The sequence below is a fragment of the Aquimarina sp. MMG015 genome (assembly GCF_018100855.1).
Lineage (GTDB): Bacteria > Bacteroidota > Bacteroidia > Flavobacteriales > Flavobacteriaceae > Aquimarina > Aquimarina latercula.
Genome location: NZ_JAGJEB010000014.1, coordinates 1 through 57,671 on the forward strand (window position 1 = coordinate 1; position 57,671 = coordinate 57,671).

A 57,671-nucleotide genomic window follows, 5' to 3' on the forward strand; every position below is an offset into this window, starting at 1 on the left:
GTTAATACAACGCCTTTACTAAGCGATAAATCACTGGTTGGATTAACCGTTAACGTTGCACTATTCTGTTCATTAATACATACATTATCAGGGTGCGTTACAATTACATTATATATATTCCCACTAAGGCTTGTTGTAGGATTTGTAATAGTTAAGGTAGCACCATTAAATCCTGTATAAACTCCACCATCTGTAGTACCATCAATATTAGTTCCATTTCTTTGCCATTGATAAATTATAGCTCCAGAAACGTTTGTCGCAGGAGGAATTGTATAATTTGGTGTCCCTGTAACAAAAGTAGTTGTAGATTCGGCAGTTGCAGTTACACTAAATGTAGCCGTTTCTCCAGCATTTACCGTTTCATTTCCAGGAGTAGTTGTCACCGTCAATTGTGTCGCAACAACCTCATTACCAGTCACTCCATTATAACCACCGGTACCACCGGTTACTAGACCATTTCCATCAAAACCTGTACCATCTAAAACACCATCTTCTGGAGTTGTATCAACTCCACCTGATTCTATGACATCATCACAACCATCATTATCACTATCCAAGTCCTGTCCATTAGGATCGCCATCTCCATCAACATCCATATTACAAGAAGGCGTTAATTCTAAATTAAATTGAAAACTACCTACAAAACCTAAATTAGTATACCTAATTTCTAAATCATCTCCTTTAGTAACATTAAAACTAAAAGAATCGTTTGGAGAATCTGAAGCTCCACAACAAAAAGAAGCAAAAACTTCTCTGGTTCCATTAATAAAAAGCTCGAATACATCATCAACACTAAATCCAGTGCTTCCAAAGGTTAGCACTCCATCTATATCAGCTTCACGTTTGAATATCGTTTGGTAATAAGGCTGAAAACCTACATCATTTATATTTGTTCCTACATAACTTGGAGGAACTAAACCTGTACTCGTATTTGTATCAAAAACTCCTGGCGAAGTCTCAGCATAAGATCCTGATTCATTAAAGCTTAAAGAATTTCCACCTAAAAAAGCCTCTCCAACAAAAGTAGGTGTACCCACAGAACCATTAAGTGTACTGTTCTGATTACTATTTCCAAAAGTAGAACCTACAATTGCAAAATGCCCACTATAATACTCTGTATCCCAATACCCCATACCAAAATTACCATCCTCTACTCCATCCGGACTTCCTATAAGAACAGTACTGACATAACATTCATTCTCATCTAGTATTCCATCATTATCATCATCCAAATCTGTCCAATCCGGTTCTCCATCCATATCCGTATCTACTGCGGATCCATTAATGGTAATTATAAGATTAGCTCCATCAGTATTCGATAAAGCATCCCTTAAAGTGTACGGAATCGTATCAGTTAGTGTTTGTCCTACCAATAAGTTTGCTACTGCTGGATTTGTTTTATCTACCGTATAAACATATGTACCATCGGGATTAACAGTAATAAAACCATAAGTCGTAGCAACTGTCGTTGGCCCTACTACTGGAGTTCCATTAATTGTTATTACAGTTACCCCATTATCTCCTTGCCAAAAAATATCCGAAATACCTGCTATTTGTGCACCTGGATCTGCAGCGGTTGCATCTGGGCCGTAATTATATGATAACACTAATTGATCTATAGGGCCATCAAATGCTACATTGATATTACCTGTAGCATCAGCCTCTATTGCAGTACCTGTACCATAATATGTATCACCTCCTGCATCCACTATTCCACCAGTTATCGTATTCGTAAAATTTACAGGTGTACCATTTAAAAAACCGTGAATGGTAATTTGATCTTGCCAAGTTGTACCCTGAGAATAATCTATATCCACCACTAAAAATCCAAGGTTAAAAACTTCTTGATCAAAATCAATAGTTATAGAGGTATCTGTATTTGGGTTTGTGGCAGGATCTATATTAAACAATAAATATCCTGTATGACCTCCATTAGTAGCTGTATTCTGAGAAGTAAGATTACTAATAGTTCCTATATTATCTGGATCCGCCTCTGTGAAATTTAGTGTAATACCATCAATTGTTCTTGATAAACCATTTACTTCTTGTCCATTTGTAAATTGACTTTCCCAAACTAACATAGATAATGGTCTATCTAATAAGTCTTGACCATTTACACCATCCCCCTCAATAAGGTTACTAGTTGCCGTATTAGAAACGCAAACAGTCACACTATTAGTATCATCGACTGCTGTTGGAGGATCATCAACACCATTAATGGTAATCGTTAAAATACCATAATCAAAATTTCCTTCTAGATCTTCTACGGTATATGCAACAATATCATCTAAACTAGTCCCATTCACTAATCCAGCGACTGCCGGATTGGCTGTATTTACTGTATAAGAATACGATCCGTTGGACTGAATTATAAAAGTTCCATAAAGGGTATTATAACTCGTGCCAACTTCTGATGGAAATACATTTACCTCTGATACTGATAACACCTCTCCTGGTGTATTATCTACATCATTCGTTAACACATTTCCTGTAACAGCTGTCATAGAATTAGCTGCAATGCTGTTATTATCATCAAAAGCTTCTGGTAATCTTGTTACATTAATTATAGTCTGAGATGAAGAGGAACCTCCTGTTGAATCATTTAATGTAATGTCTATCGTTCTCGTTCCTTCGGTATACGGATCTGTTAAATCTCCGTAAAATATAACTTGAATAAAATCTTCAAAAACGTTATTAGGAATAGGATCATTGGTAGTTTCTGTAATGGTAAAGGTAGTCCCCGTTCGGGATACCTGTAAAACAATACCTCCTCCTCTATCATAAGTGAAGGTATTAGGAGGATTTGCAAAAAAATACAAATCAAAACCTGCTCCATTATTTATTGCCAGTAATTCAGCTGGATCTACAGTTCCACTAACGGTTATCGTAGCACTAGATAAAGTACCTGTATCCGAAGTAATTGCAACATTTCCTCTAGAAATAGCAAAAACATTACCTGTTGTTGGCTCTAAATTATATTCATAATTGTTACCAGCAGTAAACTCATCTAAATCCAATGTAGGAGGATCCGATGGTGATCTCGAAGAAAATGACCTACTTGAAAATACTGGTAATGATTCTGTCTTAAACTCTACTTTTGGTCTTCTTAGCAATAAATCATTACCCTTCAATCTATTTTCTTGGTCCTGCGGATAAAAATTCTGATATGCTTCAACTTTTGTGATTGATAATTCCTTCTGAGAAAAAAGACCCGTAGGATTGATAAAACAAACAAAATATAAAACAGATAAAAAGAATTTGAGTTTTTTGGATTTTTTATATCCCAATTTAACCTTTGTATTATCCTTATCTAAAAAGATTAATCGATTAATAATAGTTTTATTATTGATTTTTTGCATCAGTACACCTTAGATTTTAATATTTTCTTAAAACAATTTCAGTTAATAGTAAATACAAACAGTTGATTATTCTTTACTATTAATAAGCTTAGGATTTATATATGAAGTACCTACTTACATATATAGTCCTAGAGGAGTACTTAACCATTTAATTGCTTTTCCTTTTTTTAAACTTAGAAAAAACCACTTTAGAAAATTTTTGTTTATCGATAAAACAGTGGTTATCATTAGTCGAAAAGCATTTTTGTACAGATCAAGTACTTTAAAGTTTATTATATAAATATGGGTACAGAGTAGGTTTACTTGAGAATTCCTAATACGAGGTAGAAAAGCATTAGGAAGTAATTGAAAAAAATAAAATACTTTATTTAGTAATTTGTTTTGAAAAAAGAATTCCCAACATATATTCAGTAGATTCTTAGTATTTCTTTTTTTTAGAAATCTAACCAGTTTCAAAAATCTTTTTATAAAAAAAGAGTAAAAGTCACTTAACCAGAAAATCATAGTTACATATACATGTAATGATAGTTTATTCCTTAAAGTAATTATTTTCATACACACCTATTATTATGAGTTTATTACTTTTAATTAATCAACTGATAAAGCCATATTAACATTAAATAACATAGATCAAATTTTAATTAAAAACGTACAAAAAAAGACAACGATTATTTTAAAAAAAAAACAATAAAAACATTTTAAAAACACTTAAAAAAAGACAAGTGTTAAAATGTTAAAAATTGCCATAAATCAACGTGTTAAAAATTAACATAAAACTCAATAACATTGATATCAAACAACAAAAAAACATCAATATAATTTTTAACATTTTAAATTTACTTATATTAATCTGATTATCAACAAATAATAACCTCAAAATATCTACTTAAAAACCGTAATAATAAAACAAGATTAAGTTCTAAAACAAAATAACAAAACACATTAAAGAGATATTTCCCTTTAAAAAATACATAAATTATTCACACAAATTCCCCGTTAAATAAAAAAATAATCAAAAATTTAATTTTAAAAAATATGGGGAATATTACATCTTAAAAACAATTTGTAACAAAAGTCTAATTAATGAGTAACCAATACCAGTTTACAATGAAGCTCAAACTTTAATAAATATTTATACTGTATTAGTTTTAACCATTACTTTCAATAAAAAAAACCCTCCGATCAAGGAAGGTTTTACTATTGTTTATATGTCATAATGTTGTCTAAGTCATTATTCTCCGGTAATACATGTGCATTGACCTGTAAAGATGTTTCCTTGAACAGTTCCTGGACAATAATCACTACAACTACTCATAACATAATCACCACCGTGAACTGTTTTTTGTGCATTTTTACTTAATACAGTTACACCGATAACACTTTTTAGATTTTTCATAATTAAATAATTTTAGGTTTATATTAAAGGATATGGGGTATATTGATTACTCTCCTGTAATACAAGTGCACTGTCCGGTAAAAATATTACCCTGCACTGTTCCTGGGCAATAGTCGCTACAGCTAGCCATAACATAATCCCCTCCATGAACAGTTTTTTGTGCTTTTTTACTTAAAACACTCACACCCTGTAAACTTGATAACTTTTTCATAATTAAAATAAATTTGATTTTTCTGTAAACATTTTACGACACTTACAGATTATGTCGAAAATCCATATTATGATATTCTTCTAAAAAACATCATACATCTTATGATTTCAGAAAAAGGAACTATAAAAAGAAAGTTTGTGTGAAGTATTAAAGCACATTATTAATACGTTGCTAATCTACTGAAAATCAAATATAAATACATTGTCGCCATTACGGCTTTACCTCAATTAACAACAGAATTAACGCTAATCAAGAAAAATAGATTACAGATCATAAAAAAAAGTTAATTTTATTCAAAATTAAGGGAAAAATCCCCTGTATAAAAATTAGATTATTCCATTTTTTTTATGTTTAACTTGGTGGTATTACAATATTTTACTCTCTATCAATATATTACCAAATAAAAAAAGGATAGCAAATAGCTATCCTTCTTATCATATTAGTTTAAAAAAGTGTTTTATATCCTATACAAAACCTCTTTTACGTGCTTCTTCTAATAATTTTTGATCATCTGCCTTTGCAATAGAAAACATTTCTTTTATCTGATTCTTACGCTTCTCAATTGCACTCAATGACAAACTTACGTAATTAGGTAAATTCTTTGTTTTTACACCTCTAGACAAATGATATAAAATCTTTAGGTTTTTCTCATCTAACGAGAAGTTATTAGTCATCATTTTTCTAAAATGATTATTCACCGTAGCGCTATAATAAGGAGTACCACTTACTATATTATTAAAAGCCAATAATAACTCACTAGAAGTAAGATCACTTTTTATTAAAAATCCTGATGGATTTATATTCTTTAATATATTATGAATCCTATGATCTTCTCTATGCATGGTAAGAATAATAATCTTAGCCTTAGGTAATAATTCTTTTGCATGTTTTGCTAAATCCTCTCCGGATGTAATTTTCCCATCAGAAGAAGGTGGTAATTTAATGTCCACAAAAAGCATATCATAAGGAGTCGTCTTAGAAGATTTTAGAATATTATCATATGCATCATCACAATTGGATGCGATATCTATTTTAATCTGATATTCTTTTTGATTTTCTCCTAATAAGGTGTTCTTGTATCCCTCAATAATCATTGGATGATCATCAATCATAAGAACTTTTAACTTTTTCTTCATCTTTAAAATTTTGTGTGTCAGTTGTTATCCTATCGGTTCTATATAGTAGTAACTATAGTTATCACCTATTATTATATGGAAAACCGGATCAGACAACTTTTTACATTAATTAAATTGGTATACCAACAGATACTTTTGTACCTGAATCCTGATTACTTATAAAATCTACTACACCATCCATTTGAGTAACTCTAGATGTAATATTTTTTAAACCAATTCCCCTTTTGACCTTACTGCTTTTGAATCCTATTCCATCATCTAAAATAGTAAGATTTATTTTATCATCCACATAATCGAAGTTTATTTTTACGCTTTTTGCACGAGCGTGCTTAAATATATTCTGCAAAGACTCTTGTATAATACGGAACAGATTTACTTTTTTCTGATCATCTACCGTCTCCCAATCTATGTTTTCATCATTAGCAAATGCAAAATCCATTTTATGTACCGTACATAAATCACTCACCAAACTCTCTACTACATCCACATAAGCAATATCAGGTGATAAGGTTTCTGTACCAAGATCATGGGAGATCAATCTAATTTCTCGTTCTATGGATTTTAACTCGTCTATATATTTATTTCTGGCATCTGTAAATCCATCATTAGCTCGCTGATTGATCCCATCCAGACTTAATCGTACACCAAACAATCTACCCAACACACCATCATGCAACTCCTCGGACATACGATGTTGTTCTAATTTACGTCCTTCTTCTAATTTTAATTGCTGACTAAGTAGTAAACGATAAATCTCTTGATTGGATTGTTGCTGATTTTGCTCGAATAATAACTCTTTATTACTCTGCTGCTGTTTAAAAATTACATATCCCAATAAGGATAATATAGACAAACCTAGAATAGCAAAAATTAAATATTGATTTTCTCGACTTATAGCCGCGATCTCTTCTTTATTTTTCTCACTTTCGAACTGAATTCTTGCAAATTTGTTATTGTAAGAACGTTCTTCCTTCACCAAACTATCACTTAGCTTTATATGATTTCGAGCATATTTTATACCTTCTTCACTATCAGAAACCTCTGTTAGCAATTGATACGATTGAAGGAGTTCTACATTATTATTTACTAAAGGAGCCGCTTCTTTAACCTTTAATGCATATATCCTAGCAAGGCTATCGATTCCTTTATGCTGATAAAACTCTGCTAAATGTAAATTATTTGTAGAAAGCCCGACAATATCATCTACACTATCTCGAATTTTTAAAGATTTATTAAACAACTCCAAGATGCTATCATTATCTTTATTTAGTAAAAATTTAGCATACGTCAAATTATCTAAGTATCTAGCATATCTCTTTGGTCTTTTATCAAGAAAACTTTTGTAGGATAACGCTTTTTTATAATATTCTATTGCTTTTTTATAGTCCTTTTGAGATTTATAAACGGTACCTATATTATTATAACAAATTACGGCATAAAGTGTTTCCTTAGGAGTATTCTTAGCACTTTCAATTGCTTTCTCAGAATAAAACACAGCATCATCATAACGGTCCATATGCTTAGCAACAATACCCAAATTATTATAAGATAATGGTAAATAAGCAAGGTTGCCGGATAGTTCAAATTTCCTAATTGCTTGAGTTGTTAAATCTTCACTTTCACCATAATCCTTTACTTTTCTTGTTAATTTTGCCAAGTCAAGTAAAATTAAACCATGATCAAATGCTTGTTCCGCTACATTGGAAGAATTACTGTTTTCTAGACTTGTATATATCTTGTCAGCTTTATTGAAATTTATATATGCACTATCTAAAATTGTATTCCTGTAAAAAACTCCATAATTAACATAAGCCCTAGCAATACCAATAGAATCATTTATTGAAACCGCAAGATCTAACATTTCATCTGTAACATTTTTTGATTTATTATAAATTTCTAATCTTCTATAGATTGAGGAAATTTCACCATATTTTTTTCTTTTATAAAAACTATCTTCAAGACCTATCGCTAGATTGTAAGCGTTGTTGGCATTAAGTTTTCTATCTTTATTTGATATTTCATTATCATTTGCTTTGGCAATATACTCTTCTATTAAATTTGTTTTTAATTTTACCTCATCATTATCATCAATAACCATATTATCACATCCCATTAAAAAAATGAAAAATAAAAAGAACATACTTACGACAACGCTATTCGAAGAAAACTTAGTCATTCTAACGTAATTTTATTAGCTCAATAATCAAACTTACTATACTTTAAATAAATATACAAAAATAAAAAAGAGCCTATTAATAGACTCTTCATTTATTTTTATGTGTTTACCCTTTTAATTTCCATGGTCGATTTCTTCATCATCCTCCTCACCTGCTAAAGTTTCGAATTCTACCTCATCAATTCCTACTTCTTCATTAATACTGTCTGACTCACAAGCGATGAACATTGAACTTACGAATAATACTGCGAATATAGTTTTTATAGCTTTCATAACGGTTTATCTTTTATAATTATATTTTATTCTGGTTTGTAATTATTTGTTATTAAAATTTTTCCTTTTCAAGACTTTTTTTGCCCTGCTCGAATGGACTTTCGTTCACTCTAATTTTTGTTGTTAAGGATTTCGCTGGCCAGCTAATACTTAGATTTCTCTTTGTATATCCTTTTAGTAAATGTGTAATAGGTTGATAACCTTAATTGTACACTACAAATGTAGGGAGATTGCCCCCTCGCGCCTAATATATTAAGGTGTGTTTAGTAGATGGATACCTCTAGGAAGTAGATGGGTAGATTACACGAGTGGATGAACCGATTTTAAAAAACACTTAAAAGTGTAGGAAATAGATTACCTATTCAGTTCCGGTAAATAAACCATAAAAAAAGCTTAAAAAAAACAAAAATCAGATAAAACGAAGTATCGTGTCTTTTTACAAATTAAACCGTCTTGACCACTGAAAGATAAAGAGTTATATATTTTCCCCGAATTTCCACAAAAAAATTCCCTTGAACACATGTAAGTATTTAGCTTCAAAATAAATCGAAAAAATCCCCACTTCCCAAAAACCGTACAGCAAGAAATAAATACTAGATAGTAGCGGGAATTTTTTTATCCAAAAAAATAAACCTCTACATATATAATAACTTTTCAGAAACATGAAACTAAAAAGACAAAGTGACACAAAATCTATTCTGAAAACAAGGGAATTCTACAACCACAAAATTTACTTTTTTACTATAAACAAGTAAAATTATCAATCAAAACAAAAATAATCCAGACAGAAAATTCCTCCTTTATTATTACTAAATTCTATTAAAAACAAAAAAACCTCCCCGAATTGGGAGGTTTTCTAGACCTGCGTTTTATTATACAAATGATATTGTGTGATATATTATCAAATAAAACAATTTGGCTGTCATCATACACATTTACTAGATACTTATAAATAACATCCTAATCATTATCAGTCTCTTAGTGCTTTTTCCTACACATATAAGAAACTATTTTTTGCTAGTGTATCCTTTATCTCTTCTACGTTTGTCTTATAGGATTTAGAAAAAGGAATCATATCACTGGTGTTCTTAATAGCACATTTTGCTTTACCAAAATGTATCCTAGATACATATTTAGTATTGATTATATAACTATTATGGATGCGAACAAAATGATCTGGTAATAGATTCTGAAAGTGCTTAAGCGTCTTAAAAGCTTCTACCTTATTACCACTGCTCATCATAAAATCCGTAGTATTATTATCCGCTTTTAGATATAATACTTCGTCAATATTAACAAAGCGATAATCTCCATAAGACTTAAAGCACAGCGTATTATCCAACACTTCATCAAAGTCCTTCTCGAACCTTAATAAGGTTTTAATAAGATCACTTTTGCTTAGAGGTTTTAGAATATAATCCAGCACACTATTACGTATACCTTCTATAGCATACTCGGTAGTTTTAGTCATAATGATAAACTCAGGCAAGTTTGTCATATACTTAGTTAGTTCTGACAATAAATTATACTGTGTTTTGGACGATTGAACTCCCGGAACTTCCGGTTCAAGAAAAACCAATCTAGGTTTTCTTTCTAAAATTAAGTCCAACGCTTCTTGCTCATTTTTAGCAATTCCGGTACAGATATAATCATTGTGATCTTCTAATGCGATCTGAATTGTGCGTGCAGAATTCTGATCATTATCAATAATGATGTAAGGGTATTTCATGAGGTAAACAATTAAAGGTTAGCGTTGGTTATTAAATACTGTCAGTATTCAAAAAAAAATTGTACACATTTACTGACTACAAGTTATGTTTTTTAATAATATCAAGGTTACGGTAAAACCACAATATTAATACGGAGCCGTACTATTAACGGGGTTTAAGGGGATTTCTTTGATCGAAATATATTGCATGTTATCGGTTTATGGGGTTTAGATTCTCTAAACGAAAAAAGAAAAGAATTAGTATATATGACCTAAAAAAAGTGAAATTAACCTAGAAAACACAGGATAAACCAATGTTTTGCACAATTACTAGTAATCAAACATTTACAGTTTACATCTAATTTTTATAAATCATTCTATCCATGAATTCTATTATTTTATTTAGAAACAGATCTACTAATTAAAATATTTTAAATAGTTTTAGAAAAACAAATTCTAATGAAAAACGTAGTTGTGCTCACGGGCGCAGGAATTAGTGCAGAAAGTGGTATTAATACCTTTAGAGATGCTAATGGATTATGGGAAGGTCATGATATTATGGAAGTCGCCTCCCCAATCGGATGGAATAACAACCCCAAATTAGTATTAGAGTTCTATAACAAAAGACGAAGTCAGTTACCAACCGTAAGTCCTAACCAAGGGCATCTAACACTAGTAGAACTAGAGAAAACACATAAAGTTACGATTGTAACACAAAATGTAGATGATCTCCATGAACGTGCAGGAAGTAGTAATGTGGTACACCTACACGGAGAACTCTTAAAAGTCCGAAGTCAATTTGATGAGAATCTAGTTTTAGATTGGAAAACAGATCTTAATCTTGGTGACTTATGTGAACATAATTCTCAGTTACGACCACACATTGTATGGTTCGGAGAAGAGGTACCTATGCTGGATAAGGCTATAAAAATTACAGAACAAGCAGATATTCTTATTATTATAGGAACTTCTATGCAAGTATACCCGGCCGCTAGTTTGGTACAATTTGCTCCTACGGATACACCTATATATTTTATAGATCCTAAACCTGCTATTTCTCCAAAAGAAAATCTAACCATATTAGCAGAAAAAGCTACAATTGGGGTTCCGCAGGTAGTACAGGAATTAGTTGGGTAATTGACATACGGATATTAAAAGAATTAAAAATTAATGATCAACCTAGAAGAGGAAATTAGAGGAACCAACCACTCTAGAGAAAAACGAAATCATTTTGCCAACCTAATTTTGCAAAATCCTGAGCTACTACCTCAACTTATCGAAATCTGCAATCAAGTGGATGATGAGATCTCGTGTAGAGCTTCGTGGGGATTAGAGTTTTTATGTAAAAAAAAGTTAGAAGCTATTTTACCTTATATAGATGCCTTTGTAGAACTCATACCTAAAGTTCATCAAGATCCTGCAGTACGCCCCATGGCAAAAATATGTGAATACCTAATACTCTCCTACTATAAAGAAAAACTACCTGTAGTTCGGGAAATGGTCTCAACATTACATTTAGAAAAAATAACAGAAACCTGTTTTGATTGGCTCATTTCTGATCAAAAAGTAGCTCCTAAGGCTTATTCTATGACCAGTTTATATCTTCTGGGAACGGAGTTCGATTGGATACACCCAGAACTAAAGATTACATTAGAAAACAACTACCATAGTGGCAGTGCTGCTTATAAAGCTCGATCCCGAATGATTTTAAAAAAGATATAGAGAATTAATATAAATCATAATTTCTATCTATATAATTATGAAATTCATATAAATCTTCAATTTTAATCTTTGATATGTAGACAATCAAAAAATCGTTCTTTGTACTTCGTTATTCCTTATTAAATAAATTATCTTTGCACCTTTCAAAAAATCAACGTTATGTCATTATCTCCTCTGCAAGCTATTTCGCCAATTGATGGTCGTTATGCTTCTAAAACACAATCATTAAGCACATATTTTAGCGAAGAAGCCTTAATAAAGTATCGTGTATTGGTAGAAATAGAATACTTTATTGCTTTATGTGAGATTCCATTACCGCAATTAAAAGATATTGATGCAGCAATTTTTGAAAAACTAAGAAAAATCTACACAGAATTTTCTACTGAAGATGCTCAAGCAATAAAGGACATAGAAAAAGTTACCAACCACGATGTAAAAGCGGTTGAATATTTTATAAAAGAAAAGTTTGACATTCTAGGTTTACAGGAATATAAAGAGTTTATACATTTTGGTTTAACATCTCAGGATATTAATAACACTGCCATACCATTAAGCATTAAAGAATCAATCGGCGATGTGTATATCCCTCAATATTTAGAATTATTAGCTAAACTAAAATCATTAGTAGAAGAATGGTCTGATGTCTCTATGTTAGCGCGTACACATGGGCAACCTGCCTCTCCTACTCGTTTAGGAAAAGAGTTTCAGGTATACGTAACTAGATTAGAAGCTCAATTTGATTTATTAAATGATATTCCTAGTGCTGCTAAATTTGGTGGTGCTACAGGTAACTACAATGCTCACAAAGTTGCATATCCTTCGATTGATTGGAAAGATTTTGGAACTCGTTTTGTACAAGAAAAACTAGGATTACATCACTCTTTCCCTACAACACAGATCGAGCATTATGATCATATGGCAGCTTTATTTGATGGATTAAAACGTATTAATACCATTATACTAGATTTGGATCGTGATGTATGGACGTACGTGTCTATGGATTATTTTAAACAAAAAATCAAGAAAGGCGAAGTTGGATCTTCTGCTATGCCGCATAAAGTAAACCCTATTGATTTTGAAAATAGCGAAGGAAACATTGGTATTGCTAATGCATTATTCGAGCATTTATCTGCCAAACTACCAGTTAGTAGATTACAACGAGATCTAACAGACAGTACTGTACTAAGAAATGTAGGTGTTCCTTTTGGGCATACATTAATTGCTTTTCAGGCTACTCTAAAAGGGTTAAACAAGTTATTGCTTAACAAAGAAAAGTTTGCTCAAGATCTTGAGAATAATTGGGCTGTAGTTGCAGAGGCTATTCAGACAATCCTAAGAAGAGAAGGATATCCAAATCCGTACGAAGCATTAAAAGGACTTACAAGAACGAATGCTGCAATAAATCAAAATTCTATTTCAGAATTTATAGAGACGCTTGAGGTTTCTGATACTATAAAAACAGAACTAAAAGCCATCACTCCATCTAATTATACAGGAATATAGCTCATTAGAATTATCAAATAAAGTCAAACAAAAAAGCTTCGACCCTATAAGTCGAAGCTTTTTTTGTTATATATAGACAACTATTAATCGATTTTTACATCTCCTAAAATATCTTTTATAGCACCGATATCCACATCTCCTTTATCAATTGCATTCATCAGTTTTGCTACGTTTCCTGGTTTCATATCATCACCTAACACTCTCACTAAAGCCAAACCTCGATCTCCATTAGATGCAAACACAATCATCTCATCAATATTATCTTCTTCTCCCTGAAACTTTAACACTGCTTTGGTTCCATTAGAACCAAACCGCATTAAGGTTTCATATTTATTAGCTTCTAGTATTGTATTGATTTTTGCTTTTTCTTCTTCGTATCTTGTTTTTGTTCCTTCTTTAAGAGGTAGTGCTAAAAAATTAACTTTTTTGATACTTTCTAGCGCTTCTCTCTCGTCATCAGAAAGATTTACTTTTTTAGTTCTAGCATCTAGTAGACTTGTTGCTAGGTCTACTGCAACAAAATCTGCATCACCTTGATGATCCACAAAATACCTTTGGAGTGATGTTTCACTGTTACAACTTATAAATAGCATCCCGAAGACTACTAACGTTAGTTTTATTATATTTTTCATTTTAATTGGTTTTTATTCGTACTAGCCGAACAGGTTGATTTGATTGATGATAAGCTTCCTTAGGTATTTCTACCTAAAGAAGCTTGGGTGTAACTTAAACTAAAATATAAGCTTAATTTTTCTTATTCACTTTCTTAAGTTCTTCTCCTCCAGGAACATTTAAATGATCTGCAATTTTAGAAACTTGCCTTAGGTCAATATCTCCAGTAATAGTCATTACTACTGTATTAGGGCCTCCATCATTTTCCATTCCTTCTAAAAACATAAACAATTCTGTAACGTAATTATCATTTTTACCAGGCTTAGAGTAAAACTTTACGTTTTTTCCATCGCTTTTAAAACGCATTAATTCATCTAATGAAGTACTCTTAAGATACTTTTGCACATCTGCTTTCATCTTCTGACCTATTTCATTTTTTTCGGTAACAAAGATTTTAATGTTTTCAATATTTTCTACTAGGTTTACATAATCTTTGATTTCAGGATCATTACTTTCTAGATCCATCTTACTTAATAACTTAAACATTTTACTAGTTACTACAATAGATGACACATCGTTCATGTCTTCGTATTTATCAAAATTGCTTTGTGCAATAGAAATATATGGTACAAATGCTACTAATAGTATGATTACAAACTTTTTCATAATTAATTCATTTTAAGATATTCCTTTGTTATAGGAATAATATTCGTTTTTATTTTATTAATTTATTTTTGGCTGTTTCGAACTCGTTTAAATACACTAATTCTTTTTTAGCTGTATCGAACTCGTTCAGGTAGACCAAATCCTTTTTGCCCTCATTCATTAAACTAGCTACCAAATCAAGGGCTTCTTTGGTTTTTTGCAATGCTAATTCAGGATCATCATAGGTACCATATACACCTTCTGGATCAACTCCTGCAGGAATATCTTTTATAAACAGCCCCACAATCAAGGCTATTGATGCAGCTACACCTATCCAGGTATACCAGGGTACTCTACTTGTATTAGTATTTAAACTAATTTCAGAACTAGCAGTTACTTGACTTTCTTCAGAAAAAAACTGAAACAAATCTTTATATTTCTCCAAATGTGACGGCACGCTTTCTCCGGTAAAATAAACCTTTAATTCTTTTTCTTCAGAAAGTGTCGTTTCTCCTTCAAAATACTTATCCAGTAGTTTTTCTAGTTTAGCCAACTCCATAATTGTGTTTTTTTAATAATTCTTCTCTTATTATTTTTCTTCCTCTTGATAATGCTACTCTAACCGCTGTTTCATTCATCTCTAACATTTCGGCAATTTCTGCATTATTGTATTGTTCTATATCTCTTAGCTGGATTATCATACGTTGTTGTTCTGGTAATCCATCCATAATTTTACCTACCCAATCTAGACTATCCTTAGCCTCTACTTGTCGTTGTAATGAGGGACGTTCATCTTTATAATTACTATGTACAATTTTTAAGTTTCCACTTTCTTTTGCCTTCAACTTATCATAGCAATAGTTCTTAGTCATTGTCATCGCAAATGCTTCTACATTTTTATACTCAGCCATTTTTGTTTTATTCCTCCATAGCTTTAGTAATATTTCTTGCGTAGCATCTTCTGCTTCTTCATTACTCACCAACAATCTTTTAGCCAACCTGTACAGCTTGTCTTTAAAACCATTGGTAAGCGATATAAATGCTCTTTCCTTCATATTGTGTTGGTTGGTTGTTACAAAACTAACTTGTTAGCTTTATATAAGGGAGACGACTATACATATAATTTGTTACACATTTTTTTAAAATTATAATAAAGTCCCTATTTTTAGGGTTATATAAAACAAAAAAAGTTTATGAAATTGCTAAAATATTTTACTGCGCTTCTTTTCTTAGGAAGTATAGTTACCGGTTGTTTTGATGATAATGATGATGTAATACAACCTTCTTCTGATCTCGACATTAAAGATTTTATAAGAAGAGGAATGAATGTATGGTATCTATATAAGGAAGATGTCCCAGATTTAGCAGATGATCGCTTTTCTTCTAATGGAGAATACACCGATTTCTTAAACTCTTTTAATTCTCCAGAATCATTTTTTGATCACTTAGTTGCAGATCAAGATGAATTTAGTTGGATTGTTAGTGATTATATTGCATTAGAACAATTGTTAGATGGCATTACATTAAACAATGGAATGGAATTCGGATTAGTTCGATACCCAAATGAACCAACACAAGTTTTTGGATACGTTCGTTATGTATTACCCGAAACAGATGCTGAAGCTAAAGGAATAAAAAGAGGAGATATCTTTAATACTATCGATGGAACTCAAATCACAGATTCAAATACAACCACCTTACTATCTCCTGAGTCATACACTATTGGTTTAGCAACTTTTGATGGAACTAACATTACACCAACAGGAGAATCTGTTTCTCTAACAAAAACGCAGTATACAGAAAACCCAGTTTTTTTAGCTAAAACTTTAAATGTGGGAGGAAACCCTGTTGGATATCTAATGTATAATGGGTTTAGATCTAATTTTGAAGCAGAACTTAATAATGCTTTTGGTCAATTTAAATCTGATGGTGTTACTGATTTTATATTAGATCTACGATATAATGGTGGAGGTGATACAGAAACCACTAAGGACTTAGCTAGTATGATTACAGGACAATTTAATGGCGAAGTTTTTACTACAGAAGAGTGGAATTCTGATAGACAACCACAATTTGGGGACACCAATCGTTTTGACAATCAGATAAGAAATGGAGATGGAATCAATAGTCTTAACCTTAGTAGAGTATACATCCTAACCACGAATAGATCGGCTTCTGCGAGTGAACTAATAATAAATGGTTTAGACCCTTATATTACAGTAACTCAAATAGGAGATGTAACTAGAGGTAAGTTCCAAGCATCAACTACCATTTATGATTCTGATAATTATTTTAGATCCGGAACAAATCTGAATCTTGGTCATACTTATGCGATGCAACCTTTGATTTTAAAAACTATCAACTCCGTTGGTTTTACGGATTATTTTAATGGATTTACTCCCGAAATAAGTAATCCAGAGGACTATAGTAACCTGGGAGTACTTGGAGATCCTGATGAACCACTTCTTAATGCTGCTATTAACGCTATCTTGGGTAATCGAAGCAACATACAGAACAAAAATATTGAGTTTAGCGAATTGGGAGACAGTAATATGCATCAACCTGACTACGAAAGAATGTATAAAACCTTTGATAAGTAAAGATTAAAACAAACCAAATACTAACAAAAAAGTTCCCAGGCGTTTATGTCTGGGAACTTTTTTATATTTAAAAATGCAAGTTTTAAAACTTCAGGTTAAATCCAATTCGAGCATTTCTACCTCTCGTACTAAAACCAAATATCTCTTGATACTCTTCATTAGTAACATTATTCATAGCTGCATAAATACTAAGATTATCCATTAATTGATGACTTATATAGAAATCTAAAATTCCGTAACCATCTAACTCTACCGGATCTGAAGCAAAAGTCACTGGATTAAAAAAAGTATCATTTCTTTTACTATTCATTTGATAACTTACCGATGTAAATGTTTTAGAGCTTAATTGATATCCAATAGTCGCTTGTATAGTATTCTCAGGAATACGAATATTATTTTCTAACTTATCAATATTAGTATACGTAAAATTAGCATTAATAGATAATTTATCTTCTAAGAACTGTGCGTTTGCCTCGACCTCTACACCATTTACTTCAATATCTTCGGTAGAATTCAAATTCACAAAAGTGGTAGGATCAAAAGTGATAAAATTTTCAGATGTTCTATCAAAATACACAACACTTATCGTTGCCTTTTTCTGATGAGAAAATTCAATTCCGGCCTCTATAGTAGTGCTTTCCTCTGGTTCTAAATCAGGATTTCCACTAAAAAAAGCTGTATCATACAACTGAAATAACGATGGTGTAATATAAGCTGTACTATAAGAAGCTAACCCTTTTACATAATTTCCTCCAAAAGTATATGTATAAGAAGGGTTGATACTATACACCATATGATTTCCATAGGCACTATGGATATTTAAACGTGCTCCGGCATTAATATTAAGACCAAATTTAGAAGCATATACCAAATTTACATATGGATCAATAATATCAAAATCAGCTTCATTATCATTGATTGTCTGTTCAAAATCATCACTTCCAAATGGAATACTAAAAAGATTAAAATCACTATAAGAACCATTAGCACCTATTACAGTATATAATGTATTATTAAAGTTATATTTATTATAAGCATCAAAAGTATATATCTTACCTTCATATTTAGAAGGAAAACTAGAGTTAAACTCTCTTTCTACCAATGCATAACTATCTACAAAAGTAAAACTTCCATTTGGGTATTTAGCTTCCCAAAAGCTACCACCTCTTAATTGCCTACTATTAAACTGATTATTAGCATCAAATCCTGCTCCTCCATCAAAATCTGTTTTATACTGATCTAAGTTTCCAAAAAAGTGAAACTTAAAATTCTTACTCCATTGATAACCAACTTTTGCATACACATTAAATTTATTATAAGCGTCACTATCAAAAGTATTTCCGCTAGTAGATTCAAGAGGATCTTCTGCAGCTGATAAACCATCAGTAGATTGATGAGAAAGACTACCTAAATAACTTACTTTACCAATCGTTCCATTGATTGAAGCAAAGTTTACAAATTCGTTTATATCATAATCTTGATCATCTTGTGATTGGTTTGTACCGATACTAGAAGAAAATTGTGCAGCAATAGCATCTTTACTTTCCGACTTTGTAGTAATATTAATTACTGCAGCCGCCGCCCCGGATCCATATAAGGTACTAGAAGCTCCTTTTAAAATTTCTATAGACTCAATTTGACTTGTTGATAATAATCTTAAATCAAAGTCTCCCGCAGATGTAGTAGGATCACTTACCGTAACACCATCAATTCTAATCACAACTTGACGATTTCGTCCACCACGAACATACACTCCTAATGGTTCTCCTGCTGCGTTATTACTTCCATTAACAAAAACTCCTGCTACTCTGTTTAATACCGTAGCAACTGATTGACCTTGGCTGCGCTCAAGTTCCTCTGAGCTAATTTTAGTAATTACCTTACCGCTTTGTTCTCTCTTTAATTTAAATTTCGAATCAGAAATTACCACTTCATCTAATTCGTTTACCTTTTCTTCTTGGTTTACTTCTTGCGCTGAAATAACCTGAGCTCCTAACATAATTAGCGTAGCCCCAAAAAACACTTTTTTGTTCATTTCCTAAATGACTTAATTTTACAATTACCGGAAAAAAGTATGCAGTTTACCCATACCTAAACTTCTATCCCGAAAGTTTGACATATCGAATTTAGGCAGGTCTCCTGGCTTACGTCTTATTGTTTACCTTCCCATTCCGAAAATGTCGAAACAGTGGTTATAAAGAAATAACAATAAGCGCCTACTACGTTACTGAAATAACAATCAGTCTCGATTTGGCAAAGTTTACAGTTGCGGGAACAGCTCAGGATTCATTCATTATAGATTTATAATTTATTCACCTGATTCCCTTTTAATTCTTAACACTTGAAAGTGTCTTAAAACCAAAATTCTGCGCGAATGTATCATATTTCTTCGAAAATGTGTTCTCTTTAATAAATAAATTAGTAATACTAGTATATTTACACTCTTAAAAACCACAAATGTTGTATTACGTAACAGGAGGAGAACGCTCAGGCAAAAGTAGTTATGCCCAAAATCTCGCATTAGAACTCTCGGATAATCCCACATATTTAGCGACTTCTAGAATTTGGGATGGAAACCATAGAGCACGTATTGATAGACATATTGCTGATCGGGATGAAAGATGGGATTCTATTGAAGAAGAAAAAGAATTATCAAAAGTTATCAAAAATAATACAACAGTGGTTATTGATTGCGTAACTCTATGGCTTACTAATTTCTTTGTTGATACTAAAAATGACATTGAACTTTCTTTATCACAAGCAAAAGGAGAGTTTGATAAACTTTTAAAAATTAACGCTACCATTATCATAATATCCAATGAAATTGGAATGGGAGTCCACGCCTCGACAGAGATTGGTAGAAAATTTACAGAGTTACAAGGTTGGATGAATCAACATATAGCAGAACACGCTGATCAAGCAATACTAATGGTATCAGGAATACCTGTAAAAATAAAATAAATGAATTTCGAAATTTCTCCATTAGATAAGTCTTTAGAAAACGCAATACAACATAAAATTAATCTAAAAACTAAACCCGTTGGGTCCTTAGGCAAGCTTGAAAAAATAGCATTGCAAATAGGATTAATACAGCATAAAACAAATCCACAATTAAAACATCCAACAATTCTTGTTTTTGTTGGAGATCACGGAATCGCAGAAAAAGGTGAGGTAAATCCTTACCCGCAAATAGTTACGAAGCAAATGGTGTATAATTTTCTTAATGGTGGTGCAGCGATCAATTCATTTTGCATCCAAAATAAGATACATCTAGAAATTATTGATGCAGGAGTAAATCATGATTTTGATAATGTTCCGGGGCTAATTGATGCCAAAATAGCGTATGGAACTAAAAACTATGAAATAGAACCAGCAATGACAATAGATCAATGTAATAATGCTATTGCTAAAGCGTCTCGTATCGTTTTGAACACATTTCAAAACGGGTGTAATGTAATAGGTTTTGGTGAGATGGGAATTGGTAATTCTTCTGCAGCTGCATTATTGATGTCTCATTTTACAAAGATCCCAATTATGGAGTGTGTCGGTGCAGGAACTGGAGTTCAAGGAGACGCTATTAAAACAAAAAAAAGGATTTTAAAAACTGTTTTTGAAAAGCACAATCCCAATTCTCCTATAGAAGCACTCACTACTTTTGGAGGTTTCGAAATTGCCATGATTACTGGAGCAATACTTAAAGCTGCAGAATTGAAAATGACCATTCTTATAGATGGTTTTATCGTAACTGCTGCCCTATTGGCCGCTAATGCAATTAATAAAAACGTATTGGACTATTGTATTTTTGCACATTCATCCGAGGAACAAGGGCATCAAAAAATATTAAACTTTCTAGAAAAAACACCTTTATTAAATCTAGGAATGCGATTAGGCGAAGGTACTGGTGCAGCGGTTGCATACCCCATTTTAGAATCTGCGGTATCATTCCTAAATAATATGGCTAGTTTTGAAGAAGCAGAAGTTACTACAAACGAATAAAACCTACTTCTAAATGAAAAAAGGAGTCTTATCCATATTGATCGCTACAATTGGTTTTTTCTTTACATATAAATATCATACGTTAATGTATGAAATACAAAATAGTCTTATCACTGGAAAGGAAATAAATTTCCTTTTTATTAATGATCTAGCATCATTTAGAAAATTATTTAAAATAGTTATCATAAGCATCTCATTATTAAGTTTTTATTTAGGAATTGTGAGTGTTTTAAAGAAAAGTAAAATTGGAATAGTAGGTATAATACTAGCTAGTATATTATTCATCTCCGTCTTTATAAATTTCTGAAAGTATTTTATTTAAAACTATTTTACAAACATCAATATTCATCAAAATCTAAGAGTTAATATTTATGAAAAAAGAGATCCATATATTTTTTACTGCTCTTATGTTTTTCACAAGAATCCCTTGTCCTAAATGGGTCAATCACGATCCAGGGTATTTACGTAAGAGTTCTAAGTACTTTCCTTTAGTGGGTATTTTAATTGGAGGAATTGGAGCTTCAATATTCTATGGATTCTCTTTCTTGTTCTCACTAGAAATCTCTTTACTTCTTTCTATGTTTAGTACTATTTATGCAACAGGAGCATTTCATGAAGATGGATTTGCAGATGTTTGCGATGGTTTTGGTGGTGGTTGGACTAAAGAAAAAATTCTTTTGATCATGAAAGATTCTCGATTAGGAACCTATGGAACTATTGGAATTTTGTTATTACTGGCGATTAAATTTTCTGCTTTAAGAGAAATAGCTCCCGTATATATTCCGTTAATTATAATCTCTGGTCATAGTCTTAGTAGGTTTATAGCGACCACACTTATTTTTACCCATCCATATGTTCGTGATACCGAAGATAGCAAAGCTAAACCCGCAGCAAAGAGCATGAGTATTTCCATGCTTATGATTAGTGCTTTTTTTGGGATTGTTCCGTTAGTGTTTTTTCTAAATCCCTTAGTCTTTCTTACATTGATCCCTATGTATCTTTCTAAAATGTTTCTAGCAGCTAAATTTAAAAAATGGATAGGTGGCCAAACTGGTGATTGTGCTGGTGCGGTTCAACAACTTAGTGAAGTAGTATTTTACCTTAGTATATTAGCGTTGTGGAAATATATCTAGTAAGACATACGACTCCTGATATTCAAAAGGGAATATGTTATGGACAAAGTGACCTAGACATCACAGATACTTTTAAATCTGAGGTTATTAAAATTCATAATCAAATACCAACCAAAGAAATATCTAAGATTTATAGCAGCCCACTAAAACGGTGTAAAATATTAGCAGAAACATTCTGTATCGAAACTATTTTTGATAACAGATTACAGGAATTAGATTTTGGTGATTGGGAATTAAAAAACTGGAATGATATTCCGCAAGAAGAACTAAATCCATGGATGGAAGATTTTGTAAATGTTAAGGTCCCCAATGGAGAATCTTATGTTATGTTACAGCATCGTATGATCCAGTTTTACAAATCTCTAGATCATTCTTTAAATAATAAAGTAATAATTGTAGCTCACGCAGGAGCCATAAGAGCTTTACTTGCTCATATTAGACAAATAGACCTCAAAGATTCTTTTAAAATAAAAATAAATTATGGAGATGTAATTAAAATCTAACCTAACCGTAGTGTCGCAAAATTATAGTTAGAAGAAGTTTCTTTTCCCACTACATGAACATCAAGTCGTTCTCTAAACAGCGGAGCATTTACCACTAATGTATGATACTCTCCATTTTCTCCACAAGCATCCACCCCTAAATTTTCTAAATCTTTGATAAGTTGTCTATCTATACTTCTTCCTAAAAAATCCGGTCCTAACGTATGATTACAAGAAACAATTAGGGCTTCAATTCCATGATCAATCATATTTAGCACCAACTGCTTTCTCGATTGTTGCCAGATAGGCAACATCGCTTTTAAACCTGCAGCATTGGACACTTTCTCCTCCCAGTCCCTATGAGATTGAATATCAATATCTCCAAAAACAGCAGATTTTAAATCATATAAATCGGTTAACTCTTTTAAGTTTTCGATATACAATCGTTCATAATCAGTCCATGTACTTTCAAAAAAATGGATAGGTAACTTCATAGCACTTGCCTGCGCTCCCAATATTTCTTTTGGAATTCCATGTGATCTAGACCGATCGCCATATTCATTTAGTACATTTAATAAAACCGAAGGCTCATGGCCTTGTTCAATAGCAATATGCATTGCATAACAGCTATCTTTCCCTCCACTCCAAGAACACAAAAATGACATGTCATATTATTTATCTGTACAAATTAACGGTAAATCATTATACGTTTTCAAAAAATATATCGAAGTTTGAAAAATATTCTAAATCACATGAAGCATTTCTATATCCTATTTGTATTATTTCTTTCTTTTCAATCATGTAAAAAGGAAAATAAAGAAAAGGTGTCAATAGCAACACAAAAACTTGTAGAACAAAAAGTCCAGTACGCAATAGGATTTACTATTCAAAACAAAGAGACCTATAAAGAAATAAAGATTACCTCTCCGTGGCCAGATGCCAAAAGTTCATTTACATATATACTGCATCCTAAAGGAACTGAAAAACCAACAGTAAGCGGAAAAGTTTCGTATATCCAAATTCCAGTAGATAAAACTGTAGTTACTTCTACCACAGATATACCAATGTTAGAATATCTGAAATTAGAGAATAAATTAATTGGTTTTCCTCATTGTGATTATATCTCCTCAGAAAAAACGAGGGATTTAATTGATAATGGTTCTATTACTGAATTAGGTAACAATGGTCATCTAAACACTGAACTCACATTAGAACTAGCACCAGAACTTATTATTGGATACTCTGCTACCGGTGATACCAAAACGTATGATTTATTAGAAAAAACAGGGATTCCTGTTGTTATGAACGGATCTTGGATGGAACAACATCCATTGGGTCGTGCAGAATGGATAAAGTTTGTAGCAGCTTTTTATAACAAAGAAAAAGAAGCTGACAGCATTTTTAAGATGATTGAAAAAGATTATAATAAAGCAGCTACTTTAGCCAAAAATTCTCCAACATCTCCAACCATCTTATCCGGAAATATGTTTAAAGATGTATGGTATGTCCCTGGAGGAGATAGTTACGTTGCACAATTTTTAAAAGATGCTAACACAAAATATTTATGGGAGGAAACACCAAAAACAGGAAGCATTGCGTTAAATTTTGAAAGTGTACTTGAGAAAGCCCAAAACGCAGATCTTTGGATTGGTTCTGGATCTTCTAAATCTCTTTCAGAACTAAAAGAAAAAAACAATCGCTATACTTTTTTTGAAGCATTTAAAAATAAAACCGTATATTCTTCTACGTTAAAAACCGGTGCAAAAGGTGGGTTGATATATTATGAATTAGGTCCAATGCGTCCGGATTTAATTCTTAAAGATATAATCCAAATAGCACATCCCGAACTATTAACAGATTACGAACCTTATTTTTTCGAAAAACTGAACTAGTTGACCCCAAATAAATCATATAAAAGTGTTTTCATCATCATCATCATAGTACTCTTACTATGTTTTGTAGCTAATATAAGTCTTGGATCAGTATTAATTCCTTGGCTGGATACCCTAAAAAGTTTAGTAGGCATTTCGGTCGAAAAAGAATCTTGGAGACATATTATTATAGATTATAGATTACCGAAAGCTATTACTGCCGTAATTGTAGGAAGTGGATTAGGGATATCTGGACTATTAATGCAAACATTATTTAGAAATCCCTTAGCTGGACCTTTTGTTCTTGGTATCAGCTCTGGTGCAAGTCTTGGCGTGGCCTTATTGATTTTAGGAAGTGCATTAATAGGTGGAACCACGGCACTATTTTTAGTATCTAATTGGGGCTTAGTAGTTGCCGCTAGTCTAGGTAGTATATTAGTTTTATTTATGGTGATGTTGGTGTCAATTAGAGTTAGAGATACAATGGCAATTCTAATTATAGGATTAATGTTTGGTAGCATCACTGGAGCAATCGTAAGTGTACTTTCTTATTTTGCGCCGGCAGAGCAATTGCAGCGTTACATTTTTTGGGGATTTGGAAGTTTAGGAAATTTATCTTGGATCGATGTATTAATTTTTTCTTGTATTGCTTTATTAGGAATTGTATTAGCGGTTTTTGCAATAAAACCTTTAAACACATTATTACTAGGAGAAAATTATGCCCGTAGTCTTGGACTAAACATTAAAAAAAGTCGTTTCTTGATTATTTTAGCGACTGGATTATTAGCAGGAAGTGTTACAGCATTTGCTGGACCAATAGCTTTTATAGGGCTAGCGGTACCGCATTTAACAAGACAATTATTTCATACTTCGGACCATAAAACATTGATTCCTGCAGTAATGCTAATAGGTAGTTTAATCATGTTGGTTTGTGATATTATCTCGCAATTGCCCGGAACTGAATATACATTACCAATAAATGCTATTACATCATTGATTGGAGCTCCAGTAGTCATCTGGTTATTAGTAAGAAAACGAAAAATGTTGTTTTAATTTAAGAAAATCAAGATAGTATAGAGTACCTAAAAAGATTCGATACTATATTAGATGAGTACATTACTATGGAAATAGAGTCATTAGATACCGAAAATCAAAATATCGTTCTAAAAACGGAAGATCTCTCTATTGGTTATAGTCAAAAAAACAATCTAGAAGTCGTAGCAGCAGATATCAATCTTAAATTATACGAAGGAGAACTTGTTGGGTTAGTTGGTGCAAATGGAATAGGAAAATCTACTTTGCTTAGAACACTATCTAAGGTACAACCAGCATTACGTGGCGACATATTTTTATCTGATAAAGAAATTAGAAAATATAAAACTTCAGAATTAGCCTCGCAATTAAGTATCGTATTAACAGAACAGATTGCTTCAAAAAACCTAACTGTAAAAGAATTGGTTGCACTAGGAAGACAACCTTATACCAACTGGGTAGGTAAACTACTCGAGGAAGATATCGAAAAAATAAGAAAAGCTATAGAAGTTACTCATATAGAAGAACTCGTAGACAAAAGATGCTTCGAATTAAGTGATGGACAACTACAAAAGGTTCTTATAGCTCGAGCGATTGCGCAAGACACACCATTTATTATGTTAGATGAACCGACAACACATTTAGACGTTTATCATAAAGCATATATATTAAAGCTATTAAAACGTTTAGCCTTTGAAACTCAAAAGACGATTTTATTTTCCACACATGAGATTGATTTTGCAATTCAGTTATGTGATAAAATGATAGTCATGAATTCAGAAGGTTTCGAATTTGGCCGCCCTAAAGAACTAATCCAATGTCGAGCATTTTCCGCTCTATTTCCGGAAGACCTTATTTTATTTGATCCGGAAACCGGAAGTTATAAAGTTAGGCACTAACTTTCCTAGTACAAATCACAAAGACATTCATCGAATAAACAACCCTTTTATAGAAAAAACGTATAATTTCTGTGTGGTTTACTCGGCCATTTTATACCTAAAACCAATACCTTCGCCGCTCAAATAAAACCTTAACAAAATGAACAAAATTTTTAGACTCAAATCAATCGCATTATTATCTGCTGTAACACTATTTATTACAAGTTGTAGTTCTGATAGTAATGATGATATTTTTATTGATCCTACTGACCCTACTACTTTTGATGGCGAACTTTCTGTTTTCGAAACAGGAAATGACAATCGCACAGTAACTATCGACGGAGCTAATGTATCTGGAACTAATGCAACTGTAAAAGTTTCTTTTCAATCCTCTAGTAATACAATGAGACGATTATATGTAACTCAAAATGTCTCTGGTTTTGGAGCGGCACCTTACGATTTTGCGGTTGCAGGTGTAACTGTAGATGATAAAAAAGACGGTTCTTTAGATCTATCATCTGATAATGGTGATGCATTCGAATTTGCAATTCCATTCCCAGTGCCTACTAGTGCGGATAGTAACATTGTATATACTATATGGGCTACAACTGGTCGTGGTGACTTTAGAGATATCTCTAAAAGAAATGCAATTAGTGATACTGCTATAGGAACTATTACTATTACTGGTAGTGGAACAAGTACTGCTAATGGTATAAAAACATTTACAAGTACACTATTAGCTGCACCTCTTGGTGATGGTTCTTCTGATACTTTTATGTCTGTATTTAACAATAAAGTTTACAAAATAAGTGAAGGTGAAGAAACAGCTGCTTTATGGGATTTTGGATATTATTATGGATTTACCCAAAATGCATCCCTTGCTTCAACTTCAAACTATCCTGAGCTTTTTGACACTGATAATGACAATGTTGCTGACGCTGCGGTATCTGGTCTTACCGGTGTAGCGCAAGATGAATTAAATAAATTCTATATTGCTACTTCGACTATTGATTTTGATGCTATTACTAGTGCCTCTGATCTAGATGTAATAACTCAGGCAACGACAGAAAGAGTTACAGGTCTATCAATGGGAGATGTTTTAGAATTTACAGATCAATATGGAAAAAAGGGTATGATCAAAGTTACAAACATTACCGGAACTGATGGTAACGACGGATCGATCACTCTTGACATCAAAGTTCAGATATAACCATAACACTTATATATATTTTAAATGGCTATTCGTTTTTCGGGTAGCCATTTATTTTTATAACTAAAAAGAAATGGTTGTATCCAGATTCTTACTTAATTTTGTAATAAACTATTGATTTGAAAAACCTCAAAGAAATTATCATTCAAATTGTACAATGGGGAACTACTCCAAAACTAACCATTGAAAATAAAGAACTTGTTTTAAAACAAACTATGATATCTTTATATCAAGAATATCTAGCGATTGCAGGACATACTCCAGAAGACGAACAAGAATATCCAGAAGCTCCAGAATTTAATTTCGAAAAGATATCAAATACTATACGATCAAATTTTCCTAAGTTAGGGTTTTATCAAATGATTTTAGATCCTTTTGAAATGACCAAACCCGATAATGGACTTGGCGATGCTAATGATGACTTATCAGATATTATCAAAGATCTAATGGAGGTTCAATGGAGATTCGAAAACACAAGTGATAAAGATGCTTTGTGGTATTTTGAATTTATTATGCGTAATCATTCTGAGAGACATATTGTTAATATTTTAAAAACATTAAAAGATTTAGAAGAACAATCATAATTTGATTATTTACCCTTACTTCTTTTCGACTTATACTGGCTAAATTTTTATCTTTGAAAAAACTACTCTTAAGGCAAGCTCTTGAGCATTTGTGGTAAACTTATTTTTTTATCTTGAGGCAAGCCTCGGAAAATCAAAATCTCGATTATCGAGTAAACAAAAAATTACATGTCAGAATACATATTGCTAGTCGTTGCAGTCGTTGCAATTATAATAGGTTTTTTTATAGGTAAATACGTGGCATCACTTAAAAACAAAAGTGATCAAAGTACGTTAAACGAACGCTCTAATCAATTACAATTACAGTTAGAAGAAGCAAAAAAAACTTCTGAACAACAGCTAGAACTCGCAAAACAACAACAGCAAGTACAAAAAGAAGCTTTAGAAAAACAACTTTCTAACACCGCTAAGGAAAGAGATGAGATTCGGAGAGAAAAAGATTTTCTCAATACTGAACTTACCCGACGTAATGCCGAGTTTGAGAACTTACAACTCAAAAACCAAGAACAAAAGGAAGAAGTTGGAAAACTGCAAGAAAAATTTACAAAAGAATTCGAAAATCTAGCGAATAAAATTTTAGACGAAAAATCCAATAAATTTACGGAACAGAATAAAGAAAATATTAAAAACATTCTGAATCCTTTGCAAGAAAAAATCAACACTTTTGAGAAAAAAGTAGAACAAACTCATAAAGAAAGTATCGATTATCATGCAGCTTTACGACAGCAAATACTTGGGCTTAAGGACTTAAATGAACAAATGAGTAAAGAGGCTACCAACCTTACCAAAGCCTTAAAAGGTGATAGTAAAATGCAAGGAAATTGGGGGGAACTGGTGCTAGAACGTGTATTAGAAAAATCGGGATTAGAGAAAGATCGTGAATATTTTGTGCAACAAAGTTTCACAACGACAGATGGTCAACGTGTTTTGCCAGATGTTGTAATTCATTTACCTGATAATAAGAAAATGGTGATTGACTCTAAAGTTACACTTACCGCTTACGAGAGATATGTGAATGAAGAAGATGAAAACCTTAGAGCAACATATCTAAAAGAACATATAATCTCTTTAAAACGCCATATCGATCAACTTTCAGAAAAAAATTATCAGGATTTATACGATATCGAATCACCTGATTTCGTATTACTTTTTGTACCTATAGAACCTGCTTTTGCTATTGCAATTAATGAAGACAGTAAACTGTACAATCAAGCGTTTGAAAAAAATATAGTTATTGTAACTCCATCTACACTTTTAGCAACGTTACGCACCATTGATACTATGTGGAATAACGAAAAACAACAACGTAATGCGATAGAAATTGCGAGACAAGCAGGTGCACTTTATGACAAATTCGAAGGGTTGGTTAAAGATCTGACTGGGGTAGGAAAAAAGATCGATGATGCTAAAAAAGATTATTCTTCTGCGATGAATAAGTTAGTAGAAGGCCGTGGTAATCTGATTACCAGTGTAGAGAAACTTAAAAAAATGGGAGCGAAAGCTAAGAAATCCCTACCAGAAGCAATTATAAAACGAGCCTCTGAAGATAACGACATTTAATTTTCACTTATGGAAGCAGACATTACTCAGATTATCATACAATTATTCATTGGATTAGCATATGCAATTCCAACATTATTCTTTATTATAATAAGCATCTATTATTTACTAAAAATGGGATCTCAAATTGACGGTATTCTAATTTTAGCAGGTAATGTGATCATATTCTTATGTATCGTTATTGGGCGAATACTATTTATACAATTTGCTTTTTATCAAAAATGGGAAGGTACTATTTATTCCTACATAACAACAGCTATTAGCATCGTATCCGTTATTGGAAGTATACTATTTGCTGTTGGGGTATTTCTTTTAATGAAAAAAGTGATCAAAGCAAAATCATTAACTTCATGAAAACGATCCACACACTCATTTTTTTAGTATTTATTGGGCTTTTTACCGAAACAAGTATTGCGCAACAGCTCTACTTCCCAGAACGAGGAAATTGGAATGAAAAGAGTCCTACCGAATTTAATATCGATTCTGCAAAGCTTAACGAAGCTGTTGAGTATGCCAAGGATCAAGAATATTCCGGATCTAGAGATCTACGACAAGCAATACTAAAAGGTTTTGAAAGAGAACCTTATCATAAAATTTTGGGACCTACCAAAAAAAGAGGTGCTCCAGCGGGTTTAATTCTAAAAGACGGATATATTATTGCTAAATGGGGTGATATAGATCGTGTAGATATGACTTTTAGTGTTACTAAAAGTTACCTATCAACCATCGCAGGTTTAGCATTAGATAATAAGTTAATTAGTTCTGCAGATGATTTTGTCTACAACTATATTTGGGATAACACATATGATGGTAACCATAATAAAAAAATTACCTGGAGACATTTACTTACACAATCATCTGATTGGTCCGGACAATTATGGGGTGGTTATGATTGGGCAGATCGTCCTCCAAAAACAGGTGACATCGATGATTGGAAGTTCAGAAAACTACAAGAACCAGGTAGTGTTTTCGAATATAATGATGTTAGAGTAAACGTATTATCCTATTCACTCCTAAACATTTGGAGAAAGCCTTTACCACAAATTCTTAAGGAAAAAATAATGGACCCTATTGGAGGTTCGACTACTTGGAGATGGTATGGATATGATAATTCTTGGGTTACTATTGATGGTATCCAAATGCAATCCGTAAGTGGTGGCGGTCATTCTGGTGGCGGTTTGTTTATCAACACCAAAGATCACGCTCGTTTCGGACTACTATTTATGAATAATGGGAAGTGGAATAACAAACAATTGATTTCAGAAAATTGGATTACAGAAGCTACTAAATCTTCTAAAGCCAATTCGAATTATGGATTTATGTGGTGGTTAAACCAAAAAGGATCTCGTCATTGGGAAGGGCTTCCGGAGCATCTATTTTATGCTGCGGGATTTGGGGGTAATTTTATTGTAGTCGATCAAAAACAAAATATTGTTATTGTAACTAGATGGTTAGAACCCAATAAAATAGATGAATTCGTTACTAAGATTTATGATTCTTTCTAAAAATTTTACCTCTATATTTGTAGTAATTTTAAAACTCAGCTTATGATATGTTTCACACTTGTATCAAAAAAAAACAGCATTTACGCCGTTCTTTTTTTAATAATTTTGGGAATTACAAGTTGCACTAAAGATGCAGACAATCTTACGTTTACCGCTATTACTTCTATAGAAGGTATCGCTCCAGAAAGTGGGCCAGGAGATACCGAAGTTACAATTACTGGTATTGCCTTTGATACCGATCAAAATGCTACTTCTGTTTTTTTTAATGATGCAGAAGCTATTATAAACTCTATTACAACTACAGAAATTAAGGCTATTGTTCCAAGAGGCGCACAAACTGGAATCGTCAAAGTAGTGACGCAAGGAGAAGAAACCTTAGGACCAGAGTTTACATATATAATCACACCAGCACAAGTAAGCACGCTAATACGCAGTGAAGTATCTGGTGATGTAGATGGACCTGTCGCAGAAGCATCTTTTTCTTCTCTATGGAATATTGCAGAAGATAATGAAGGTGCTATTTATATAACGGATTATGGTAATAATAAAATTAGAAAAATTGATGTCAACAATATTGTAAGTACCGTTGCCGGAATGACAGGAGTTACCGGATCAGTTGACGGCACATTAGCCGAAGCTACTTTTTCGAATCCGAGAAGTATGATCATAGATCCTGACGGGAATCTTGTATTGGTTGATTTCAATAACAACAATGTTAGAAAAATAGACCTCACTAGTCAAACGGTTGAAACTATTGCAGGAACTGGAGAATTCGGATTGGTTAATGGAATTGGCAGTATCGCTCAATTTTCTTCCCCTATTGGGCTTGCTATTGATAGTTCTGGAAACCTATATGTAAGTGATTTTTCAGCTGCTACTATCCGAAAAATTACGCCGGACAATGTCGTTAGTACCTTTATAGGAACCGGAGAGGTAGGTTCTATAGATGGTCCTGCCGATGTAGCTCAAATTGGTTTTGTTACAGGAATGGAGTTTGATAATGACGGTAATCTCATATTTGGTGATGGTAATAGGATACGACAAGTAACTCCAGAAAGAGTGGTATCTACAATCGCAGGTACGGGAGTTGATGGTGATGTTGATGGAGAAAGCGATATCGCTCAATTTGATGGTCTACTTGATTTAGATATTGATTCTGAAGGAAATATTATTGTTGTAGACTTTGGTAATAAAAAAATACGCCAGCTTAGCCCAGAAGGTATCGTAAGCACACTTGCAGGTACCGGAGAAATTGGTTTTATGGATGGTGTTCCAACTATAGCTACATTTAATAACCCTAGAGGTCTGTTGGTTGGAGAAAATGATATTATTTATATATCAACAGATGATAGTATCAGAATTATAACACCAGAATTTTAGTAAATATTTTTTGATGAAAAAAACGCTGTTTTTCATAATTTTAGGAATTGTACTTTTGTTTACCTTATGGTATACTTCTGTATATTTTGCCACGTATAGTGAAGGTGTACGTAGCGGTGAACTTATAAAATTTAGTAACAAAGGTATTGTTTTTAAAACCTGGGAAGGTGAGATCAGTCAAGGGATTTCGGGAGCTCAAATATTTAGTTTTTCTGTGGAAGACAGGAATGATCAAGTCATTAAAAAACTAGAAGAATATCAAGGAAGATATGTAAAGCTAAAGTACAAAGAACGTTTTGCTACCGTTTCTTGGCTAGGAGATTCTAAGTATTTTGTAATTGATGTAGAGGAAGAAGAATCGCCTCATTTTAGAAAATAATACTCGAAAATAACTCTTTATTAAAAAACAGAAATGAAAAAATTTAAAACCGCTAGAGAATCCAGAGTTGTCATTTCTGAACTAATGCTTCCCTCCCATTCTAATTTCAGTGGTAAAATTCATGGTGGCTATATCTTATCACTAATGGATCAAATTGCTTTTGCTTGCGGATCTAAACATTCCGAAGCATACTGCGTTACCGCCAGTGTGGATAAAGTTGATTTCTTAAAACCAATAGAAGTTGGGGAATTAGTAACTATGAAAGCCTCTGTAAATAATGTGGGGAAGACTTCTATGGTTGTTGGTGTAAGAGTAGAATCCGAAAATATTATGACTGGCAAAGTAAAACACTGTAACTCTAGTTACTTTACAATGGTTGCTAAAAATGACCAAGGAAGTAGTGTACCCGTTCCTGGTTTAATTTTAGAAAATGAAACAGCAGTGCGACGTTTTGTAAGAAGCATTATTCGTAAAGAAGATGCAAAATCACGAAGAGATCGATTTAAAGCTTCAGAATTTCAACTAGAAGATCACTTAGAACTACTAAAAGAATATAATGTTCAGATCGATCTATAATTTATCCAAAATCTTAGCGTTATACTTGTAAAATCAGGAATCTTATTAATTCCTGGAATATTTGCTATATTGAAGAAAAAAATAATACCTATGAAATCCCCAATACTATTAGTTACATTACTCGTATTTACATTATTTAGTTGCAGTAGTAGCGATGATGGCACTACAGAGCCAGAAGTACCTATAGATCCAGATCCAATTCCGGGTCAGACTTCTACTTATGTTGGTCATGTAAAAGCAATTATTGACAGTAACTGCACAGAATGTCACGGAACTCCGTTACAAAATTCTGCTCCAATGGCATTAGAAACTTTTCAGGAAGTAGTGAATGCAGTAAATGACAGAAACCTATTTAGTTTTATCACTACAAACAATGCTTTTAATGTAATGCCTCCTTCAGATAATGGAGGAAGAATGCCGCAAGCTACTATTGATATTGTAGAGGATTGGATTGCAGATGGTCTTTTAGAACAATAATCCTATTTAAATAAATTGGATTCATTATACCAAAAACTGAAACAGGTCTGGTTTATCATTTAGGTAATCACCAAAAAAGCTATATTGCTTCATTCTGGAAATTAAAGGCTCTAGATCTTTTTTATCTTTGAGTTCTATACCGACAACGGCTGGACCATTTTCTCTACTTGACTTCTTTGAATATTCAAAGTGAGTGATATCATCGTTTGGTCCTAAAACTTCTCCTACAAATTGTTTTAAGGCTCCAGCTCTTTGAGGAAAACGAACGATAAAATAATGTTTTAAATCAGCATACAATAAGGCTCTTTCTTTAATTTCTGCTGTCCGAGTAATATCATTATTACTTCCACTAACAATACAAACTACATTTTTTCCTACTATTTTTTCCTTATAGAATTCCAAAGCGGCTAAAGTTAATGCTCCCGCAGGTTCTACTACAATGGCATCCCTGTTATACAAGTCTAAAATAGTTTGACATACCAATCCCTCTGGAACTGTCATCATATCCGATAAATATGATTTACAAATATCAAAGTTAAGATCGCCGACTTTTTGTACAGCTGCTCCATCAATAAATTTATCAATATCAAAAATTTCGGTGTTCTTATTTTCCTTTATAGAAGTTAACATAGAAGCCGCTCCTTGCGGCTCCACACCAATAATTTTTGTTTTAGGAGATAATGCTTTCATAGCACCACATAGTCCGGAAGCGAGACCACCACCACCAACAGCTACGAATATATAATCAATAGGGTGATCCACTTGATCAAATATTTCTAAACCAATAGTTCCTTGCCCCTCTATTGTCTTAGGATCATCAAATGGATGAACAAACGTTTTTCCTTCTGCAATACAAGCATTCTTTGCTGCTTTTGATGCATCATCAAAAGTATCACCTTCCAAAACAATTTTCACCTTTGATCCGCCAAACATTTGAGTTTGTTCTACTTTTTGTTTAGGAGTTACAGATGGCATATAAATAGTCCCTTGTATTCCTAGATGATGGCAAGCAAACGCAACACCTTGTGCATGGTTTCCAGCGCTAGCACACACAACTCCTTTAGTTAACTGTTCTTTTGTTAAAGAACTAATTTTGTTAAAAGCGCCTCTTATTTTATAGGATCTAACACGTTGTAAATCCTCTCTTTTTAATAAAATATTAGCATCGTATTTACGTGAATACCGAATGCTATTCATCAGAGGTGTAACCATAGCAACCTCTTTAATATTAGAAGATGCTTTTTTGATGTCTTCTAATTGAGGGAAATATGTCGTCACTTCTGTATTCATTTTCTATATTCTCATATTTTATCTGCCAGTCTGAGTCCATCAAAGATTACACAATACACATCTCAAAAAACTTCGACAGACCCAGCTAGACAAATAAATTATTATACTATTGGTTTAATCTGTTATTTCTATTGTTTTAGTTGACAGATTGAACTCGTAAACAATCATTTAGGATAACCTACTATTGTTAAATTACTCGTTTCATAGCCGTCATAGAAGCTCTCAATCTAGCTCCTACCACCTCTATTGGATGATTTCTTAAAGCAGCGTTTACTTCAATTAACTTTGCGTTATCTACTCCATTGTTCTTACCTTGATCAAATGCTTTTCCGATTACATCGGTATCTATTTTCTTCATAAAGTTTCCTAATAAAGGCTTACACGCATGATCAAATAAATAACAACCATATTCTGCTGTATCAGAAATCACTCTATTCATTTCGAATAATTTTTTACGAGCGATTGTATTTGCGATAAGTGGTGTTTCGTGTAAAGACTCATAGTAAGCAGATTCTTCAATAATACCAGAAGAAGTCATTGCTTCAAAAGCAAGCTCTACTCCTGCTCTTACCATAGCTACCATTAACACTCCATTATCATAAAACTCTTGCTCAGAAATTTCTACATCTCCTGCCGGTGTTTTTTCAAAAGCTGTTTCTCCTGTAGCCGCTCTCCAAGACAATAGATTCTTATCATCATTTGCCCAATCCTCCATCATAGTTTTAGAGAAATGCCCTCCTATAATATCATCCATATGCTTTTGGAACAACGGACGCATTATTTCTTTTAATTCTTCAGACAATTCAAATGCTTTTATCTTAGAAGGATTAGACAATCTATCCATCATATTCGTAATTCCACCATACTTTAATCCTTCAGTAATAGTTTCCCATCCATATTGAATCAGTTTTGAAGCATATCCTGCATCTATTCCTTTTTCAACCATCTTATCAAAACAAAGGATCGAACCGGTCTGCAAAAGACCACAAAGAATTGTTTGTTCTCCCATTAAATCAGATTTCACTTCTGCTACAAATGAAGATTCTAATACACCTGCTCTATCACCACCAGTACCTACGGCATAAGCTTTTGCTTGTGATAACCCGAAACCTTTCGGGTCGTTTTCAGGATGCACTGCTATTAATGTTGGTACTCCAAATCCTCTTTTATACTCTTCTCTAACTTCAGAACCTGGACACTTAGGCGCTACCATAATAACCGTAAGATCATCACGTACTTGCATTCCTTCTTCTACGATATTAAATCCATGTGAATACGACAATGTCGCTCCTTTTTTCATTAAAGGCATTACAGTATTTACTACTTGAGTATGTTGTTTATCTGGTGTTAGATTAATTACTACATCTGCATTAGGAACTAATTCTTCATAAGTTCCTACAGCAAAACCATTCTCTGTAGCATTCTTATAAGATTGTCTCTGTTCTTTGATTGCAGCTTCGCGAAGCGTATATGAAATATCTAATCCAGAATCTCTCATATTAAGACCTTGATTCAATCCTTGAGCTCCACAACCTACAATTACTATTTTTTTCCCTTTTAATGCATTGACTCCATCCGTAAATTCAGAAGAGTCCATAAATCTACATTTCCCTAATTGTGTTAATTGATCTCTTAATGATAGCGTATTAAAATAATTTGCCATTTCCTTCTAATTTGTGGTTACTTCCGCTTTTGCGGAAATCTATTTAATTTTGATTTCTAGTTGTTTTTCTTTTTGTAAATATCAAGCTACTTCTATTCCAAAGCTTTCGATTATTTTAGATATATGCATCTTTTCTTTTGTCACGGCAATTCTACCAGAACGTACAAATTGCATTAACCCATAAGGCTCTAGCTTATCATATAACTCTTCTACTTCCTTGCGCCTTCCTGTTTTTTCTAACACAAAAAATTCTGGCGTAACAGTTACAATATTGGCATTACTTTCTTTAATAACGTTTTGTATCTGTCGTTCTTCAAATAATAATTTAGAAGCAACTTTGAATAGCGCAGTTTCCTGATAAATTGTTTCATCATCTTTATGATAAAAAGCTTTGATAACTTCTATTTGCTTTTCTATCTGACCTACTAACTTCTTAACCTGTTCTTCTGTTATTTTTACAACAATGGTAAACCGAAAAACATCTTTAATTTCTGAGACTGAAGCAGTCATACTATCTAAATTGATATGACGCTTTAGAAAGATTGCAGAAATCCTATTTAGCAATCCTATATTATTCTCAGTATATACTGATATGGTATAACATTCTCTCTCCATAACTAACTCAATCTTATATCTGAAACCGATGCTCCTGTTGGTATCATCGGAAATACATTATTTTCCTTTTCTACACATACTTCTAAAAAGTAAGGTTCTTTTGAAGCTATCATCTCTTTAATAGCATCTCCTAACTCTTCTCTTTTAGTAACTCTTTTCGCATCAATATGATACCCTTTTGCAATCGTTACAAAATCTGGATTCACCATTTCCGTGGAAGCATACCTTTTATCAAAAAACAATTGTTGCCATTGACGCACCATTCCCAAAAAGTCATTATTTAATACCACAATCTTTACAGGAACCTTTGTTTGAAAAATAGTTCCCAATTCTTGTATGGTCATTTGATACCCACCATCACCTATGATGGCTACAACTTCTCGTTCTGGAGCTCCCATTTTTGCTCCGATCGCTGCTGGCAAGGCAAATCCCATGGTTCCTAAACCTCCAGAAGTTACATTACTTTTTGTTCTTACAAATTCTGCATATCGACAAGCAATCATTTGATGCTGTCCTACATCAGACACGATCACGGCATCTCCTTTAGTTTCTTCATTAATTCCTCTAAGTACTTCTCCCATAGAAAGACCATCCTTAGAAGGATATAATTCTTCTTTGATTACTTTATCATATTCAATAGTATCAAAGTCTTTAAATTCTTGTAACCAAGTTTTATGAGTATTAGACTTTACTAAATCAAGAATATCCGACAACGTATTCTTCACATTACCCATAACAGCAACATCTACTTCTACATTTTTATTAACTTCTGCAGGATCTATTTCAAAATGAATAATCTTTGCCTGTTTAGCATAGGTTTCTAAATTACCAGTAACACGATCATCAAAACGCATTCCTATAGCTATTAACAAATCACATTCATTAGTAAGCTTGTTAGGTCCATAGTTACCATGCATCCCTACCATACCTACATTTAAATCGTGAGAAGTTGGTAATGCTGATAATCCCAAAATTGTCCAAGCAGCAGGAATACCTGCTTTTTCTACAAAACTTCTTAGTTCCTCTTCTGCTTCACCAAGAATTACACCTTGACCAAAAACAATCATCGGTTTTTTTGCTTCATTAATTAAATCCGCAGCTTGTTTTAATGTTTCAGGATCCGTTTCAGGAATCGGTTTATAGCTTCGTACTCCTTTACATTTTTGATACTTAAAATCAAGTTCACCAAACTGAGCGTCTTTAGTTATATCGATCAGAACAGGTCCTGGACGACCTGAGCGCGCAATATAAAATGCTTTGGCTAACACAGAAGGAATATCTTCAGCTTTAGTAACCTGATGATTCCATTTAGTAATTGGCGTAGAAATTCCTATAATATCCGTTTCCTGAAAGGCATCAGATCCTAATAAATGAGACCCCACTTGTCCAGTGATACAAACCATCGGTGTAGAATCTATTTGAGCGTCTGCTATACCAGTCACAAAATTAGTTGCTCCTGGACCAGATGTAGCTATCGCCACTCCAACTTTTCCACTTGTTCTAGCATATCCTTGAGCGGCATGAGTAGCACCTTGCTCATGTCTGGTAAGCACGTGATGAAGTTTATCTTGAAACTTATATAGCTCATCATAAACTGGCATAATTGCTCCTCCAGGATATCCATAAATTAAATCCACACCTTCTGCAAGTAAACAATGTATTACTGCTTCTGCACCTGTCATATGACCTGTGGTTTCTTTTGCTTCTTTTTCTATTGTCTGCGTTTGTGTTTCCATTACGCTATATATTTTTATATTTCAGTCAAGCTGAAACGTTCTTTAGAACTCATCTGTAACACATCCTCGTGATGCAGATGAAACTGTATTGGCATATTTATACAAAACTCCTTTTTTGAATTTCAATGGTGGTTGAACCCAAGAAGCTTTTCTTCTTTTAATTTCTTCCTCTTCTATAGCAACTGTAATAGAATTTGTTTCTGCATCGATTGTAATAACATCTCCATCTTCTACTAATGCAATCAAACCTCCTTCTTGTGCTTCTGGAGTGATATGCCCTACTACAAATCCATGCGTTCCGCCAGAGAATCTTCCGTCAGTAATTAATGCAACATCTTTACCAAGGCCCGCTCCCATAATTGCCGCTGTAGGTTTTAACATTTCTGGCATTCCGGGACCTCCTTTAGGACCTTCGTACCTTATGACGACTACATTACCTTTTTCTACTAATCCATCTCTTATACCATCATTAGCATCATATTCACTATTAAAGACTTTTGCTTTCCCTTGAAAACGAAGTCCTTCTTTTCCTGTAATTTTAGCAACACAACCATCTTCAGCCAGATTACCAAACATAATTCTTAAATGACCTGTTGGTTTGATTGGATTTTCTAATGGTTTTATTACATCTTGTCCCTCTGTAAGATCTGGAACATCTAATAAATTCTCTGCTAGTGTTTTTCCTGTTACTGTTAGACAATCTCCATGCAATAACCCCTTCTTTAATAAATATTTAAGTACTGCAGGAACACCTCCTACTTCATGCACATCTTCCATCAAATATTTCCCACTTGGTTTTAAATCCGCTAAGAATGGAGTTTCATCACTTATTCTTTGAAAATCCGCTAACGTAAACTCTACATCTGCAGCCCTAGCTATTGCCAGAAAATGCAATACCGCATTCGTAGAACCTCCAAGTACAGTTACCAAACGAATCGCATTTTCTAATGACCTTTTGGTTACAATATCTAATGGCTTAATATCTTTTTCTAAAAGAGTTCGCATCGCACGTCCTGCCGCGATACTTTCTTCTTCTTTATTTTTACTAATTGCTGGATTTGAAGAATTATAAGGCAAAGACATTCCTAAGGCTTCGATTGCAGAAGCCATTGTATTTGCTGTATACATTCCTCCACAGGCACCTGCTCCGGGAACGGCTTTTTTAATTACGCTTTTATATTCACTATTCTCCATAGTTCCAGCTACCTTCTCTCCCCAAGCTTCAAACGCCGAAACAATATCCAGTTTCTTTCCTTCGTGACATCCAGAAGCTATAGTTCCTCCATACACTAAAATTGATGGTCGGTTTAATCGAATCATAGCCATCAACGCACCTGGCATATTTTTATCACATCCTACTACAGTGACCATACCATCATAAGACATTGCCTGAACAACTGTCTCCATAGAATCAGCAATTACATCTCTAGAAGGTAACGAAAAACGCATTCCGGGAGTTCCCATAGAAATACCATCACTAACACCAATCGTATTGAATATTAGACCAACAACATCTTCTTCTTTTGTTCCTTGCTTTACTAATTTTGCCAAATCATTAAGATGCATATTACAAGGATTACCTTCATAACCTGTACTTGCAATCCCCACTAGAGGCTTGTTAAAATCTTCATCAGTCAAACCAATTGCATGAAGCATTGCTTGCGCTGCTGGTTGTGTATCGTCCTGTGTTACCTGTTTACTATATTTATTAATACTCATCCTTTTTGAATGTGAATTTTTTGATAATTATCTAAAATTTTAACTGGTTTTTTATCAAATTCATATTTAATCAAATAAACCTTAGCATAAAATTATTTCGTAATGACTAAACTGTTGAATTTTATTCAATAAGCTTACAACATCCAACTACCACTAAACATGTCTTAACAATTGATATACAGATGTTTATATTCATTTTATTTACAATCACTATTTGTTAAATTTTTATTTTATTATAGATTCTAGCAAAAAAAATCCCTTCCAGAAACGAAAGGGATTTTTGTTTAATACGTAAGATCAATATCCCTATCATCCTGATGAAATAATCACCACGATACTAATAATATTGACAATAATGATATTTTGTATTTGTATTTTCATTTTCCTTTTTAAATATGGTTCAAAAAAAATCCCTTCTAAATTAAGAAGGGATTTTTAATATATTGTAAATTACAAACACCCTTCTCATCGCAGTGAAATAATCACGACGTTGATAATGATATTAATAATATTAATGTTGTTCTTTTTCATTTATGCTGTAAATATAACGAAATATATTTTTCAAAAACAAATTGTATTTAATAAACGAAGATATTAATCCAACTTAAATAAATTATTTTTCATACAATATATAACCAAACCAACTCGAGTCTTAACTTGAAGTTTTTTAAATACCGATTCCCGATAATTTTCAATTGTTTTAGGACTAAGATTCATTTCGCCAGCAATGCTTTTATATGTTAATTCTGAGCATGCATACTTTAAAAAAGTCCACTCTCTATCAGTTAACTTATCTGCTAGATTTTGACCAATATCTGCATCCGTTTTTTCAGAGTATTTTAACGCCGTTTCTATTTTACTAGAATAATAAAATCCTTGCTCTATTACCATTTTCATAGCAAACTCGAAGTTCTCAGGATGAATATCTTTTAATAAATATCCTCTCGCTCCTGCTCTTAGCATTTTTATAATAGTCTCCTCATCATCTTCCATGGTCAATGCTAACACCTTCTGCTCCGGTTGATTTTCTTTTAACCATTGCATCGTCTGGATACCATCCATAACTGGCATTTTTACATCTAGTAATATCAATTCGGGTTTCTTTCTTTTATGTAGATAATATTGTGTTAGTTCTTTTCCGTTTTTTAAAATAGCTAACACCTCATACCCTTCTAGATTAGTAATAAGACTTTCTAGTGATTGTGCAAATAGAAGATGGTCATCTACAATAACTACCGTTTTTTTCTTCATTTCCGTTTAAGTTTTATTAAACTTTGTCCTCTTCTTTAAATGGATATCGCAAGGTAAGCAATACTCCTTTACCGGGCTCAGAAAAACAATCTAAACTTGCATTAACAAGAGACGCCCTACTTTTCATATTTAGTAATCCAGAGTTGGCTTGTACTGATTCCATATCATACCCCACACCATCATCTTTTATAACAATGGTCAAATCCTGAGGAGTATAATTTAATTTTACAAGAAGATGTGATGCTTCTGCATGCTTAATAGTGTTAGAGAAAAATTCCTGAACAATACGATATATAATGATTTCATCTTTAGGATTGATAAGCACTTCTTCTCCATCTACAATTAACTCAGGAGTTAAAAAATTCAGTTTTTTGAATCTGTCTAATTCTACTTGGATGGATTTTTCTAACCCTATATTTTGGATAACCTCATGATTTAAGGTTTTTGATAGGTTTCTTATTTCTTGCAGACTATCTCCTACCAAACCTCTTATATCCTGCACAGATTCTTTAATTTTAGGCTCTAGATTGCTGCTTAAAATATTAATCTGCATCACTGCTGTAGATAGTAACTGACCGATGTTATCGTGTAGTTCCCAACTAACATTTTTTAGTGTTTGTTCTTGGATCTCTAATTTGGAGTTTTGTAGTTCTTCTTCGAAACGTTGTTTCGCTTTAAATTTCTCTAACAGAAGCTTGTTTTTTCGTCTCTGGAAAGCAACAAAGAACATTATACCGAATACCACAAAAAATAAAATGATAACAGTAAAGTATGTTATGAGTAAGATTTGTTCTTTTTCGAGCATATCAGAAATCCAATAGTATAACAAGAATACATAAAAATATTGGCGAAAATTAATATTGACCTATAGATTTCAACAAATTCAGGACTTTTAGCGGTTTTATAATACTCCCCATAGATAAATATTGGGTTTACTAATATATGAAAAACTAGTGCACCGACGGAAATATAAAAAACAAGAATTTTATAAAAGTTCAAAATCTTATCGCTTTGTAATACCTGAAAATAGAAATAAACGATAAAAACCAATAACAATAATGTACCTGCTATTAAACCAAATAAAGCTGGTGACTTAAAAAAAACACCAGAAAAGAGCAAATTGAAAAAAGAAGCTACTAAAAAAGAAATAATTAAATACCATCCTATTTTTTTAACCCTAGTCGATTCAATAAAATTCAAAAAGAAAAAAAGATAGAAAGAAAAACTGATCATATCATAAGAATTGTACGCCCAATGATTTTTATATAAAAAGGTGTCTTTCAAAAAGAATAATTGATCATAATTTTTAATTAATACAGGAAACCAAGTAAAGAAAGTATCAAACAATGCAGTAAACCACAAAAAATAAACAAAGTATCGGGAAATTTTATCTTCTCGACACTTTGTTATGTATATTGTTCCGACTATTGCCGCAATGAATTCAAATAAGTTTACTAATATTAAAAATATCATATTAAATTAATAGTCATTTGGAGGATTCCCAGTCCCCCCTCTATTAAAAGCGTCAATATCATAATTATTTATTGGATCACCACCATCTTTGCCAGATGCTCCTGGACGCGATCCTGTAGGAGCGAAGAACAATGTAGAATACCCTTTCTTCATATTACATTTAGATTCAGAATAAGCACCTAAATACACTCTGATTCCAGGATCTTTAATTCCTTGTTCTTCTGATTCTTGTTTTACATACGCTAAATACTCTTCTAACTCAGCTACTGACCAATGAAATTCACGAGCATCTTCAAATCCTAGTTTTTTCTTTAATCGTTTCCCTCTTTTCTTACACCAGTTATCGTGTAGCTCTCTAGCTTCTTCTACGTTAATACACTTTTTGGGTTTTTGTACTTTTTTTGCCATAATAATATCATTTATTGGGTTATCGTTGCTAATATATTTAAAAATCTAAGTTTTACACAAATACCTAGACCCTTTTATAGAATTAATTTACGGCAAAACCATATATCTAACAACCTGTTTTACAGTAAATTAACTAATGCTACTCAAAAATAAAAAAAGCTACAAAAGGGGCTTTTCCCCCTACTGCAAAAGGTGATTTTACCCCTAACTAATTTTCGAAAAAACAATTAAACCAATCCATTACAGATTATATCCCTCACTTCTAAAGGCATTAAAAAATCACAAAAATCCACACACCTATTTAGCTCAATCAACAATCGTAAAACACATTTGATCACCAGTTCGCTTCTGTGCGATAACATTAATAGATTCTTTTGTTAATTGCAAAATTCTAGGATACCCACCAGTAGTTTGACAATCTCTCATCAAAACAATCAAGCGACCCGATGGAGTTAACTGAACCGTACCTGGTAAAACAGGAGATGATAACATCGATGATAAATCATTTTCTAATGATTCTTCTAAACTTATAGCCATCCGATTTCTAATATCTGAAATCGTAAAATCATGATTTAACAATATGTCCTTTTGCGTCTCAGACAACATATCAAACTCCGGTCCCTTATAGACATGTAAACTATCTAATTCATTCCAAAAAACAGTATTAGAAATTAAAGAATTTGATGTTGAAAATCGACTAATTCTATCATAAGCAATCATGTCATTTTTAAATAACCTTGAAAACTTGGTTATTTGATTATATTGTGATCTACTACCTAAAACAAATTCTGACAAAAAACCTGAAAAAATTCCTACATATCCATACACCCCATTTCGAACGTTTTTAAACTTCAAAACATCCCCATTCACAATTTTAATTTGCGAATTCATTTTACAACGAACATCATTTAAATATGGATCACAAATAACACCTGTTATAGAAACAATAGTATCTCCATGAAATTTTAAAACTGGTGGAACCACTGTCCATTCAATTACCGCAGAATTTTCATCATTATTCAAAATCGCATTTGCCAAAAAGAAAGATAGTAAATCCATCGCTCCACTTTTTGGCACTCCATATTTAGAATAACCAAAACGCCCACCATCCTGAATAGTTGTATACATCCCTGAAGACAACAACTCCACCTTTCCTTTCATAAAAGTTTGAATTTTGGGGTATAGTTTTTATTTAAAATGAGTGAACTTATATCGTTATAATTATTCTCACTAATCGATATAAATTGAATTTTATCTCCTGGACGAACAAAGCAACATTCCTTAGAATCAATATCAAAAAAACTCAAAGGAGTACGCCCTATCACATGCCATCCGCCGGGACTATCACATGGATACACTCCTGTTTGATCTCCACCGACTGCAACAGATCCTTTTTCTAATTTAGAACTAGGAATAGATTTCCTAGGAGTACTTAACTTTTTATCTAAACCACCTAAGTACAAAAACCCCGGCAAAAATCCAATAAAGTAAACAGTATATAATGGAGTAGTGTGCAACGCGATTACTTCATCAATACTCATCGATTTATTTTCTGCATAAAAAGGCAACTCAGGAGCAAGCGCTGGAGCATAGTAAACAGGCACTTGCCACAAACGTTTTTTCAACGACATATTTTTAAAACCACTTAAAAATAAAGATTTTAATGTTAAAATCTCACTATAGACATCCTCTATACTGGATACATAGTAAATTAACAACGAGTTATATGATAAGATTACTTCAACAATTAGTTTATCATAAAATTTCTCAATGGATTTTTTATAAAAAATCAACAATTCTAACAAAATTTCATCAACTTCTTGAGGACCTTGAACCAAAATTGCATTTTCATTGTAACGTTTATACTGAAATTTAATGTCCGATTTTTTCATTTTAGAGCAAAATTTCTTTTTAAAAACTCCTTATATAAACACTCCAAAATTTCAACAGATTTTGGATTATCTCCATGAACACAAATCGTGTCAAAAAAAATCAACTTCTCCTCTCCTTTTATTGTTCTTATTTTTTTATCAGAAATCATTCGCAACACATGGGACAAAATATTTTCTGGATTTACCAACACTGCATTCTTTTTAGAACGCGAAACCAACGTCAAATCTTCATTGTAATTTCTATCTGCAAAAACTTCATATTTCACTTTAATATCATCTCCGCAAAGATACGAAATCATAGATTCTTTAGTCGTTATTACACTTAAACTTTTATCGATATTTTTAACAGATTGAATAACTGCATTTGCTACCTCTTCATTTTTCACTGCTTCGTTATACAAAGCACCGTGGGGTTTTACATGGTGTAATTGACCACCTAGTTTTTCCGTATAAAGTTTTACCTTCCGGATTTGATCCGTTAATGTATGGACAAGATCATCATAAGAAATATCTACAACTACTCTTCCGAAATTTTCGCGATCGGGATATGAAGGATGTGCTCCAATTTTTACTTGATGCTGCAATGCTAATTCAATTGTTTTTTGAATCACTTGATCATTACCTGCATGAACTCCGCAAGCTATATTACACCAAGAGATATATGGCATGATTTTCTCATCAAAACCGGCCTCTTCTCCAACGTCAGCATTCAATATTATTTTTTTCAAAATTCCTACTTTTACAAATTATTCTTCCTACATATTGATCATAACTTTCCAAATACCTCTAAAGCCTAAAAAACAAGTAATAAATACAATCAAAAAACCAAGTATATTTTGCTTTATAGAATTAGTAAAATTCCCCAATATATTTTTTTGATTCATAACCCATAATAAGAAGATTGCTATAATGGGTAATAGTAATCCATTTGCTACCTGTGCAAATCGAATAATCACTATTGATTTTATACCTAAAGAAGAAAACAAAACACCTAAAAAAAGTATAAACATCCAGACTGCTCTAAAGGAATTACTTTTTAATCCATCTTGCCATCCCATACAACCTTTTACGACATAAGCTGCAGCTAAAGGGGCAGTGATTGCAGAGGTAATTCCAGCAGCAAATAATCCTAATGACAGTACGTATTTTGCCATAGATCCAAAAACTGGTTCCAATCCTTTTGCCAAATCAGCAGCATTATTTACTTCAGTTTGCTGAATAGCTGCACCCGTAATTATAATCGCCATAGAGACTAAACCACCTAATACAATAGCGACCATAGTATCTTTCCTAGCTGCAGGGAGATCTTCTTTAGTTTTCCATTTTTCGCTAACTATAGCCGCATGAAGGAACAAATTGTAAGGCACTACTGTTGTACCAATTAATCCCACAATAGTGAGTATCTTATCGGCTGATAAGTCCGGCACAAAACCTTTAAAAAGCAATGATAGGTCAGGTTTAGTTACCATTGCAGTAATGATAAAAGCAATACTCATAAACAATACGAGTACGACTAAACTGCGTTCTAGAACTTTATAATTACCTATATACAATAGTATAAAAGCAATTACCCCGATGGTAATACTCATATAGTTTACCGAAACAGTTCCAAATTGAACTATTGGTGATCCTAAAATAGTAGACAATCCTAATACGCCCCCACTAATATTACCAGCTTCATACGCAGCATTACCTATAAAAATCGCTGAAAGAATAACTCCTATCAATATCCATCTTACTATTTTATTATCGAATTGTGATTTTACAACTTCACTCAATCCTTTTTGGGTAATGATTCCTAAACGAGCTGACATCTCTTGTAATACAATACAGGCAACTATTGATAATACCAAAGCCCATAATAGAGAATACCCAAATTGAACCCCTGCCAATGTACATACAGTTACTGTTCCTGGTCCTATAAAAGCTGCAGTTACTAAGGTTCCTGGACCTATGTTAGAAAACCATTTTTTCACATGCTTGTATTTTTAGTTATTAGTTAAGTAAGAACCTTTAAAGGTTGGATTGATTTAATTATTAAGACCGATCATCAAGTGCATAAATTGCAAAAGACCCTAACCAGTGTCCTCCTTCATAGCTATCGCCTACAAGATTGGGTAATGAATACTTTACGTGTTGATTAGCGATATTGATAAGATGTTCATATTCTGGGTATTGATTTGCTAATCCATATAATACCCAAGCTCTACTAAAATTAAGCCCATCTAGATGTACTAATTTACCATCAGTACGATCAGAGACTTCTCCAACCGGTATTGCAAAATCAGGTTTTTTAAGTTGTGGCATAAAATCGTCAACCCACTTATCAAAAGACGGTTTATCCAATACCTTTCTCATAAGATCAACCTCTTCTAAACAAGGTGACAAAAAATCATATCCGCTAGGTTCCCAACCTATCGGACAGTTCGAGTCTTTAGTATAAAAATCTTTTGCACGAGAAGCGATAACATTTTTGAGCTTAGTATTATCAAACGTATTTGCATAATCCAATGCAAAAGATAACCCGAATGCTGTATTGGTATGTTCACCTACTCTGATGGGATACTTAAGTTTTGGTAAAAATTCGATATATCGTTGTACTATTACATCTATTAATGGTTGCAAATTTTCTTCAAGGTTCTTTGCTACAGGATCATCCCATGTATGAATTTCTTCGGCAAGTTTAAGTAACCATGCCCATCCATATGTGCGCTCATAAGATGTATTATGTTTTCCTTTAAAATATAGTACCTCTGCCTCTATATTTTCTTTAGAAATACTTTCTATTAGTTTGGTTTTTATCTCTGTAGCTTTTTCTATTTCTGGAAAGGACTTTACTAACTTTACTAGTGACCAATGTCCATGAACCGCAGAATGCCAGTCAAAACAACCATAAAATGCTGGATGTAAAACTTTAGGCTCTCCTAAATCTTCTTTGCTTCCTATGGTTTGTCCTAATTTATTTGGATACTCGGTATGAATGCAGGCTAAGGGCAATTCCACCAAAGTATTTGCTTGATCTTTGGTTAATTTTAGTGGTTTTTCTATAACAACTTTAGAAACATCTTCTTGGTCTACAGATGGTTCTATTATCTTATTAGAATTAGTTTCTGAAGTATTGCAAGCTGCAATAATCATTGAGAAAAACAAAATAGATAATCGATTCATGTGTCAATACATTTAAATTTTTCCTCATCTTTACAGATGATTCCTTTTTAAAAATATTGATTTCCTTGTGTTAATCTATATGATTGTTAATAACATAGAAGAATAGTTTATAAACTCTTACATCGTAGCCATTTTACCTTCTTTTAGGTATTCTTTTTTTATTCCTTCTAATACAGTTTCGAGAAGAATTGTCTTATGCTTAGAAGCTATCGTTTTGAGACATATATATTGTACTACATTTATAATATTTGCGCCTGTAAGTGCATATTTTTTTGAGATTTCTTCTAAAGAAACACTTTCACCTAATGTTATTTTATCTGGTAAGTTTTTCTGCCAAAGTAATAATCTTTCTTTAAAGGATGGATTTTCGAATTCTATAATTGATTGGAACCTACGCGTAAATGCTGTATCGATATTATTTTTAAAATTTGTAGCTAAAATAACCAATCCCGGATGCGCTTCAATTCGTTGCAGCAAATAAGATACTTCTTGATTCGCATATTTATCATGAGCATCTCTCACATTAGTTCGTTTTCCAAAAATTGCATCAGCTTCATCAAAGAATAAGATCCAAGACTTATTTTTCGCTTTATCAAATAATTTAGATAAGTTTTTTTCAGTTTCACCTATATATTTTGATACAATCATAGATAAATCAATACGGTACACATCTTTTCCTGTGAACTTCCCTAATAAAGTTGCAGTTAATGTTTTTCCAGTTCCTGGAGGACCTGAAAAAAGAATACGATACCCAGGTTTGATTCTAGATTTCATATTCCAATCATGTAATACCACATCATTATACTGCAACCAAGTCTCTATTTCTTTTATTTGATGCAAGGTTTTACGTTGTAGCACCAGATCCTCCCAATCCAATTGTGTTTCTATTCGTTCCGCAGGGAAATCTTTGCTCATAGTAGGTTTTAATACTTTGCCGGTAGTAAATAATGATACATATTCTTCTTCCAGCAATAAACGCCCACTCATTTTGGGTTCTCCCATTGGAACTGTATCTAAATAAATAATTCCTTCTTTCATAAAAAGATGATCTTCATAGAACATCTCTGTGAGTTGTATTCTTTTTTGGATATCACTACCTCCTATTATAAACTGTACGGTTTCTCCTGTGGGTATCACCCCTCGATGGTTTTTACCTTTTACACCTCCAAACTCTGGTAACTCTCCTCCATTTGGTAAAAAATCAGATAAAATAGTTGTAAAAAAATTCGGAGAAATATGAGGAACAATAGCCAATAATAAAGTAATTACTTCTTCTAAAGACAATTGTTTTTTTCTAACAAATATTGAAAACGATGATCCATCAGATACGATATCATCAAATTTTGGAAAAACTGGTATTTCACTAGTATAATTATCCTTCAAGCGATACTCAATCACTTCTCTTAAAAATGATAATTTACTGTCAAAATGAATTGTATTCTGAGCTAAGGTATTTTTCATCTTTTCACACTAAAGGTTCAATAGAAAACACATCTATTTTGGATCTTCTAAAGCTTCTAGTCCTTTTCATAACCGCTACTCCATTCCTAGAACCTTGATGGTTGGTGTTTCCTTCTATAGTTTCTATAACATCACCATCTATAGATGTTATTATACCAGTATGTGTCCAATCTAAACGAGATTTTTGAATCAAGAAAATATCTCCTTTTTTTATTACAGACGGATCTCTTCTTATTTTTTGATATCTAGAAAGTAAGTTTTTTTCTAAACCTGTGTTACCTACTGTATCACAACTATAGGTAAGTGGCATTAGTGTTCTGAAGTTTTTGCCTAATGCGCTTGCCGCTTGATCTAATATTGCTTGTGCAAATCCCATACACCAAAACCAAGGAGATCCATCATGACCGTCCATATAACTTCGTACCCAAGGTCCACTATTGGATTGTCCCCGGATATTAAGTTCGAAAGGGTGTTGACGTAAATGATTTTCAGCTACTTCTACCATCAAATCTCTTAGATTATTACCAAACAAAGGTTTTTCGAAAGCTTCTTTTAGTCCAACACATAACTTATCAAATAGTCCCTGATCTACAATTCCCGTAGTTGCAAGGTTATGAAAACTCTGAAGATTCTTTACCGCTCTTTCTGTAGCAGGGCCAAAATCACCATCAATTTCTGTTGCTGTTCCACTACTAGGGTTCGGAATAGAGAATAAAGTTAACCAAGATTGAATTTTCATCACATCCCTTTTATTATTATCGATTCCTCTTCTTTTTTGAGTGGCTTTGATTACTAATTCTTTCTGATATGCTGTCTTTTTCATAACCCTATCTTATTTAAAAACATAAAGTTAACTCAATTCAACTGGTTTTCCATGAGCTAAAAGACTCATCTTTTTAGGGGTTTTTTCCTGTGTTTTCAATAACAAGTTCTTTCTTATCTAGTTTAGATTATTGTGTATCCACTCATCTCTATACTTCATCGAATTGCCAATCTCCTCTTCATTATTGATTGCATTACCCCAATTAATAATTAATAGATCCTCATTCGCCAATTTTACTACATTTGAAGGAAAATTAAAGTCAGAAAATATTTGATAATCCTGAGGCATACCTACATCAGAAGTTTTATGATAATTAAGACTTAAAAAATCTGCAATCTTATTACATTCCCAATAATCATTAATTCTAGCTTGATCTGCAATATATCCCTTAACTTCATAAAGTTCTACCCCTAATCTGTATCCAAATAAAAATTCACCTGAAACAACTGAATATATATCGTTAGTAAAATCAATCATTGATTGAACAATTTGCTTTAATTCTTTAGTTTGCTCGATATTTTCAAATAGAATAATGCTAAAACCAAATTCATTTATTTCAAAATATAATCTAAGAGAATTATTTTCTGAATCAGAATCCTGAATAACATATGTATCATATTTACACCTAATAATATGGTTCTTTAATTCATCAAAAGTGTTTAATGTTATTATCCTATCATCCTTAAACCTATAAAAGCATTTTAATCTGCTTCTAAAATTTGTATTTTCAATTACCTTAATGATTGAACTTAAATAAGCCGTCTCATCAAACCAGTTTTTATTTGTTTTTATAAACCTAAAATCTTGTAATCTTAAAATGGCTTCCATATTTTCTTTATGATTCAACATTTGTATCCCATCGTGATCCACCGACTAATGTCCTTAAAAATGGTGACCATTTGACTCTAATTGATTCACGGGAGAAATTATACACAACTTTATTAAATGTTCGTTTATTATCTTTATCTATAACCCAAGGAATTTTAGGGCGTGTTAGTATTTTTCCATAGTCTTGCATTTGCTCCTGTTCTTCACCACTGGGGTTTCTATCTTCACTTATTGCTTTTGCTTCAACAAGATTTGAACCATCAATTCCATCGGCATCTCTATTTCTCTCTAGCTTTTTATTATCAAAGTAATCTTTAGCGAATGTAGGTCTTGGAGATCTTGTCATTATTCCTTTACGTTCCAGCCATAATTCAAATATCACCCCTCTTACTGCATTTAATTCTGAGGGTATATGGCTGGATTTTATTACATTTTCATCAAGATCATGAAGACTATTTATATATTTATTGACTGCTAAATTTCTGAAATTTTCTCTATATGTATCAATATTACGCTGTTTTTCTGCATCTGACCAGGTCGGGTTCCATTGCAACACGGTGCTGGAATTAAGAATACGGCTATACATAGTTCGATACTTTTCTATAAGTTGATCATAATCTGTATCTCCTCCTCTTCTAACTGCTTCTCTTTCTCCCGCCTGGCTTTGATCAAAGGTATACTGCATTTCTGTATCCGTAGGTGCAGAGGAAAACGTAAAAATCAAGTCTTTCGTTTTCCAAGAGTTAAGATGTCCTCTGGTTGCACTTTCTGACAACCCTAACACCCCTTGTAATTGTTCTCTTGAAAAAAGACGATTACCATAATTAGAAAAAGCAGTTTCTATATGATTCACTGTTGCTCCGGATAATCCCGCTTGTTCAGCCCTTTGTCGAATGGAACCAGTTGTGGCTGTTCCTGATTTTGGAATTTCTTCAACCTCTCTCTGAACATAATTATAATTCCAGGTATCTCCACCATCTGTTACGGAGGATATATTAATTACTGAAGCATGATCCGTATTTACCCTATTTTTGATACCTTCTGCTTCTTCAGCAGTTACCTCTCCTTCATCCTGTTCTCTTACTCCTTCTGAATTGATTGCTGTTATAGCTACTCCTACTGGACCCGTAGGAGTTTGTTCAACAGATGACGGAGCATTTCTCCCCATCACCCTATCCAGCAATGCCATACCGGTATCTACCGCTTTATTTACCAACCAAGTTAAGGCTTCATCTATTAATGCCCTTACAGAACCTATGATTTCTGCTATTCTAGCTCCTATTCCACCCAACCCAACTTGATTGGCAAGGAATCCAATAACTACAGGCATAGATTGTCCCATGGTTCGTTCCAGATAATCTGCTGCAGTTGCTACATTTCCTTGTGCTATATCGGCTACTCCATTCACAAATGAGTTAATCACTTCTAGCATCTCTCGCAAATATTGGATAAAACTCTGAACTGCACTGAAGAAAGCCATTGCTCCATTGACTACCGCCATGATACCAGTTGGATCCAACATACTCAATAATCTGGTTGTTATTTGTGTAATGATTCTAGTCATCACAAAATTCTTTACAGCATCAATTACAATATTCCAAAGGTTACTAAGCTGTTCCTGTATTTTATCCCAAATGGCTGCAATACCTCTTTCTTGAACATCTTTGATAAATGTCCAGATACCTTCTAATGTATTAATAGCACCTCGCATTCTGGCAACTCTTTCTGGTCCTATTCGTGGATGTTCTGCCAGTTTTTCCCAGATGCGTTCCATAGAAAGCCCTAATACTTCTAAGACCCAACTAATTACTCCTTGCAGAGAGAAGTCTGTAAGTTCTGGAATACCGGCATCTCTTAATTCTCGCATTAACCAACCCATCACACCGTTAATTAAATGGGTTACGATGTTATCAAAGAATTTCACAAAGCCTTCCTTGATAGCTCTTAGTATATTCTTCAGGAAACCAATTGGATCTCTCTTGATGTCTTCCATAGCTTGAAGTGATCGGGTAATAATATTTCCGATCAACTCGAAAGGGAAATTCATAATTTCCAAAATAGCCACTATTACAATTCGTACTATTTCTGCTACAAAAGCAATTAATCTACTGATAGGTTCACCAAATTGATCTATAATTCTGACAAAAGCGTCAATAGGATTCAGAAGATCATCTATAGAAAAAGAATTCCAGAGATCTACAAATAACTGCACAATGGATTGAGGAGTCATATTTAAAGTATCGACTGCAGCTTGTATCTCTCCTACAATTCTAGCAATCGCACCTGTTTCTTCCATTTGCGCATACTGTGCTTCTCCTCCTTCCATTAAACTCATAAAACCTCTAATAAGATTCGGAACTGTTCTTGGTACATGTTCGTCCGTAAAAGGATCTTTACCAATAATTACTTTAATCAACGAGAATCCTCTTGTTTCGTTTGCCACAGAAGAAAGCCAACTTAATAATGCTTTCTTAATCAGTTTAAGCACTTCGATTGCTACTGTTAACGCAAATGCCCATACTCTTTCTAAAAAACCAGTAACGCGCCCTGACATTGCGGTTAAATTTGTTGCGATTTCCGTTAGGTTCGCTGGACGAATTGCTTCCCACGCAGCATTTATTAATCCTCTTAACTCTCCTAATAATGCCATGAAGGTTCCTACTTGAGTATCAAGCCAATCCGCTGTTTCTTGTAAGGTGCCCCTTTCTCGCATTTGCTCTAACTCCGTTTCCTTTCCAATAAGCATTAAGAAATCTTCCAGAATTTCTACAGTAGTAGCGGTTACTTCTTCGTCCCTTAGTGGATCATAGTGTATGATCTTTTTAATCAATGACCAAGCTCTGTTTTCTTCTAAAATGGGTTCTGCAACATCAATTAGTGCTTCTTTAATCCAATCAATAATTTGATTAACTAATGAATTTGCAAATACTGTTATTCTATCCACGAGATCATTAAATTCTTCTCTTAACCCACTAATGAATGAGGTTGCAGCGTTATTTTCCCAAGTCTCCTGCACCAAATCTAATAATCCTTGGGTTGTGAGGTTCAACTCGCTTAACCTTCCCGTGACCCAATCAAATACTCTTTGGAGAATTCCGTATTCTTGAAGCTTATCAAATATTGCTACCCCAAATGGTACTAAACCTATAAGACCTCTTATCAGATTTGTTGGTGTTGGCTCTACGCGCTGTCCTCGCAAGGGGTCGTATTGTATAATTACAGTAAACAATAAGTATCCTGGAATATTACGAGCATTATCAAGAATCCAATCCGGTATATAATCTAAGATTGATCTTTGAATCATCTTGGGAGCTGATATAACCTCTACTGGCTTTTTCCTAATTGTAGAAGCTCCTTGCTGTACCGTATGGGTTAATTCATGAGCTAATAAATGTTTCCCTGAATTGGAAGAGGTGTCAAATTTTCCTTCATTAAAATAAATATCATTTCCATGCGTAAATGCCTGAGCTCCCATATTCTGACTCATTTGTTTGGCATTTGAATCTGTATGAACTCTTACATTACTAAAATCCGTACCAAAACCAGATTCCATTTGTACCTTAGTTTCTTTAGGTAATGGTGAACCTCCTCCCTTAGAACTGTTTAAACGAGATTCTATAGATGTATTTGTATTCGGAATTTCATTTGACTTCCTCTGAACTGTTTGAAGAGTTGATATCTGTTCTTCTTCCTCTTCTTTCTCCTGAACTTCTTCTTCCTTTTTTTGTATATCAGAAGTTATCTTACTACTATCTTTTTTTTCTTGAATTGTAGTTTCTGGAATAATTTCTTGCTGTTGTACTTCTTCCTCTGGTTTTTTTTGTACCTCTTCTTGTTCTTCTTTTTGTTGGATTGATTGATCTTCTGTTTGTCTTTGAACCAACTGACTTATGCGCTCTACTTTTGGTTTTTGCTGAACCTCTTCTTCATTTTGTTTTTGAACACGCGGAACTGGGCTAAAAAAAGAATTGCCTTGTTCATTCCCTTTAGCTACAATAGTATCTGCAACCCTATCTGCCTCTACTTCATACTTATCATTAGGTTTACCAACGGTAAGTTTAGGCTGTACGAAAGCATCCTCATTCTTATCTTTCTGAAATAAGGAAGAATTGCCTGATTTAGCACTTGCTGTATTTGGCGATGCAGATCGAAACATATTTTATAAAAATGTTTTATCTAAATTTTAATTATTACTTCTCCGATATTTTTGCAACGTTTTTTTTGCAACTACTTTTTTTACGGCCTCTAGATCTCTAGAAACTGTGATACTTTTTAATTGGTTTTGAAGAGTCCCTTTATCTACCTCTTCTATATTTATGTTTTGAATTTCTGCTAGGTTTTTCAACTGAACTGCTTTGACCGCTGTTTTCGTTCGTATACTATCATCAGTAATCGAACCAGTTGCCCGCTCTTCTGCATTTTCTTCTTCTTGCTTTTGAATAGCTTTATCTGCATATTTAATCGCTTCCTCTGATTTACCTAATAATAATTTAGCTTCACTTATTTTTATTATATCCTCTGGTGTTTTTGCTCTTTTTTGAAGCTTTTCTGTTACCTCCGAAAGCCTCTGTTTTGCTAATGAATCTTTAGGGTTACTAATTACTTCATCATGATACTTGGTAAAAGCTATTTTATCTTTGGAGATACTAAATTCTTGTATACTTGGATATCCAATCATTAGAATTGGAATTAGAAAAAAGAACAATAATTTCTTTATTTCTTCTTTCTTTACAATATAATAGACTAATCCAGCACTAAGTATCAAAAACAATAGTACCCCTAAACCTAATAACACTAGTTCATATAAGTGTAAATCATTCATCAACTCCTTCATAATTTCTATATTAAATTAATTAGACATTTATCTCTTTTACTTCATTATATTCATAAATTCCCAAAAATCGAGTTTATTGAGTTTTCCCGAATTAATATTATGCGTA

Annotated in this window: 52 protein-coding genes and 1 riboswitch (1 of these 53 running past the window's edge); of the genes, 21 read left to right on the forward strand and 31 right to left on the reverse strand. The window is 33.0% G+C overall.

All coding sequences use genetic code 11. The annotated features are described in order from the left end of the window. The 6 genes from J8L88_RS20465 to J8L88_RS20490 all read right to left on the reverse strand — a co-directional run. Positions 1-3,359, reverse strand: a 3,359-nt coding sequence (locus J8L88_RS20465) for an S-layer family protein (RefSeq protein WP_211061707.1), incomplete at its 3' end; no start/stop codon positions are given. A 1,231-nt stretch (positions 3,360-4,590) separates the two neighbouring features. After that, on the reverse strand, positions 4,591-4,755 hold the full coding sequence (locus J8L88_RS20470; RefSeq protein ID WP_155839703.1) for a hypothetical protein: 165 nt from the start codon (positions 4,753-4,755) through the stop codon (positions 4,591-4,593). Positions 4,756-4,801: 46 nt separating this feature from the next. Further along, complete coding sequence (locus J8L88_RS20475; RefSeq protein ID WP_211061708.1) at positions 4,802-4,966, reverse strand: hypothetical protein; 165 nt, start codon at positions 4,964-4,966, stop codon at positions 4,802-4,804. 464 nt (positions 4,967-5,430) lie between these two features. Then, entirely contained in the window at positions 5,431-6,102 is a 672-nt protein-coding gene (locus tag J8L88_RS20480) for a response regulator (protein ID WP_027393808.1), read from the reverse strand. A gap of 109 nt (positions 6,103-6,211) precedes the next feature. After that, entirely contained in the window at positions 6,212-8,278 is a 2,067-nt protein-coding gene (locus tag J8L88_RS20485; RefSeq protein WP_211061709.1) for a tetratricopeptide repeat protein, read from the reverse strand. A gap of 1,264 nt (positions 8,279-9,542) precedes the next feature. Beyond that, positions 9,543-10,280 carry a LytTR family DNA-binding domain-containing protein gene (locus J8L88_RS20490; RefSeq protein WP_027393810.1) on the reverse strand — a complete coding sequence of 246 codons (738 nt, stop codon included), beginning with the start codon at positions 10,278-10,280 and terminating at the stop codon, positions 9,543-9,545. Positions 10,281-10,718: 438 nt separating this feature from the next. Here J8L88_RS20490 and J8L88_RS20495 point away from each other — a divergent pair, with 438 nt between their 5' ends. The 3 genes from J8L88_RS20495 to purB all read left to right on the forward strand — a co-directional run bounded on the left by J8L88_RS20495 (position 10,719) and on the right by purB (position 13,484). Continuing rightward, positions 10,719-11,396: an NAD-dependent deacylase gene (locus J8L88_RS20495; RefSeq protein WP_211061710.1), complete on the forward strand. Its 678-nt coding sequence runs from the start codon at positions 10,719-10,721 to the stop codon at positions 11,394-11,396. 33 nt (positions 11,397-11,429) lie between these two features. Then, positions 11,430-11,981: an adenylosuccinate lyase gene (locus tag J8L88_RS20500; protein WP_211061711.1), complete on the forward strand. Its 552-nt coding sequence runs from the start codon at positions 11,430-11,432 to the stop codon at positions 11,979-11,981. A gap of 159 nt (positions 11,982-12,140) precedes the next feature. Continuing rightward, positions 12,141-13,484, forward strand: coding sequence for an adenylosuccinate lyase (gene purB, locus J8L88_RS20505; protein ID WP_027393813.1), 1,344 nt, complete (start codon positions 12,141-12,143; stop codon positions 13,482-13,484). Between the two features lie 83 nt (positions 13,485-13,567). On the opposite strand, the gene J8L88_RS20510 is transcribed toward purB, so the two are convergent. The 4 genes from J8L88_RS20510 to J8L88_RS20525 all read right to left on the reverse strand — a co-directional run bounded on the left by J8L88_RS20510 (position 13,568) and on the right by J8L88_RS20525 (position 15,796). Further along, complete coding sequence (locus J8L88_RS20510; protein WP_027393814.1) at positions 13,568-14,116, reverse strand: DUF4252 domain-containing protein; 549 nt, start codon at positions 14,114-14,116, stop codon at positions 13,568-13,570. 112 nt (positions 14,117-14,228) lie between these two features. Then, entirely contained in the window at positions 14,229-14,762 is a 534-nt protein-coding gene (locus tag J8L88_RS20515; protein ID WP_027393815.1) for a DUF4252 domain-containing protein, read from the reverse strand. Between the two features lie 49 nt (positions 14,763-14,811). Next, complete coding sequence (locus J8L88_RS20520) at positions 14,812-15,300, reverse strand: hypothetical protein (protein ID WP_051336180.1); 489 nt, start codon at positions 15,298-15,300, stop codon at positions 14,812-14,814. Further along, positions 15,287-15,796, reverse strand: a complete 510-nt coding sequence (locus J8L88_RS20525) for an RNA polymerase sigma factor (RefSeq protein ID WP_027393816.1) — start codon at positions 15,794-15,796, stop codon at positions 15,287-15,289. Before J8L88_RS20525 ends, J8L88_RS20520 begins: the two co-directional genes overlap by 14 nt. Positions 15,797-15,934: 138 nt before the next feature. Between J8L88_RS20525 and J8L88_RS20530 the strand changes: the two genes are divergently transcribed. Continuing rightward, positions 15,935-17,341, forward strand: coding sequence for a S41 family peptidase (locus J8L88_RS20530; RefSeq protein ID WP_211061712.1), 1,407 nt, complete (start codon positions 15,935-15,937; stop codon positions 17,339-17,341). An 82-nt stretch (positions 17,342-17,423) separates the two neighbouring features. Here the strand turns inward: J8L88_RS20530 and J8L88_RS20535 are convergent, their stop codons facing one another. After that, complete coding sequence (locus J8L88_RS20535) at positions 17,424-19,376, reverse strand: TonB-dependent siderophore receptor (protein ID WP_211061713.1); 1,953 nt, start codon at positions 19,374-19,376, stop codon at positions 17,424-17,426. Between the two features lie 76 nt (positions 19,377-19,452). Beyond that, positions 19,453-19,719: riboswitch (cobalamin riboswitch) on the reverse strand. A gap of 79 nt (positions 19,720-19,798) precedes the next feature. Between J8L88_RS20535 and J8L88_RS20540 the strand changes: the two genes are divergently transcribed. The 5 genes from J8L88_RS20540 (at position 19,799) to cobC (ending at position 22,973) form a co-directional block, all read left to right on the forward strand. Continuing rightward, the gene (locus J8L88_RS20540) at positions 19,799-20,302 is read left to right on the forward strand and encodes a bifunctional adenosylcobinamide kinase/adenosylcobinamide-phosphate guanylyltransferase (protein ID WP_211061714.1); all 504 of its coding nucleotides are present in this window, start codon (positions 19,799-19,801) and stop codon (positions 20,300-20,302) included. Beyond that, positions 20,303-21,337 (forward strand): nicotinate-nucleotide--dimethylbenzimidazole phosphoribosyltransferase, encoded by a 1,035-nt coding sequence (gene cobT, locus J8L88_RS20545; RefSeq protein WP_211061715.1) that lies wholly within the window; start codon positions 20,303-20,305, stop codon positions 21,335-21,337. It abuts the gene before it with no gap. A gap of 13 nt (positions 21,338-21,350) precedes the next feature. Next, the gene (locus J8L88_RS20550; protein WP_211061716.1) at positions 21,351-21,644 is read left to right on the forward strand and encodes a hypothetical protein; all 294 of its coding nucleotides are present in this window, start codon (positions 21,351-21,353) and stop codon (positions 21,642-21,644) included. A 64-nt stretch (positions 21,645-21,708) separates the two neighbouring features. Next, the gene (locus J8L88_RS20555; RefSeq protein ID WP_118386643.1) at positions 21,709-22,470 is read left to right on the forward strand and encodes an adenosylcobinamide-GDP ribazoletransferase; all 762 of its coding nucleotides are present in this window, start codon (positions 21,709-21,711) and stop codon (positions 22,468-22,470) included. After that, entirely contained in the window at positions 22,455-22,973 is a 519-nt protein-coding gene (gene cobC, locus J8L88_RS20560) for an alpha-ribazole phosphatase (RefSeq protein ID WP_118386644.1), read from the forward strand. The genes J8L88_RS20555 and cobC overlap by 16 nt, the downstream gene beginning before the upstream one ends. On the opposite strand, the gene J8L88_RS20565 is transcribed toward cobC, so the two are convergent. After that, on the reverse strand, positions 22,970-23,617 hold the full coding sequence (locus J8L88_RS20565) for a diphthine--ammonia ligase (RefSeq protein WP_211061717.1): 648 nt from the start codon (positions 23,615-23,617) through the stop codon (positions 22,970-22,972). The genes cobC and J8L88_RS20565 overlap by 4 nt on opposite strands. Positions 23,618-23,704: 87 nt before the next feature. Between J8L88_RS20565 and J8L88_RS20570 the strand changes: the two genes are divergently transcribed. The 12 genes from J8L88_RS20570 (at position 23,705) to J8L88_RS20625 (ending at position 34,404) form a co-directional block, all read left to right on the forward strand. Continuing rightward, complete coding sequence (locus tag J8L88_RS20570) at positions 23,705-24,844, forward strand: ABC transporter substrate-binding protein (RefSeq protein ID WP_211061718.1); 1,140 nt, start codon at positions 23,705-23,707, stop codon at positions 24,842-24,844. Next, the gene (locus tag J8L88_RS20575; protein ID WP_027393826.1) at positions 24,845-25,876 is read left to right on the forward strand and encodes an iron ABC transporter permease; all 1,032 of its coding nucleotides are present in this window, start codon (positions 24,845-24,847) and stop codon (positions 25,874-25,876) included. A 68-nt stretch (positions 25,877-25,944) separates the two neighbouring features. Then, positions 25,945-26,754, forward strand: a complete 810-nt coding sequence (locus J8L88_RS20580) for an ABC transporter ATP-binding protein (protein ID WP_118386646.1) — start codon at positions 25,945-25,947, stop codon at positions 26,752-26,754. A 139-nt stretch (positions 26,755-26,893) separates the two neighbouring features. Beyond that, positions 26,894-27,943, forward strand: coding sequence for a hypothetical protein (locus J8L88_RS20585; RefSeq protein WP_118386647.1), 1,050 nt, complete (start codon positions 26,894-26,896; stop codon positions 27,941-27,943). A 119-nt stretch (positions 27,944-28,062) separates the two neighbouring features. Continuing rightward, complete coding sequence (locus tag J8L88_RS20590) at positions 28,063-28,527, forward strand: DUF5063 domain-containing protein (protein WP_118386648.1); 465 nt, start codon at positions 28,063-28,065, stop codon at positions 28,525-28,527. A 168-nt stretch (positions 28,528-28,695) separates the two neighbouring features. Further along, positions 28,696-30,087 (forward strand): DNA recombination protein RmuC, encoded by a 1,392-nt coding sequence (rmuC, locus tag J8L88_RS20595; RefSeq protein ID WP_211061719.1) that lies wholly within the window; start codon positions 28,696-28,698, stop codon positions 30,085-30,087. Positions 30,088-30,096: 9 nt separating this feature from the next. Beyond that, positions 30,097-30,441: a hypothetical protein gene (locus J8L88_RS20600; RefSeq protein ID WP_027393831.1), complete on the forward strand. Its 345-nt coding sequence runs from the start codon at positions 30,097-30,099 to the stop codon at positions 30,439-30,441. Beyond that, entirely contained in the window at positions 30,438-31,592 is a 1,155-nt protein-coding gene (locus tag J8L88_RS20605) for a serine hydrolase (RefSeq protein WP_211061720.1), read from the forward strand. The genes J8L88_RS20600 and J8L88_RS20605 overlap by 4 nt, the downstream gene beginning before the upstream one ends. Before the next feature lie 105 nt (positions 31,593-31,697). Continuing rightward, positions 31,698-32,972 carry an IPT/TIG domain-containing protein gene (locus J8L88_RS20610; protein WP_211061721.1) on the forward strand — a complete coding sequence of 425 codons (1,275 nt, stop codon included), beginning with the start codon at positions 31,698-31,700 and terminating at the stop codon, positions 32,970-32,972. 13 nt (positions 32,973-32,985) lie between these two features. After that, on the forward strand, positions 32,986-33,351 hold the full coding sequence (locus J8L88_RS20615) for a hypothetical protein (RefSeq protein WP_027393834.1): 366 nt from the start codon (positions 32,986-32,988) through the stop codon (positions 33,349-33,351). A gap of 33 nt (positions 33,352-33,384) precedes the next feature. Further along, positions 33,385-33,927, forward strand: coding sequence for an acyl-CoA thioesterase (locus tag J8L88_RS20620; RefSeq protein ID WP_027393835.1), 543 nt, complete (start codon positions 33,385-33,387; stop codon positions 33,925-33,927). 90 nt (positions 33,928-34,017) lie between these two features. Further along, positions 34,018-34,404 carry a hypothetical protein gene (locus tag J8L88_RS20625; RefSeq protein ID WP_027393836.1) on the forward strand — a complete coding sequence of 129 codons (387 nt, stop codon included), beginning with the start codon at positions 34,018-34,020 and terminating at the stop codon, positions 34,402-34,404. Positions 34,405-34,428: 24 nt separating this feature from the next. Here J8L88_RS20625 and ilvA read toward each other — a convergent pair whose 3' ends face one another. From ilvA to J8L88_RS20720, 19 genes are all read right to left on the reverse strand, one after another. After that, the gene (gene ilvA / locus J8L88_RS20630; protein WP_108802535.1) at positions 34,429-35,694 is read right to left on the reverse strand and encodes a threonine ammonia-lyase IlvA; all 1,266 of its coding nucleotides are present in this window, start codon (positions 35,692-35,694) and stop codon (positions 34,429-34,431) included. Positions 35,695-35,881: 187 nt separating this feature from the next. After that, positions 35,882-37,357 carry a ketol-acid reductoisomerase gene (gene ilvC / locus J8L88_RS20635; RefSeq protein WP_027393838.1) on the reverse strand — a complete coding sequence of 492 codons (1,476 nt, stop codon included), beginning with the start codon at positions 37,355-37,357 and terminating at the stop codon, positions 35,882-35,884. Between the two features lie 81 nt (positions 37,358-37,438). Beyond that, positions 37,439-37,972 carry an acetolactate synthase small subunit gene (gene ilvN / locus J8L88_RS20640; RefSeq protein WP_027393839.1) on the reverse strand — a complete coding sequence of 178 codons (534 nt, stop codon included), beginning with the start codon at positions 37,970-37,972 and terminating at the stop codon, positions 37,439-37,441. Positions 37,973-37,974: 2 nt separating this feature from the next. Then, positions 37,975-39,708 (reverse strand): biosynthetic-type acetolactate synthase large subunit, encoded by a 1,734-nt coding sequence (ilvB, locus tag J8L88_RS20645; RefSeq protein WP_027393840.1) that lies wholly within the window; start codon positions 39,706-39,708, stop codon positions 37,975-37,977. Positions 39,709-39,750: 42 nt separating this feature from the next. After that, positions 39,751-41,427 (reverse strand): dihydroxy-acid dehydratase, encoded by a 1,677-nt coding sequence (gene ilvD, locus J8L88_RS20650; RefSeq protein WP_108802532.1) that lies wholly within the window; start codon positions 41,425-41,427, stop codon positions 39,751-39,753. A 594-nt stretch (positions 41,428-42,021) separates the two neighbouring features. Then, positions 42,022-42,678, reverse strand: coding sequence for a response regulator transcription factor (locus tag J8L88_RS20655; RefSeq protein WP_027393842.1), 657 nt, complete (start codon positions 42,676-42,678; stop codon positions 42,022-42,024). A gap of 16 nt (positions 42,679-42,694) precedes the next feature. After that, a complete protein-coding gene (locus J8L88_RS20660) occupies positions 42,695-43,483 on the reverse strand; it encodes a sensor histidine kinase (RefSeq protein WP_211061722.1) in 789 nt (262 codons plus the stop codon). A 674-nt stretch (positions 43,484-44,157) separates the two neighbouring features. Next, positions 44,158-44,559, reverse strand: coding sequence for a hypothetical protein (locus tag J8L88_RS20665; RefSeq protein WP_211061723.1), 402 nt, complete (start codon positions 44,557-44,559; stop codon positions 44,158-44,160). Between the two features lie 306 nt (positions 44,560-44,865). Continuing rightward, positions 44,866-45,720, reverse strand: coding sequence for a biotin-dependent carboxyltransferase family protein (locus J8L88_RS20670; protein ID WP_211061724.1), 855 nt, complete (start codon positions 45,718-45,720; stop codon positions 44,866-44,868). Beyond that, positions 45,717-46,451 carry a 5-oxoprolinase subunit PxpB gene (gene pxpB, locus J8L88_RS20675; RefSeq protein WP_211061725.1) on the reverse strand — a complete coding sequence of 245 codons (735 nt, stop codon included), beginning with the start codon at positions 46,449-46,451 and terminating at the stop codon, positions 45,717-45,719. Before pxpB ends, J8L88_RS20670 begins: the two co-directional genes overlap by 4 nt. Beyond that, positions 46,448-47,179, reverse strand: a complete 732-nt coding sequence (gene pxpA / locus J8L88_RS20680) for a 5-oxoprolinase subunit PxpA (RefSeq protein WP_211061726.1) — start codon at positions 47,177-47,179, stop codon at positions 46,448-46,450. Before pxpA ends, pxpB begins: the two co-directional genes overlap by 4 nt. A gap of 27 nt (positions 47,180-47,206) precedes the next feature. Beyond that, the gene (locus J8L88_RS20685) at positions 47,207-48,427 is read right to left on the reverse strand and encodes an Nramp family divalent metal transporter (RefSeq protein WP_027393849.1); all 1,221 of its coding nucleotides are present in this window, start codon (positions 48,425-48,427) and stop codon (positions 47,207-47,209) included. Between the two features lie 61 nt (positions 48,428-48,488). Beyond that, entirely contained in the window at positions 48,489-49,619 is a 1,131-nt protein-coding gene (locus J8L88_RS20690) for a DUF2891 domain-containing protein (protein WP_211061727.1), read from the reverse strand. Between the two features lie 117 nt (positions 49,620-49,736). After that, positions 49,737-51,080 carry an ATP-binding protein gene (locus J8L88_RS20695; RefSeq protein ID WP_211061728.1) on the reverse strand — a complete coding sequence of 448 codons (1,344 nt, stop codon included), beginning with the start codon at positions 51,078-51,080 and terminating at the stop codon, positions 49,737-49,739. A gap of 4 nt (positions 51,081-51,084) precedes the next feature. Then, on the reverse strand, positions 51,085-51,903 hold the full coding sequence (locus J8L88_RS20700; protein ID WP_211061729.1) for a peptidoglycan-binding protein: 819 nt from the start codon (positions 51,901-51,903) through the stop codon (positions 51,085-51,087). A 117-nt stretch (positions 51,904-52,020) separates the two neighbouring features. Beyond that, a complete protein-coding gene (locus J8L88_RS20705) occupies positions 52,021-52,752 on the reverse strand; it encodes a hypothetical protein (protein WP_118386664.1) in 732 nt (243 codons plus the stop codon). Continuing rightward, positions 52,739-56,887 (reverse strand): DUF4157 domain-containing protein, encoded by a 4,149-nt coding sequence (locus J8L88_RS20710; protein ID WP_211061730.1) that lies wholly within the window; start codon positions 56,885-56,887, stop codon positions 52,739-52,741. The genes J8L88_RS20705 and J8L88_RS20710 overlap by 14 nt, the downstream gene beginning before the upstream one ends. Before the next feature lie 27 nt (positions 56,888-56,914). Next, positions 56,915-57,565 (reverse strand): hypothetical protein, encoded by a 651-nt coding sequence (locus J8L88_RS20715; RefSeq protein WP_147404092.1) that lies wholly within the window; start codon positions 57,563-57,565, stop codon positions 56,915-56,917. A gap of 36 nt (positions 57,566-57,601) precedes the next feature. After that, positions 57,602-57,671 carry the end of a DUF4157 domain-containing protein gene (locus J8L88_RS20720; protein WP_211061731.1) on the reverse strand. Its footprint extends 1,451 nt past the window's final position, so only the last 70 of its 1,521 coding nucleotides appear in the window; its start codon lies beyond the right edge, outside the window — the gene reads right to left on this strand; the stop codon is at positions 57,602-57,604.

What these genes read in the sequence shown, in the direction of transcription:
- J8L88_RS20470 (WP_155839703.1), bottom strand. Translation starts at nt 4,755, where the DNA reads ATGAAAAATCTAAAAAGTGTTATCGGTGTAACTGTATTAAGTAAAAAT.
- J8L88_RS20475 (WP_211061708.1), bottom strand. Translation starts at nt 4,966, where the DNA reads ATGAAAAAGTTATCAAGTTTACAGGGTGTGAGTGTTTTAAGTAAAAAA.
- J8L88_RS20480 (WP_027393808.1), bottom strand. Translation starts at nt 6,102, where the DNA reads ATGAAGAAAAAGTTAAAAGTTCTTATGATTGATGATCATCCAATGATT.
- J8L88_RS20485 (WP_211061709.1), bottom strand. Translation starts at nt 8,278, where the DNA reads ATGACTAAGTTTTCTTCGAATAGCGTTGTCGTAAGTATGTTCTTTTTA.
- J8L88_RS20490 (WP_027393810.1), bottom strand. Translation starts at nt 10,280, where the DNA reads ATGAAATACCCTTACATCATTATTGATAATGATCAGAATTCTGCACGC.
- J8L88_RS20495 (WP_211061710.1), top strand. Translation starts at nt 10,719, where the DNA reads ATGAAAAACGTAGTTGTGCTCACGGGCGCAGGAATTAGTGCAGAAAGT.
- J8L88_RS20500 (WP_211061711.1), top strand. Translation starts at nt 11,430, where the DNA reads ATGATCAACCTAGAAGAGGAAATTAGAGGAACCAACCACTCTAGAGAA.
- purB (WP_027393813.1), top strand. Translation starts at nt 12,141, where the DNA reads ATGTCATTATCTCCTCTGCAAGCTATTTCGCCAATTGATGGTCGTTAT.
- J8L88_RS20510 (WP_027393814.1), bottom strand. Translation starts at nt 14,116, where the DNA reads ATGAAAAATATAATAAAACTAACGTTAGTAGTCTTCGGGATGCTATTT.
- J8L88_RS20515 (WP_027393815.1), bottom strand. Translation starts at nt 14,762, where the DNA reads ATGAAAAAGTTTGTAATCATACTATTAGTAGCATTTGTACCATATATT.
- J8L88_RS20520 (WP_051336180.1), bottom strand. Translation starts at nt 15,300, where the DNA reads ATGGAGTTGGCTAAACTAGAAAAACTACTGGATAAGTATTTTGAAGGA.
- J8L88_RS20525 (WP_027393816.1), bottom strand. Translation starts at nt 15,796, where the DNA reads ATGAAGGAAAGAGCATTTATATCGCTTACCAATGGTTTTAAAGACAAG.
- J8L88_RS20530 (WP_211061712.1), top strand. Translation starts at nt 15,935, where the DNA reads ATGAAATTGCTAAAATATTTTACTGCGCTTCTTTTCTTAGGAAGTATA.
- J8L88_RS20535 (WP_211061713.1), bottom strand. Translation starts at nt 19,376, where the DNA reads ATGAACAAAAAAGTGTTTTTTGGGGCTACGCTAATTATGTTAGGAGCT.
- J8L88_RS20540 (WP_211061714.1), top strand. Translation starts at nt 19,799, where the DNA reads ATGTTGTATTACGTAACAGGAGGAGAACGCTCAGGCAAAAGTAGTTAT.
- cobT (WP_211061715.1), top strand. Translation starts at nt 20,303, where the DNA reads ATGAATTTCGAAATTTCTCCATTAGATAAGTCTTTAGAAAACGCAATA.
- J8L88_RS20550 (WP_211061716.1), top strand. Translation starts at nt 21,351, where the DNA reads ATGAAAAAAGGAGTCTTATCCATATTGATCGCTACAATTGGTTTTTTC.
- J8L88_RS20555 (WP_118386643.1), top strand. Translation starts at nt 21,709, where the DNA reads ATGAAAAAAGAGATCCATATATTTTTTACTGCTCTTATGTTTTTCACA.
- J8L88_RS20565 (WP_211061717.1), bottom strand. Translation starts at nt 23,617, where the DNA reads ATGTCATTTTTGTGTTCTTGGAGTGGAGGGAAAGATAGCTGTTATGCA.
- J8L88_RS20570 (WP_211061718.1), top strand. Translation starts at nt 23,705, where the DNA reads ATGAAGCATTTCTATATCCTATTTGTATTATTTCTTTCTTTTCAATCA.
- J8L88_RS20580 (WP_118386646.1), top strand. Translation starts at nt 25,945, where the DNA reads ATGGAAATAGAGTCATTAGATACCGAAAATCAAAATATCGTTCTAAAA.
- J8L88_RS20585 (WP_118386647.1), top strand. Translation starts at nt 26,894, where the DNA reads ATGAACAAAATTTTTAGACTCAAATCAATCGCATTATTATCTGCTGTA.
- rmuC (WP_211061719.1), top strand. Translation starts at nt 28,696, where the DNA reads ATGTCAGAATACATATTGCTAGTCGTTGCAGTCGTTGCAATTATAATA.
- J8L88_RS20600 (WP_027393831.1), top strand. Translation starts at nt 30,097, where the DNA reads ATGGAAGCAGACATTACTCAGATTATCATACAATTATTCATTGGATTA.
- J8L88_RS20605 (WP_211061720.1), top strand. Translation starts at nt 30,438, where the DNA reads ATGAAAACGATCCACACACTCATTTTTTTAGTATTTATTGGGCTTTTT.
- J8L88_RS20615 (WP_027393834.1), top strand. Translation starts at nt 32,986, where the DNA reads ATGAAAAAAACGCTGTTTTTCATAATTTTAGGAATTGTACTTTTGTTT.
- J8L88_RS20620 (WP_027393835.1), top strand. Translation starts at nt 33,385, where the DNA reads ATGAAAAAATTTAAAACCGCTAGAGAATCCAGAGTTGTCATTTCTGAA.
- J8L88_RS20625 (WP_027393836.1), top strand. Translation starts at nt 34,018, where the DNA reads ATGAAATCCCCAATACTATTAGTTACATTACTCGTATTTACATTATTT.
- ilvA (WP_108802535.1), bottom strand. Translation starts at nt 35,694, where the DNA reads ATGAATACAGAAGTGACGACATATTTCCCTCAATTAGAAGACATCAAA.
- ilvC (WP_027393838.1), bottom strand. Translation starts at nt 37,357, where the DNA reads ATGGCAAATTATTTTAATACGCTATCATTAAGAGATCAATTAACACAA.
- ilvN (WP_027393839.1), bottom strand. Translation starts at nt 37,972, where the DNA reads ATGGAGAGAGAATGTTATACCATATCAGTATATACTGAGAATAATATA.
- ilvB (WP_027393840.1), bottom strand. Translation starts at nt 39,708, where the DNA reads ATGGAAACACAAACGCAGACAATAGAAAAAGAAGCAAAAGAAACCACA.
- ilvD (WP_108802532.1), bottom strand. Translation starts at nt 41,427, where the DNA reads ATGAGTATTAATAAATATAGTAAACAGGTAACACAGGACGATACACAA.
- J8L88_RS20655 (WP_027393842.1), bottom strand. Translation starts at nt 42,678, where the DNA reads ATGAAGAAAAAAACGGTAGTTATTGTAGATGACCATCTTCTATTTGCA.
- J8L88_RS20660 (WP_211061722.1), bottom strand. Translation starts at nt 43,483, where the DNA reads ATGCTCGAAAAAGAACAAATCTTACTCATAACATACTTTACTGTTATC.
- J8L88_RS20665 (WP_211061723.1), bottom strand. Translation starts at nt 44,559, where the DNA reads ATGGCAAAAAAAGTACAAAAACCCAAAAAGTGTATTAACGTAGAAGAA.
- J8L88_RS20670 (WP_211061724.1), bottom strand. Translation starts at nt 45,720, where the DNA reads ATGAAAGGAAAGGTGGAGTTGTTGTCTTCAGGGATGTATACAACTATT.
- pxpB (WP_211061725.1), bottom strand. Translation starts at nt 46,451, where the DNA reads ATGAAAAAATCGGACATTAAATTTCAGTATAAACGTTACAATGAAAAT.
- J8L88_RS20690 (WP_211061727.1), bottom strand. Translation starts at nt 49,619, where the DNA reads ATGAATCGATTATCTATTTTGTTTTTCTCAATGATTATTGCAGCTTGC.
- J8L88_RS20695 (WP_211061728.1), bottom strand. Translation starts at nt 51,080, where the DNA reads ATGAAAAATACCTTAGCTCAGAATACAATTCATTTTGACAGTAAATTA.
- J8L88_RS20700 (WP_211061729.1), bottom strand. Translation starts at nt 51,903, where the DNA reads ATGAAAAAGACAGCATATCAGAAAGAATTAGTAATCAAAGCCACTCAA.
- J8L88_RS20705 (WP_118386664.1), bottom strand. Translation starts at nt 52,752, where the DNA reads ATGTTGAATCATAAAGAAAATATGGAAGCCATTTTAAGATTACAAGAT.
- J8L88_RS20710 (WP_211061730.1), bottom strand. Translation starts at nt 56,887, where the DNA reads ATGTTTCGATCTGCATCGCCAAATACAGCAAGTGCTAAATCAGGCAAT.
- J8L88_RS20715 (WP_147404092.1), bottom strand. Translation starts at nt 57,565, where the DNA reads ATGAAGGAGTTGATGAATGATTTACACTTATATGAACTAGTGTTATTA.